The following is a 57,054-nucleotide window of genomic DNA, read 5'->3' as shown; positions in this document are numbered from 1 at the left end:
GTCGAGCAGGGCGGCGAGCTCGCGGAGGGTGAAGGTGCGGCGCAGTGCGGTCGGCGCTTCCTCCAGCGCCCGGGAGCGGATCGCCGTGGTCGCGGTCAGGACCAGGTCGGCCTCGCGCACCATCGCCGGGGTGAGCTGGCGGGCGACGAACCCCTCGGAGGACCCGCCGAGCCGCGCCAGCTGGGCCGCGGCGTCGGGGTCCATGCCCTGGCCGGCCAGGGCGCCGACACCGGCGCTGGAGACCTCGAACGACGAGGGCAGCAGGGCCGCGGCCAGGCGCTCGCCCAGCGGGGAGCGGCAGACGTTGCCGACGCACACGAACAGCACCCGGAAGGGGTCGCCGACGTCGGCCCGGTCGGCTGCTGGGGTCTCGGCCACGCATGCACTGTAGTGAGCCCCACCCTCACCGTGTCCCGAGCACCACCTCGCGGGCGATAAACTGCTCGGGTCGCCTCCTCGTCCCGAGTCGAGCGACCTCCTCGACTTGAAGGTTCAGCCGCATGTCCACGCCCCAGACAGACCCGTCCGCCCGCAGCTCGCGCACCGACCTGCGCAACGTCGCGATCGTCGCGCACGTCGACCACGGCAAGACCACCCTGGTCGACAAGATGCTCTGGCAGGGCGGCGCGTTCGGCGCCCACCAGCACGTCGACGAGCGGGCGATGGACTCCGGTGACCTCGAGCGCGAGAAGGGCATCACGATCCTCGCGAAGAACACCGCGATCCACTACGCCGGCCCCTCGGCCGACGGCAAGCCGATGACGATCAACATCATCGACACCCCCGGTCACGCCGACTTCGGCGGCGAGGTCGAGCGCGGCCTGTCGATGGTCGACGGCATCGTGCTGCTGGTCGACGCCTCCGAGGGCCCGCTCCCCCAGACCCGCTTCGTGCTCCGCAAGGCGCTCAACGCCGACATGCCCGTCGTGCTGGTGGTCAACAAGACCGACCGCGGCGACGCCCGCATCGCCGAGGTCGTGGACGAGACCTACGAGCTCTTCATGGACCTGCTCGACGACTCCCACAGCCAGGACGCCCTCGACTTCCCGGTCGTCTACGCCTCGGCCCGCGCCGGCAAGGCCTCGCTCGAGGCCCCCGAGAACGGCGAGGTGCCCGACTCCGAGGACCTCGAGCCGCTGTTCCGGACGATCCTCGAGACGATCCCCGCGCCGACGTACACCGAGGGCAAGCCGCTGCAGGCCCACGTCACCAATCTCGACGCCAGCCCCTTCCTGGGCCGGCTCGCGCTGGTGCGGGTCCACGAGGGCACGCTGAAGAAGAACCAGACCGTCGCCTGGATGCGCACCGACGGCACCACCAAGAACGTCAAGATCACCGAGCTGCTCGTCACCGAGGCGCTCGAGCGCAAGCCCGGCGAGTCGGCCGGCCCCGGCGACATCGTCGCGATCGCGGGCATCCCCGACATCATGATCGGCGAGACCCTGGCCGACGCCGAGAACCCCGTCGCGCTGCCGCTGATCAAGGTCGACGAGCCCGCCATCTCGATGACGATCGGCACCAACACCTCCCCGCTGGCCGGCCGCGGCCCGACCAAGAACACCAAGGTCACCGCCCGCCTGGTCAAGGACCGGCTCGACGCCGAGCTCGTCGGCAACGTGTCGCTGCGCGTGCTCCCGACCGAGCGTCCCGACGCCTGGGAGGTGCAGGGCCGAGGCGAGCTGGCGCTGGCCATCCTGGTCGAGCAGATGCGCCGCGAGGGCTTCGAGCTGACCGTCGGCAAGCCGCAGGTCGTGACCCGCGAGGTCAACGGCAAGGTCCACGAGCCGACCGAGCGCCTGACGATCGACGCGCCGGAGGAGTACCTCGGCGCGATCACCCAGCTGCTCGCCGTCCGCAAGGGCCGCATGGAGCAGATGACCAACCACGGCACCGGCTGGGTCCGGATGGAGTTCCTGGTGCCGGCGCGCGGCCTCATCGGCTTCCGCACCGAGTTCCTCACCGAGACCCGTGGCACCGGCATCGCCCACCAGGTCTTCGAGGGCTACGAGCCCTGGGCCGGCGAGATCCGCTCGCGCTCCAACGGCTCGCTCGTCGCCGACCGGGCGGGCGCCGCCACGGCGTACGCCATGACGAACCTGCAGGAGCGCGGCGTGATGTTCCTCGAGCCGACCACCGAGGTCTACGAGGGCATGATCGTCGGCGAGAACTCCCGCGCCGACGACATGGACGTCAACATCACCAAGGAGAAGAAGCAGACCAACGTCCGCGCCTCCTCCTCGGACAACTTCGAGAAGCTGGTCCCCGCCAAGAAGCTCTCCCTCGAGCAGTCGCTGGAGTTCTGCCGCGAGGACGAGTGCGTCGAGGTCACTCCCGACGCCGTCCGGATCCGCAAGGTCGACCTCGACGCCAACACCCGCGGTCGCACCGCCGCCCGCGCGCGCCGCGCCTGAGGCCACCCGGCACACCTGCCACGCCCGGGCGTGCGGGACGACGATCAGCTCGGTCGGCGACCCGCACGCTCAGGCGGCGGTGCAGGTGCCGCAGGAGCGAACTGATCGTTCCTGCACACGCGCCGCCGCGGTGACGGTGGCCCGTACGTAGTCCTGGTCGAACATCGCGTGTGCCCAGGCGAAGCGCACGACCCGGTAGCCCTCGCCGACGAAGGCGTTGTAGCGCTCGGTGTCGCGACGCAGTGCAGCCGCATCGGCGTGGAACTCGAACGAGTCGGCCTCCACCGCCAGCCGCAGCCGTCGGTCGAGCAGGTCGGCCCGGCCCAGCGTGCCGATCCACTGCTGCGGCTCGAAGCACGTGCCGGGCACGCCCAGCAGCACGGCCCGCACGACCGACTCGAAGGGGTTGGCCGCGCGGGCGTCCGCGAGCTCGACCACCTCGAGGGCTCGCGACCGCCCCGTGCGCGGCAGCCGGGAGCAGGCCCGCAGCAGATCCCCACGCGGCACTCCGGCGCGCAGCGCCGAGTCCGCCACGGCCAGGGCGTCCTCGAGGGGCAGGTCGCGGGCGCAGTCGAGCACAGTGGCCACCTCGCCCCTGATCCCGGCCACCAGCTCCTGCGGCGTCACCGCGCCCCACCGCAGGCCCACCCCACGCCGTCGGGACTGCGCGACGTTGCGGCCTCGCGGCACCATGACCTGCGGTCGTTCCGGGGGCAGCCTGACCTTCCAACCGTGGGCCAGGGCCGCGGACAGGTGGCTCAGGGGCCCGCCAATCGCGATCGCCGCTGCTCGGTCGGCGTCCAGGCCGGGCAGACCGTAGACCCCACGCCGCATCCGCACCACCTCGCCGCTGACGACCGCCCGCTCGAGGTCGCGCACCGCGACGACGCGCAGCAGCGCCTCCCGGGACGCCAGTCCCCCGAGCTCCCGGACCGCCTGACCGACCTCCACGCGGCCACCCCACCTCCGGTCGCCCGTCGGGGCAACCGGGGATCCACAGGGGCCTCGGAGTCAGCGGTCCCGGAGCAGCACGGTGCGGTCGGAGAACTGGCCCCACTCGGGGAGCCGGACGTGCAGGCGGATCCGCTCCGACCCCTCCTTCACGGAGTCGCGGGCGGTCGGGACGGTGAAGCGGGCCGTGGTGCGGCCGGGGCCGAAGGAGCTGCCGAGCGACCACCCGTGACCCCACAGCGGGGAGCTCGCCCGGGTGCCGCCCACGCCGAGCCGGCGCCTGGCCCAGTCGCGGGGCAGGTCGCCGAGCGTGGCGCGCGGGGCACTGGTGGGCTTGGCGAAGCCGAGGGTCAGGTAGGGCTCGTAGCCGACCGGCGCCGAGAGCGTGACCGTCACCTCGACCGGGTCGCCCTCGCGGACCGAGGCCGGCGCGGAGACCGTGAGGGTGGGCCGCTGCTCGTCGTCGACCACGACGGCCGCCCCGTCGCCGTCGGCGATCCCGACGTTGCGCACGGCGAAGGCCTGCAGGAACGTGCGTCGCGGCGGGCCGGAGTAGACGTCGTCGGCGGTGTAGGGCACCTCGACCGAGCCCGTCGTCTGGCCCGCGGCCACGTCGACGCGCAGCGGTGCCCCGGCTCCCTCGGGGTCCTGCTGGACCACGGTGAAGCGTCCGTCGGCCGGCGCCGGGGCGCTCAGCCGCCACGGCACCGAGACGCTGTGGCGCCCGCTGTCACCGGCCTCGGTGACCCGGGCGGAGCCCAGGGTGAGGGTCGGCAGCCGCCGGGCCGGGACCGCGGGCAGGCCCTGGGCGGGCACCCCCGCGACGTCGAGCACGAAGACGCGGCCCTGGGTGCTGCGACCCACCAGCTCGACCCGGGTGATCCGGGTCAGGTCGAGCACCCCGCTGGTGTCGCGCAGCGAGACCCGCACGTCCTGGGCGACCAGCTTGGCCAGGCCGACCTCGGCGCTGCCCGGCAGCGGAGCCACCAGGCCCGAGTCCTCGACCAGCGGCTCGGCGGTGCGGCCGTTCGCGTCGGTCAGCCGTACGCCGATCCGCGCCGTGCCGCGTGCCGGGTCGGCCACCACGCGCAGGTCGACCGATGCGTCGCGCGACAGGTCGAGCGGCTGGTCGAGCTGCATCCCCGCCTGGGCGCCCGCCTGCGTCCACGACATCACGAAGGCGTCCTGCGTCGGCAGGCCGCGCGGCTCCTCGGGGGCCCAGTGGGGAGCCCGGCCGGGGTCGGTCCGGGCCCCGCAGGCGGTGGCGGACGAGCCGCCGACGTACCCCCGGCACAGCCGTGCGCCCGCCCCGCCCGAGGGCGTGGTCGGCGTCGTGGTGCCGGGCAGCACCAGGCTGCGGCCGCCGCCGACGGCGTGGGTGTGCACGACCGCGTCCCCGGTCGAGGCGACGTGGCCGCGGGTGCCGTCGAACATCGGCAGCGTGGTCGGGGCGGCGCCGCTCGCCCGGGTGAACAGCTGCACCGCGCCCGCGACGTACGCCGTGCCGACCGCGCGCTGCTCGGCCTTGGTCAGCCGGGCGGCGGTGGCCGTGCCGCACGCGGCCTTCGGGGCGCCGAACCAGTCGTCCTGCGACGGCGCCTTCGAGAGCCCCGGGGTCCACTCGGTGTTGAAGAAGTTGTGGTTGGCACCCATCACGAGCACCGAGCTCTTGAGCGCGGTGTCGCCGTCGGCGAGGCCGCGCGAGGCGTCGGTGAACTGCTGGCCCTGGAGGTCGGAGACGTCGCCGTCGCAGTAGGGCAGCACGGTCACGGTCGGGACGTACGCCGCGGTGCGCCGCGCGAAGTCGGTGGGGCCGAGCAGCACCTGGCCGGCGATCCGGTAGGGCGCCGACAGCGGCACCTGCTGCGAGGCGAGGTCGACGCCCTCGCCGCCGCGGCTGTGGCCGACCAGGACGGTGCGCTGCAGGTCGACGGCGTACTTCCCGCTGGAGGCCCACGCCGCCCACTGGTCGAGGTGGCGGCGGACCAGCGCGGCGCGGGCCTTGGCGCCGCCGTCGGAGGCCTCGTAGTCCTGGGCGTTGATGCCGTTGGCGGCGATGCTGACGGTGAGGTAGCCCTGGCTGGCCAGGCGGCGCTGCAGGTAGTCGTAGCCGAGCTGGCTGGGCACGGGCTGGAAGCCCTTGGCGCAGGGCCAGCCGTCGCCGAAGGCGTCGGGCCGCTTCGGCGACCAGCAGGCCTGGTGGCGGCCGTGCAGGAACAGCACCAGGGGCGCCGCGGCCCGGAGCTGGTCGGCCCTCGGCACGACGACGTGGCCGGCCATCTCGAGCTGGCCGGGGAACCCCGGGTAGCTGAAGCCGGGCAGCGAGTAGTCGCTGGTCGTCACGGCGTAGGACCCCGCCCTGCCGGGGTCGAAGCCGAACAGCGGGCCCTCGTCACCGGCGGCCGCGCCGAGCGAGCGGGCCGACGGGGCGGGGGCCGGCCCGTCGAGCGGCTGGCCCGAGAGCGTGACGGCGAGGTCGGCCGGGTCGGTGCCGGGCGGCACGGCGACGCTCAGGCCGCGGCCGTCGGCGGCCAGGGTCACGGGGGCGACCGGCTGCCCGGCGAGCGTGACCTCGGGGCGGGCCGAGGTGACGGGGATCGGCTCGGCGCTGCGCCAGGTGGCGACGGCACCGCCGGCGCCGTCCTCGGCGACGCTCCAGCCGACCGGGGTCGCCGGACCGGCCGAGGGGTCCGCGGTGCCGTCGGGCGCCGGGTCCGCGACCGTCGTCGTCACGACCGGGGCGGGGTCCGGGTCGGCGGCCAGGGCCGCGGTCGAGGCCCCGGGCGCCAGCCCGAGCACCGTCATCGAGAGGGCGGCGCACGCCGCTCCCGCCGTCCACGACCTGCGTGCCGACCTCGTCCGCATCCTGCTCCCCTGACGTCCACGGGCACCGCGCCCCGCGCAGTATCACGCCGCCGGGTGACAGGTGGGTGGCGGCGCACCGGGGCCGCGGCGACGGCTACTCGTCGAGCACGATGCGCGCCAGCGTCCGCAGGTCGTCGTCGAGGGCCTGCTCGGGCAGCTGGGCCTGGGTGGTGGCGTAGCGGAAGGAGTAGACGAAGCGGTCGGGCTGCGGCGGCACCGGCGCCAGCGCGGTGAAGTCGATGCGCTGCACCAGCGAGCGCACCTCGGGGGCGCGCGGGTCGTCGGAGTCGAGGTCGACCTCGCCCTCCTTGACCAGCCCGGCGAAGCCTCCGGAGCGGCGCACCCCCACGGTGGTGGTGGGGGCCGGGGCGGGCGTGCCCGGCACGTCGGTCGCGCCCGGCGTGACGCCGACCGTGGTCCAGGCCTCCCGGACCGCGTCGGCGTGCTCGCCGGCCGCGGCGACGGTGGCGGCCGCGAAGGTGGCGAAGTCGCTGTCGGCGGCCAGGCCGGAGGTGAGGGCGGCGTACCAGATCCGGCCGGCGCCGCTCCACGACTCCCCGCCGACGGCCCTCGCGGCGAGCACGAAGGCGCGGTTGGGGATGCCGGAGTTGAGGTGGACGCCGCCGTTGTCGTCGGTGGTCTCGACGTAGTCGGCCATCGAGCCGACCTGGGGGTCCTTGCCCAGCGCCGGGTCGTCGTACGCCGTCCCGGGCTCGAGCATCGAGCGCAGCGCCCTGCCGTTGATGCCCTCGACGAAGATGCCCTCGCCGACGAGCCAGTCGGCCGAGGCGGCGTCCTGGCCGAGGTGGCGCTGCTTCGTGCAGGCCCCGAACACGTCCGACATCGACTCGTTGAGCGCCCCGGACTGGCCCTGGTAGGTCAGGTTGGCGGTGTACTGCGTGACGGCGTGGGCCAGCTCGTGGCCGAGCACGTCGATCGGCTTGGTGAAGCGGCCGAAGACCTTGCCGTCCCCGTCGCCGAACACCAGCTGGGTGCCGTCCCAGAACGCGTTGTCGTAGTCCTTCTCGTAGTGCACGGTGGCCACCACGGTCGCGCCCGCGCCGTCGTAGGAGTCGCGCCCGTAGTCGGCGAACAGCGCCAGCGTCTCGGTCAGCCCGACCGCTGCCTCGTCGACGGTGACGTCCCCGACCTCCGGCTGGCCCGCGGTGCGCACCAGGTCACCCGGCAGCTCGGTGCCGTTGTGGGCGTCGTGGATCTCCCAGTCGGCCCCCGGCGTCGCCGCCACCGCCCGCGCGACCGGCTGGCTCGGTGGGTCCACGCGCCTCCCGCGCAGCGTCCGGTCGATCTCCCGGGTGCGCTGCGCGACGCCCGTGACGTGCTCGTCCTGGGTGGTGTCGGCGAGCTGGTCCAGCAGGTACGCGGGGATGAAGTGGCATCGCATCGTCCCAACCTCCCTCCTCTCCGGACCTCGCACAAGGCCCTTCGAGACGGTCGCTGCGCGACCACCTCAGGGACCGGGACCCCTCGGTGGCTGGGGCCCTTCGAGACGGTCGCTGCGCGACCTCCTCGGGACCGGGCCCCTCGGTGGCCGAGGAGGGACGGAGTCCCGCCTCGAAGGCCCCCGTCAGCCCGCCGCGGGCCCGGCCGCCAGGACCTCGGCGAACAGCGCGATGGTCTCGGCGGTGGCGGCGTCGGCGGCCGTCGAGAAGGCGCCCATGTCGACGAACCCGTGGATGAGGCCGTCGTAGCGGCGCGAGACGACGTGGACGCCCGCGGCGGTGAGCGCGGCGGCGTACGCCTCGCCCTCGTCGCGGAGCGGGTCGAGCTCGGCGGTGACCACCACCGCGGGCGGCTGGCCCGCGAGCGACGCGGCGCGCAGCGGGGAGAAGCGCGGGTCGACGCCGTCGGTGGGGGCGTAGTGCTCCATGAACCACGCCATCGTCGGCAGGTCCAGGAAGTAGCCCTGGCCGTTGGTGGTGCGCGACTCGTACTCCCCCGGGCCGTCGGTCGCGGGGTAGACGAGCAGCTGGACGGCGATGCCGGGCACCTGCTGGCTGACCACCGCGGCCAGGTTGCCGCCGGCGCTGTCGCCGGCCACGGCGAGGCGGCCGTCGCCGCCGAGCTCCTCGGTGCGGCCCTGCAGGTCGCGGGCCGCGGCGACCGCGTCCTCGACGCCGGCCGGGAAGGGGTGCTCGGGCGCGAGCCGGTAGTCGACCGACACCACCACCGCCGCCGCGTCGCGGCAGATCCGCCGGGCGAGGTTGTCGTGGGTGTCGAGGTCGCCGATGACGAAGCCGCCGCCGTGGAAGAACGCCACGACCGGCCAGGGCCCCTCGCCCTCGGGGCGGTAGATCCGCGCGGCGACGGGGCCGTCACCGCCGGCCACTTCGGTCTCGGTGACCGACGCGACGGGCACGACGTCCTCGGGCTTGCGGAAGTCGACGGTCAGGGTGCGGAAGCCGCGCCGGGCCGTGACCGGGTCGGACTCGTACGTCGGGGTGCCGGCAGCGACGAGCTCGAGCAGGCCGGCCAGCTGGGGGTCGAGGGGCATGGGCGCCAGTGTGCCCGGCAGGTCAACCGGGCGGGTCGACCGAGTTGGATCCGGCCCGTCGTGCTCAGCGGCGGGTGACCGAGGCCAGTGCGGGGCGCACGTCGAGCACGTAGACCAGGGCGGCCACGATGCCGAGGATCGAGAGCAGCCCGAAGACCGAGGGGAAGACCAGCGACGAGACCAGCGCCAGCCCGAGGATGAGGCACCAGGCGGGCTTGGTGAGCTTGCCGGCGGCGACGAAGGCGTCGCTGCGGCGCAGCACCGCGTCGATGAAGGCCCAGGCCTTGAGCGCGAGCAGCACGAAGAACGTGATCTCGCTGATCCCCGCCCGCACGCCCCACAGATCCATGGGGGCAGCCTATCCGGCCGGTGGTCCCGTCGCCCCCGGCCGGCGTCGCCGGGTGAGGGTGCGGGTGAGGGTGCGGGGACGGCAACGGGCCCCCGGACGAGGTCCGGGGGCCCGTCGGCTCACCACCTGGCGAAGGGAGGGATCACCAGAGGGCGAGCTGCCCGTCGTGCGACGGGGGCTCTGTTCACGAGGCGCTGGAAGCGCTCTCGGCGGCCTTCGACGCGGTCGACGACGTGGAGTCGGCGGCCTTCTTCGTCGCGGTGGCGGTCTTCTCGGCGGCCTTGGCGGGCGCCTTCTTGGCGGCGGCCGGGGCCTTCTTGGCGGTGGTCTTCGCGGTGGAGGCGGCCGACGAGGTCTTCTTCGCGGCGGTCTTCTTCGCGGTCGACGCGGTGTCCTCGGCCTTCTTGGCGGTCGACTTCACGGTCGGGGCGTTGGCGCCGGCCTTCTTGGCGGTCTTGGTGGCCGGGGCCTTCTTGCCGGGGGTCTGCTTGGCCTGGGCGACCTTGGCGCGCTCGCGGCGGACCACGGTGGAGGAGGACGGGGCGTCGCGGAGGGCACCGACGGCCTTGTAGCCGTCCTTGCGCACGGCGGCGACGAGCTTCTCGCCCCGCTCGATCAGCTCGGCGTAGGTCTTGGTCAGCTCGGCGATGGCCTCGTCGATCTGGGCCTGCACCTTGCCGGGGAGCGCCTTGACGTCCTTCTGCAGCTCGGCCACGCGGGACTCGAACTTGCGCTGGGCGTCCTTCGCGTCCTTGGTGAGCTCCTCGACGCGGTCGTTGACGACGCCGACGGCCTGGTCGCGCAGGGCCTCGGGGTCCTTCTCGACCTTGCTGACGCGGTTCTGCACGTCGGCGAGGCGCTCCTGGGCGCCCTTCTGGACGTCGGAGGCGGTGGTGCGCGCGATCTCGTAGGCCACCTCGGTGGCGCCGGCGACGGCGTACAGGGGCTTGACGGCCTCGGACGCGAGGGTGTTGATGCTGAGCTTCTTAGCCATGGTGTTCTCCTTCGGTTGGCGTGCTGGCACGGTCGGGGTCGACCGGTGCTTCGTCTGCTTCTGGGGGCGCGACGCGCGGCAGCGCATCGTCGGGCGACACCTGCTGGGGGACCTCGACGGTCCCGCCGGCCTCGGCCATCACCCGGAACGCCTGGTAGACGTCGAGCAGCGACTGCTTCTGCCGCTCGCTGAGCACCGGGTCGCCCAGGATGGCCAGCTCGACCGAGCGCACCTGCCCGTCGTCCGGGCTGAGGATGCCGGCCTGCACGTAGAGCTGCTCGGCCGAGATCCGCAGTGCTTTCGCGAGCTGCTGGAGCACCTCGGCCGAGGGCTTGCGCAGTCCGCGCTCGATCTGGCTGAGGTAGGGGTTGGACACCCCGGTCTGCTCAGCCAGCTGGCGCAACGAGAGCTCGGCCGACACGCGCTGCTCGCGGAGGTAGTCCCCCAACGAGACGACTGCGCTGCCGACCTTGCTCTTCGCCATGCCCTCCATAGTGCTTGCTCTTGCAAGCAACATCAAGCCAGGAGCGGGTGAAGGCGATCACATTCGCCAGTGTCCACGAGGGTTTCCTCGTGCTTGCTCTGCTAGCACCGCCGCGACCTGGGGGCTCAGGGCAGGACGGCGCGAACCTCGCCGACGGGGTGGCCGCCGCCGAGCAGGGGGGTCTCGCCGGTCCGTCGCACGGCGTCCACGTCGACCCCGGGTCCGTCCAGGAGGCCGTGGCGCTCGAGCAGCGCGGCCATCAGCACCGGCCGCGCCCGGGCGCCGCCGTCGTCGGTCTTGGTCGCGACCGCGCGCCCGTCGGGCAGCGCCACGACGTAGCAGGACTCCGCCCCGGCCTTGCCGATCGCGCCGGGGATCGCCGTGAGGAGGGCCAGCTCGTCGCGCGTGGTGCCCGAGACGTACGCCGGGTGGGCGCGCACCGCCTCCGCGATCCGCCGGGCCGGCCCCTCGGTCGCGGTCGCCAGCGAGGCGAACCCGCGGGCCAGCCCGGTCAGCGAGGTGGACAGCAGCGGGGCGCCGCAGCCGTCGGTGGCGAGGACCTGCACCTGCTCGCCGGTCGCGCGGGCGAAGGTGGACAGCACCTGCTGCTGCAGCGGGTGGTCGGGCTGGAGGTACGTCGCGGTGGGCCAGCCGTTGGCCACGCAGGTCGCCAGCATCGCGGCGTGCTTGCCCGAGCAGTTCATCAGCACGCTCGCCTTGCTGCCGCCGGCCCGGATCACCTCGTCGCGGGCGGCGTCGTCCAGCGGCCAGTCGACCGGCGTCTGCAGGTCGGCCTCGCTCAGCCCCGCGTCGGCCAGCACCCGCCGCACGGCCTCGACGTGGAAGGGCTCGCCGGAGTGCGACGCGCACGCCAGCGCGAGCTGCTCGTCGACCAGCCCGAGGCCGGCCTCGACCATGGCCAGCGCCTGCAGCGGCTTGTTGCACGAGCGCGGCAGCACCGGGCCGGTCACGTCGCCGGCCGAGGCCTGCACCGACCCGTCGGCGGCGAGCACCACCCAGGACCCGTGGTGGTGGCCCTCGACGAAGCCCGAGCGCACGACCTCCGCGATCAGGACGTGCCCGGCGGCGGTCGTGGAGTCGAGCGAGGAGGCGGGAGCGGGGGCGTCTGGCATGGCGCGAGGCTACCGACGGCTGCTCTGGCACGATGTCCCGGTGCCCGCCCCCCAGCACTGCCCGACGCCGCGCGAGCTGGACGATCTCGAGGTCCTCCTCTCGGGCGCCCTCGCCCCCCGCACGACCTTCGACGACCAGCTGACGCTGGTCCTCCCGGCCGAGCTGGCCGAGGTCGTCGCGGCCGGCGACGAGGTCGAGCTGGTGGACCCCGAGGGGCTGCCGCTCGCCCGCTACTCCCGCGAGGGGCTGGTGGCGCTGGGCGCCGCGGCGTACGGCCCCTTCCGGCGGCTGCAGCTGACCCCGGCCCAGGCCCGCGAGGCGCACGCCGGCGCGCTGGTCGTGCCCGTCGCCGCCCCGCTCAGCGAGGCCGACCTGGCGTTCGTGGGCGAGCGGGCCGCGGGCCGCGACGTCGTGCTGCTGACCCTGTCGGGCACCGGCACGCCCCAGGACGTCTCCCCGGTCGGGCTGGTCCGCACCTCCCTCGTGGCCGCCCGGCTGCTCACCGCGGCCGACACGCCGGCCCACGTGGTCGTCGTGCCGCTGCCCGCCCACGGCGACGCCGACCTCGACCACGCCCTGGGGCAGCAGGTCGCCGCGGCGTACGGCGAGGACGTGGTGGCGCTGCCGCCCGACGACGACGGCTCCTGGCCCGACGAGATCGCGGCCGCCGTCGCGCAGGACCAGCCCGGCGACGAGGACCGCGGCGTGGTCGTGCTGTTCACCGGCCTCTCCGGGAGCGGCAAGTCGACCCTCGCCCGGGCGCTGCACGACCTGGTGCTCGAGGACGGTCGGCGCACCGTCACCAGCCTCGACGGGGACGTCGTACGACGCCACCTGAGCGCGGGGCTGTCCTTCTCCAAGGCCGACCGCGAGACCAACATCCGCCGCATCGGCTGGGTGGCCGCCGAGATCGCCCGCCACCGCGGCGTCGCGATCTGCTCCCCCATCGCCCCCTTCGACGCCACCCGCCAGCAGGTGCGGGCGATGGTCGAGGACGCCGGCGGCGAGCTGGTGCTCGTCCACGTCGCCACCCCGCTGGAGGAGTGCGAGCGCCGCGACCGCAAGGGGCTGTACGCCAAGGCCCGCCGCGGCGAGATCCCCGAGTTCACCGGCATCTCCAGTCCCTACGAGGTCCCCGCCGACGCCGACGTCGCGATCGACACCACCGGCCGCTCGGTCGAGGACTGCCTCGCCGAGCTCCTCCCCCACCTGCCCTTCGGCCTGGAAGGTCCCGCCTGATGGCCGACCTGCTGACGTACTCCGCGCTCGCCGTCCTGGTCGTCAGCTTCGGCGTCGGCATCGTCGTGGGCCTCACCGGCATGGGCGGCGGCGCGCTGATGACCCCGGCGCTGATGGCCCTCGGCGTCCCCGCGACCGCGGCCGTCGCCAACGACCTGGTGGCGGCCAGCATCAACAAGTCGGTGGGCGCAAGCGTGCACTGGCGCCGCGGCTCCCCCGACCTCCGCCTGGCCGGCTTGCTGATGATCGGGTCCGTGCCGTTCGCCTTCGCCGGCGGCTTCCTGGTCAAGAGCGTCGGCGAGGCCGAGGTGCAGCAGGAGTTCCTCACGACCGCGATCGGGGCCGCGCTGCTGTTCACCGCGTCGACGTACGCCCTGCGGATGTACCTCCAGCTGCGCCACGTCACCGCCGGCAACGAGCTCAGCGAGGAAGCCCCGCGCGTGCGAGCCGTCCCGACCGTGCTCGTCGGCGCCGTCGGCGGCCTGCTGGTCGGCATCACCTCGGTCGGCTCCGGCTCGCTCATCATGGTGGCGCTGCTGCTGATCTACCCCACGCTCTCGGCCGTCAAGCTGGTCGGCACCGACCTCGTCCAGGCGGTGCCGCTCGTGCTCGCCGCCGCCATCGGCCACGTGCTGACCGAGGGCGTCACCTGGGCCGTGCTGGTCCCGCTGGTCCTCGGCGGCACGCCCGGCACCTTCCTCGGCGCCCGCATGGCCGCCTGGGTCAAGCAGTCGGTCATCCGCCGGGGCATCGTGATCGTGCTGACGCTGACCGGCCTGAAGATGCTCGGCGTCCCTCCCGAAGGGGTGGGGATCATCGGCGCGGCCCTGCTGCTCCTCGGCCCCCTCGCGTGGGGCTTCGTCCGCACCCGCCACGGCCTGCCCGCCTTCGACAACGACTCCACCGCCTGGCGGATCCCCGAGCCCACGCGTCCGGACCAGCCCGTCCCCCCTCAGGGGTAGCCGAGGACCTCCTGGCGCCGCTCGGACCACGCCAGCGCCGACGCGATGGCCTCCTCGAGGCCCAGGGTGGCGCGCCACCCGACCAGGTCGTGGATGCGCCCCACCTCGGCGTAGGCGCCCACCGAGTCGCCCTCGCGCGGGGGCGCCTCCCCCACCGGGACCTCCCGGCCGAGCACCCGCTCCACGGCCTCGACCAGCTCACGGACCGTCACGCCCCGACCGGTGCCGACGTTCATCACCACGCTCGACGCGCCGTGGCGCTCCAGCGCCTGGTCGAAGCGCTCGACCGCGGCGACGTGGGCCAGCGCGAGGTCCCACACGTGGACGTAGTCGCGCAGCCCGGTCCCGTCCCGGGTCGGGAGGTCGGTGCCGGTGATGAGGAACCGCTCCTGGAGGCCCTGCGCCGCGCGGACGAGCTGGCCGAGCACGTGGGAGGGCTCGCGGACGTGGACCCCCGTGCGCAGCTCGGGATCCGAGCCCACCGGGTTGAAGTAGCGCAGCACCACGGCCCGCAGGTCCGACGCCGACGCCATGTCCTGCAGGGCCCGCTCCATCATCAGCTTGGTCCAGGCGTACGGCGAGCCCGGCCGCACCGGTGAGTCCTCGTCCACCGCGAAGCCCTCGACCGTGTCGTAGACCGAGGCCGAGGAGGAGAAGAGCACGCGCGGCCTCCCGCACCGGCCGAGCTCGTCGAAGAGCTCGAGCGACTTGGCGACGTTGTCCCGGTAGTACTCGTAGGGCCGCGCCACCGACTCGGGGACGACGATGCGAGCCGCCATGTGGACCGTCACCTCGATGTCCGGGTGCTCCTCCACCACGCGGCGCACCAGGGCACGGTCGGCGATGTCGCCCTCGTAGAAGATCCGGTCCCCGACGAACGCCCGGGGCCCGGTGACGAGCGAGTCGAGCACCACGGGGACGTGGCCGGCCCGCTCCAGGGCCAGCGCCGTCGTCGACCCGATGTAGCCCGCACCGCCCGTGATCAGCACCTTCACGCACTCGACCCTAGGGGACGCCGCACCCCCGGACCGGGCTCGGTATCGATGCGGAGAATGACGGAAGAGTCGCCTAAAGGGCACTATTCGTGGCAGCATCGGCATCTGGGCTAGACCGTGGGCCGATCAGCTTGCACGACGCGGAGGCGGTCGCGGTCCTGGCACCTGCTTCTCTTGGGGGATCCGACATGACCGTGCAGTTGTCCGTGACGGCGCGATCCCCCCGGCTCACGCGCCAAGGTCTCCGCTACCTGCCGCTCGCGGCCGTGGTCACCGACCTGCTGCTCGTGGCGCTGTCCGTCGTGGCGGCGTACGTCGCCCGCAGCCTGGTGCCGACCTCCGTGATCCCCGAGAGCTTCAGCACCAACGACCAGGTGCTGGCCGCGCTGCCGATCATCGTCCTCGCCTGGCTGGCCGCGATCTACGTCCTGGGGGGATACCGCCCGGAGATCTTCGGCGCGGGCGTCGAGGAGTACAAGCGCGTCATCACCCCCTCGCTGGTGACCGCGGCCGGGACCGGCATCGCGGCGTACATGCTGATGCTCGACCTGTCCCGCGGGTTCTTCCTGCTGACCTTCCTCTTCGGCATCCCGATCCTGGTGCTGGGCCGGTGGACCATGCGACGCGCCGTGCAGCGCGCCAGGCGCGCCGGTCGGCTGCAGCAGCGCGTGCTCATCGCCGGCACGGAGGGCCACGTCGACGAGATCGCGTCCGTCCTGGGCCGCGAGACCTGGCTCGGCTACGACGTCGTGGGGGCCCTGACCCCCCAGGCGTCGGTCAAGCGGACCACCGGGCTGGGCGTCCCGCTGCTCGGCGAGTCCGGGTCACTGGCTCAGGCCGCGATCGACCAGCACGTCGACGTCGTCTTCCTCGCCGGTGGCGCCTTCAGCTCGGCCGCGGAGATGCGCCGCCTGGCGTGGGACCTCGAGCACGCGGACATCCAGGTCGTGATCGCGCCGAGCGTGACCGACGTGTCCGCGGAGCGCGTGAGCGTCCGCCCCGTCGGCGGGCTGCCCCTCATCCACCTCGACCGCCCGCGCGGCCAGGACGCCCTGCGCCGGGCCAAGCGCAGCTTCGACGTCGTCGTGTCCGCGCTGCTGCTGCTCGCGCTGTCGCCGGTCTTCGCGTGGGCCGCGTGGCAGGTCCGCCGGGACGACCGGACCGCACCGGTCCTGTTCCGACAGCCGCGTGCGGGTCGCGAGGGCGTGAGCTTCAGCTGCCTGAAGTTCCGGACCATGGTGGTCGACGCCGAGGAGGTGCTGGCCGACCTGCACGCCGAGCACGGCTACTCCAGGGGCCTGTTCAAGCTGGACCACGACCCGCGGGTCACCCGACCCGGGCGCTTCCTCAGGCGGTACTCGCTCGACGAGCTGCCGCAGCTGGTCAACGTGCTGCGCGGGGACATGAGCCTGGTGGGGCCCCGCCCTCCCCTGCAGCACGAGGTGGCGCAGTACGACGACGACATGGCGCGCCGGCTGCACGTGCGACCCGGCATGACCGGGCTGTGGCAGGTGTCGGGGCGATCCGACCTGTCGTGGTCGGAGGCCATCCGCCTGGACCTCTACTACGTCGACAACTGGTCGATGGTCCAGGACCTCGTCATCCTGTTCCGCACCTTCCGCGCGGTCCTGACCTCGCGCGGCGCTCGCTGAGCGTCGGGCGTCAGCGACGCCCCAGCGCCCGGTAGGTCCACCCGGCCGCGCGCCACTTCTCGGCGTCGAGGCAGTTGCGGCCGTCCAGGACGCGGCGGTCCCGCACCAGCCCGGCGACCTCGACGGGGTCGAGGGAGACGTACTCCGGCCACTCGGTGAGCACGAGCACCAGCTCGGCCCCGCGCAGCGTGTCCTCGACGTCGGCCGCGAACCGCAGGTCGGGCCACTTGCGCTGGGCGTTGGCGATCGCCTCGGGGTCGGTGACCACGACGTCGGCGCCCTGCAGGGCCAGCTGGGCCGAGACGCTGAGCGCCGGGGAGTCGCGGACGTCGTCGCTGTCGGGCTTGAACGACGCCCCGAGGACGGCGATGCGGCGACCCTGGATGGAGCCGCCGAGCTCCTCGCGGGCGAGGTCGACCATGCGCACGCGGCGGCGCATGTTGATGGCGTCGACCTCGCGCAGGAAGGTCAGCGCCTGGTCCACGCCGAGCTCGCCGGCGCGGGCCATGAAGGCGCGGATGTCCTTGGGCAGGCAGCCGCCGCCGAAGCCGAGGCCGGCGTTGAGGAAGCGGCGGCCGATGCGGTCATCCATCCCGATCGCGTCGGCCAGGAAGGTGACGTCGGCACCCGAGGCCTCGCACAGCTCGGCCATGGCGTTGATGAAGGAGATCTTGGTCGCGAGGAACGAGTTGGCCGCGACCTTCACCAGCTGGGCGCTCGCGACGTCGCCGACCAGCCGGGGGGTGCCGTCGGCGATGGTGGCGGCGTACACCTCGTCGAGGCGGGCGACGGCGTGCTGCCCCTGCTCCCCGTCGGGCACGCCGTAGACCAGGCGGTCGGGGTGCAGGGTGTCCGCGACCGCCTTGCCCTCCCGCAGGAACTCGGGGTTCCACACCAGCACCGCTCCGGGCTGCGCCCCGTGGACCCGCTGCGCCAGCCGCTCGGCGGTGCCCACCGGCACCGTGGACTTCCCCACCACGACGTCACCGGGGGCCAGCAGCGGCAGCAGCGAGTCCACGGCGGCGTCGACGTAGGTCAGGTCGGCGGCCATCTCGCCCTTGCGCTGCGGGGTGCCGACGCAGACGAAGTGCACCGTGGCCCCCGCGGCCTGCGCCGGGTCGGTGGTGAACCGCAGCCGGCCGGTCCCCAGGGCGGACGTCAGCAGCTCGGGCAGACCCGGCTCGAAGAAGGGAGCGCGCCCCTCCGAGAGCAGCTCGACCTGGTGCTCGACGACGTCCACGCCGACCACCTCGTGACCCAGCTCGGCCATGCACGCGGCGTGGACGGCGCCGAGGTATCCACACCCGATCACGGAGATCTTCACCATCGGGAGTGTAGGGATGTGGGGTGTCCAGGCGGTGTCGCCCGGGTGATGCGAGACAGGTCACAGCACATCCGTTCCGCAACGCTCGGGTGTCCTAGTCCAGTCGCAGCGACGCGTGCCAGTTGGTGGGACGCTAAGCACCGCACTCGGGGTGGAAGGTGTCAGAACCCTTCCGGTGGGGCAGAGTGTGTCCAGAAAGTTATGATTGACGTTTCCACAAAGCCGGGGGGCCTTGAATGTCAGCGACCGTCTCGAGTGAACACTCGACCCAGATCCGCAGCACGCTACCGCGAGTGCCGCAGCAGCGTGACGCACGGTTTCGTCGACGCGCCTCGCTGGTCGAGGCCTCGCGCACCCGGTCGTCCGGCGCCCTGCGCCTGCTGCCGGTCGCGGCGCTCGGCATCGACCTGATCGCGATCTCGCTGGCCCTGGTCGGCGGCGCCGCCGGCCGCAACGCCCTCGGCGCGCTCTTCGTCGACAGCGGCACCGAGTACGTCCCCGCGATCGCCGTCACCGGTCCGCTCCTCGCGCTCGCCTGGCTCGCCAGCATCGCCCTGGCCGGCGGCTACGACCGCTCCGTCTTCGGCGCGGGCGCCTCGGAGTACAGCCGGGTCTTCAACGCCGCGCTCGTCAGCGCCGGCGTCATCGGCGTCGGCTCCTTCCTGCTGCGCTTCGACCTCTCCCGCGGCTGGTTCGTCCTCACCTTCCTCATCGGCGTCCCGCTGCTCATCGGTGGCCGCTTCGCCCTGCGCCACTGGCTCAAGAAGTCCCGCCAGGCCGGCTCGTTCCAGCACCGCGTGCTGATCGTGGGTGACGCCCCGCACGTCGAGAGCGTCAACAACGTGCTGGAGCGCGAGTCGTGGCTCGGCTACCAGGTCATCGGTGCGCTGGCCCCCGAGTCCGACGGGTCGCAGACCCCGAGCGGCATCCCGATCCTGGGCGACACCCGCGACATCGCCGGCACCGCCATGGAGGCCAAGGCCGACATCGTGTTCTTCGCCGGCGGCGGCGTGACCTCGCCCACCCACCTGCGCGAGATCGCCTGGGACCTCGAGGGCTCCTCGACCCAGGTCGTCGTGGCCCCGAGCCTGAGCGACGTCTCCCGCGAGCGCATCCGGGTCCGCCCGGTCGGCGGCCTGCCGCTGATCCACCTCGAGAAGCCGCGCGCCGCCATGGCCGCCCGCCGGGCCAAGCGCGTCTTCGACGTCGTCGGCTCGCTCGGCATCCTGATCCTCAGCAGCCCGTTGTTCGCCTACTCCGCCTTCCGCGTGTGGTTCCACGACCGGGGCCCGGTGTTCTTCCGCCAGGAGCGCATCGGCCGCGACGGCGACCCCTTCAAGTGCTTCAAGTTCCGCACGATGGTCACCGACGCCGAGAAGAAGCTGGCCGAGGCCCACGCAGCGGCCGGCTCGGACTCCAACGCGGTCTTCTACAAGCTCAAGGTCGACCCGCGGATCACGCCTCCCGGCAAGTGGCTGCGCCGCTTCTCCATCGACGAGCTCCCGCAGCTGCTCAACGTCCTCAAGGGCGACATGAGCCTGGTGGGCCCCCGCCCGCAGGTGGCCCACGAGGTCGCGCTCTACGACAACGCGATGGCGCGCCGGCTGCACGTGCGCCCCGGCATGACCGGCCTGTGGCAGGTCTCCGGCCGCTCGGACCTCCCCATGGAGGAGGCCATCCGCCTGGACCTGTACTACGTCGACAACTGGTCGATGATGCAGGACCTGACCATCCTGGCCCGCACCCTCGGCGCCGTGGTGGGCTCGCGCGGCGCCTACTGAGGCACACCGTTCGACAGGGCCGGCACCGCCAGGTGCCGGCCCTGTTGCGCACTATCTCAATCGACTCTGGTCTCATTCGGCTCGGGGCGCGTGGGCACGGACCGGCGCGTGGATACGATGTGGGCTGCCCGCCGCCAACGAGAGGCACCGCACCCCGATGTCCCAGACCCACGCCGACTACCGGCTGAGCCAGCTCGACCAGCTCGAGGCCGAGTCGATCCACATCTTCCGCGAGGTCGCCGCCGAGTTCGAGAAGCCGGTGCTGATGTTCTCCGGCGGCAAGGACTCCATCGTCATGCTGCGGCTGGCGGAGAAGGCCTTCTTCCCGGCGAAGATCCCCTTCCCGATGCTCCAGGTCGACACGGGCTACGACTTCCCGGAGGTCCTCGAGACCCGCGACCACTGGGTCGACCGTCTCGGCGTGAAGATGATCGTCGCCGGCGTCGAGCAGGCGATCGCCGACGGTGTCGTGGTCGACGACGGCAAGACCAGCCGCAACCGGCTCCAGATCGGCACCCTGCTCAACGCCATCGAGGAGAACGGCTTCACGGCCGCGTTCGGCGGCGGCCGACGCGACGAGGAGAAGGCCCGCGCCAAGGAGCGCGTCTACTCCCACCGCGACGACTTCGGCCAGTGGGACCCCAAGATGCAGCGGCCCGAGCTGTGGAGCCTCTACAACGGCCGCATCCACGGCGGCGAGCACATGCGCATCTTCCCGCTGTCCAACTGGACCGAGCTCGACATCTGGCACTACCTGGGCCAGGAGCAGGTCGAGATCCCCTCGATCTACTACTCCCACCAGCGGCGCGTCTTCCAGCGCGACGGCATGTGGCTCTCGGAGAGCGAGCACAACCCCACGAAGCAGGGCGAGGAGGTCGTGGAGAAGACCGTGCGGTTCCGCACCGTCGGCGACCTGACCCTCACCGGCTGCGTGGAGTCCGAGGCCGACACGATCGAGAAGATCATCGAGGAGGTCGCCGTCGCCACGGTGACCGAGCGCGGCGCGACCCGCGGCGACGACCGGTTCTCGGAGGCCGCCATGGAGGACCGCAAGAAGGAGGGCTACTTCTGATGAGCACCGAGACCCCCACCACCCAGCCCACCCTCGAGGACCTCGGCGTCGGCCAGATGGACCTGCTGCGCTTCGCGACGGCCGGGTCGGTCGACGACGGCAAGTCGACGCTGATCGGCCGGCTGCTGCTCGACTCGAAGGCGATCTTCAGCGACCAGCTCGAGGCCGTCGAGGCGACCAGCGCGTCCAAGGGCTACGACTACACCGACCTGGCGCTGCTGACCGACGGGCTCCGCTCGGAGCGCGAGCAGGGCATCACGATCGACGTGGCGTACCGCTACTTCGCGACGCCGCGGCGCAAGTTCATCATCGCCGACACCCCCGGCCACGTGCAGTACACCCGCAACATGGTCACGGGCGCCTCGACCGCCGACCTCGGCCTCGTGCTGGTCGACGCCCGCCAGGGCCTGACCGAGCAGTCGCGCCGCCACGCGGTCATCCTGTCGCTGCTCCGGGTCCCCCACCTGGTGCTGGCCGTCAACAAGATGGACCTCGTCGACTACGACCAGGGCGTCTACGACAAGATCCAGCGCGAGTTCTCCGCCTTCGCCACGAAGCTCTCGATCCCCGACCTCGAGGTCATCCCGATCTCGGCGCTCAAGGGCGACAACGTGGTGACCCGCTCGGAGCACATGCCGTGGTACCAGGGCTCCTCGCTCATGCACCACCTGGAGAACATCCACGTCGCCTCCGACAGGGACCTCATCGACGCGCGCCTGCCGGTGCAGTACGTCGTGCGGCCCAAGTCCGACGAGTACCACGACTACCGCGGGTACGCCGGCCAGGTGGCCGGCGGCGTCCTCAAGCCCGGCGACGAGGTCGTCGTGCTGCCCAGCGGCATGACCTCCAAGATCGCCGGCATCGACCTGTTCGACCGCGAGATCGACGAGGCGTTCCCGCCGATGTCGGTCACGGTGCGCCTCGAGGACGACGTCGACGTCAGCCGCGGCGACATGATCGCCCGCGTCAAGAACGCGCCGACGCCGAGCCAGGACATCGACGCGATGATCTGCTGGATGACCAACGAGCCGCTGCGTCCCCGCCAGAAGCTGGCGATCAAGCACACGACCCGCAACGGTCGGGCCCTGGTCAAGGACATCCAGTACCGCCTCGACATCAACACCCTGCACCGCGACCAGGAGACCAAGGAGCTCGGTCTCAACGAGATCGGTCGCGTCCAGCTGCGCACCACGGTGCCGCTGCTGTGCGACTCCTACTCGAAGAACCGCACCACGGGCTCGTTCATCCTCATCGACGAGGCCACCGGCGTCACCGTCGGCGCCGGCATGATCATCTGATCAACGGGTGCGGACGCGGCCCGAGCGGGCCGCCGAGCCCCAGCCGACGTCGTTGCGGGCCTGCACGGTGATGCGGACCCACGCGCGCCGCGGCAGGCCTCGCACGACGGTGGAGCGGGTGGTCGCGGGGACCACGCGGGTGCGCGACCCGGCGCTCACGCGGTACTCCTGGATCGGCGCACCGCCGGTGGTCGGGGCGTGCCAGGAGACGCGCACCGAGGCACGACCGGCCCGGGCCGACACCTTGGCCGACCGGGCCGGGGCCGCCGTGGTCGTCGGGGCCACGGTCGCGCTGCCGCCCGCGGCGGGTGCGGTCAGCCGGACCACGCTGACGTCGGCCCCGAGGTCGACCGGCACGGAGTCGGTCGCCGTGAAGGACGTCGTGGCACCGCTCGTCGGCGCGACCACGCTGCCGGCGCGGGCCTGGCCGAGCCGGACCTGCACGCGGTAGGGCGCAGGGTTGAGCGCCCGGCGGGCGATCGGGTCCCAGACGCTGACGTCGCGCCACAGCACGAGGTCGAACTCGCCCGTGCTCTTCTGCACCAGCAGCTGCCGCAGGTCGGTGCGACCGCCCTCCACGGCGTACGCCAGGCTCCCCGGGGCGAAGGACGTCGAGGAGTCCTGGAAGACGGCCAGCAGCCGCTGCATCGCGGTGTACGCCGGCTTGGGGGTGAGGTCGCGGCGCAGCAGGCCGAAGTTGGCCTCCGGGTTGGTCCTGCCCGGGTCGGCGAACTCGTCGACCAGCTCGTAGGAGTAGACGCGGGCGGCGCCGCCGCGCAGGTGCTCCATCAGCAGGCGGGGCAGGTAGGTGGCGTGGACGGACTCCGGGACGGGGTGGTGGCCGTCGGTGGTCGCGAGCGCGTTGTGGTAGCCCGCCTCGGTGATGACGATGGGCTTGCTGGCACCGGTGACGGTCCGGAGCTTGGTGAACAGGCCGCTCAGGTCCGCCGACGGCGGCCGCCCGCCGGGGTAGAGGTGGCCGTTGGCCACGTCGGAGATGGCGGAGAGGTCGCCCACCAGCGGGTAGTTCTTGGCGAAGGCCAGGGACGGCGCCAGCACCGGCAGCGACCGGGTCCGGGGGTCGGCCTTGGCCGCGGCGTACAGCGCGGACTGCCGGGCGCGCAGCTGCGAGGGCCAGGCCGGACCACCACCGCTGAAGTGGTCCCACTCGTTGGGTCCCTCCAGCGAGGAGACCACCCCGGGCAGCTGACCGGCGACCGCGGCGACGTAGTCCTTCGCCGGACGGGGGCTGGACGGGCTGCCCATGATGAGGTCGAAGTCGATGCCCTTGGCGGCGACCGTGCGGATCGCGGCGTACTGGGTCGTGTCGCCGACGAAGAGGTCGTCGCGCACGTGGCGGACCCCGAGGGCGGCGAGCGCGTTCGCGACGGCCGTGGTGTTGCGGTACGGCGTGTCCTCGTAGGCCAGGTGCACCCCCACCCCGAAGCCGTCCACCACGCTCGCCGCCGACCGGGCCTGGACGGGTGGCAGCGGCACGGTGGCGGCCGACACCGGGCCGGCCGACTGGCCGACGACGAGCACGGGCGTGGTGGCGACGGCCAGGGCAAGGGCCGCGAGGAAGCGCATGACTCAAGTATTCGTGGCTTTTGCCCGTTTTGTGGGCTTATCCAGGCGCTGCCTGCCCGACCGGGCGAAGTTCACGTCCCCGAAACGCCGGCGCGTGCTCCCGAGGCTCCCCGCGCCCCCGACGAAACACGCGCGTGGCGCTGCCGTCATCCCGGCTGCCTAGGTTCGGGGCACACGTGGTCGCCAGGCCGCCGTCCTCTGCTGGGAGCCGCCGTCATGAGCAGGTCCGCCTCGCGCACCGTCCTCGGGTTCGTCTCCGACTCCGTCTACCCGTGGAACACCGGGGGGAAGGAGAAGCGCCACCACGAGCTGCTGACCCGCCTCACCCGGCGCGGCTACGACGTGCGGGTCTACACGATGAAGTGGTGGGACGGCCCCTCGGTCGTGGTCCGCGAGGGCATCACCTACGTGGCGATCTCGCCCCGGCTCCCGCTCTACTCCGGCACCCGCCGGTCGGTGCGCCAGGCGCTGGTCTTCGCGGTGTGCTGCCTCAGCCTGCTGTGGCGTCGCTTCGACGTCCTCGAGGTCGACTCCATCCCCTTCCTGCCGCTGCTGCCGGCCCGCGTCGTCGCCACGGTGCGCCGGGTCCCGATGGTGACGACCTGGCACGAGTTCTGGGGCCGCGACTACTGGGTGCGCTACCTGGGGCTGCCCGGCCACCTGGCCGCGTGGGTCGAGCGCACCGCCATCCGGCTCCCCCACCGCATCATCGCGGCCTCGGACGGCACCGCCGAGCGGCTGCACCTCGCCGGGGAGGAGGGCGCCGTGGACGTCCACGTCATCCCCAACGGCATCGACCGCACCGCCTCGGTCGAGCCCCGGAGCGCTCGGCGCGACGGCACCGAGCTGATCTCGGTCGGACGGCTGCTGGAGAACAAGAAGATCGACCTCGCCGTCGAGGCCACCCACCTGTCCCGCACGGCCGGCAGCCCGCTCACGCTGCGGGTGATCGGCGAGGGCCCCGAGGAGCCCGCCCTGCGGCGCCTCGTGGACGACCTGGGGGCGCACGAGGCCGTCACGTTCTCCCCCTTCCTCGAGGAGCACGACGACGTCCTGCAGGCCATCTCCGACGCGGACCTGCTGGTCTTCCCCTCGGTGCGGGAGGGCTTCGGGATGGTGGCCCTGGAGGCGATGTCGGTCGGCACGCCCGTCGTCACCAGCGACCACCCCGACAACTTCGCCCGTCACCTGGTGGAGCCCGGTGTCAACGGCGAGCTCTACTCCGGCACCGCCGAGTCCCTCTCGGACGCCATCGGGCGCGCGCTGGAGCGCCGCGACGAGCTCGGGACCCAGGCGCTCGCGACCGCGGCCCGCTTCGACTGGGAGGCGCTCGCCGACAGCGCGGCGCTGGCCTACCGGTTCTGACCGGGTGGCCACGGTCGACCGCCACCCCGGGAGGGCGCTGACCGGCGCCCTGGCGCTGCTCGCGGCAGCGCTGGTGCTCGGCGTCGTGCTCGGCCCCCGCACCGGGACGCCCGTGGGAGCCGACGGATCGGCCCGGGAGCCGGGACTCCCGGTCGGCGTCTCCTTCGGCGAGCGGCTGACCCGGGCCTCCCCCGCGGAGCTGGCGACGGCGCTCGACGACGTGGTGGCCCTCGGCGCCCGCTGGGTGCGCCTCGACGTCTCGTGGCCCACCATCCAGCCGGTCTCGGCCGACCAGCACGACTGGGCAGCGCTCGACCGGGTGGTCGCGGAGGCGCAGCAGCGCGACCTCGACGTCCTGGGCGTGGTGACCTGGAGCGCCCCGTGGGTCCGCGACCCGGGCTGCACGACGTTCACCTGCCCGCCGGCGTCGGCCGCGTCGTACGCCGTCTTCGCCGGTGAGGTCGCCCAGCGCTACCGCGGCCGGATCGCGGCGTACGAGATCTGGAACGAGCCGAACCTGGACCTGTTCTGGGTGGCGCCCGACCCCCGGCGCTACCGCGAGCTGCTCACCGGCGCGACCCTCGCCCTCCAGCAGGGCGACCCCGACGCCCAGGTGCTGATGGGCGGGCTGGCCGCCAACGACCGGCGCGAGGGGGTCGTCGACGCCGGTGACTTCCTCCGGGTGGCCTGCTCCGGGGGCGCCTGCCGCGGGCTCGACGGCGTCGCCTACCACCCCTACACCTACCCGCGCACGCCGACCGACCCGGCGGTGGAGACGCCCTGGCAGCGGATGACGCGCAGCACCCGCCAGGGCCCGGCGCTCGACGGGCTGATGTCCGCGGCCGGGATCGACCCGTCCGCGCTGTGGGTGACGGAGTACGGCGCGCCGACCGGCGGCGCCTCCACCGACGGGTCGCCGACCGGCGCGGTCGACGAGGCCCAGCAGGCCCGCATCCTGGCGGCCGGGGTGCGCGCAGCCGCCGCCGCGCCGCAGGTCCGGGCGCTGATGCTCTACACCTGGCGCGACCTCGAGACGGGCGGGACCGTCGAGGACCACTTCGGGCTGCGTCGGCTCGACGGGAGCCAGAAGCCGGCCTGGGAGGCGGTGCGCCGCGCCGTGGCCGACACCTCGGGCTGAGTCAGACCAGCTGGCGGACCGAACCCCGGACGGCTCGGGCGAGCACCTCGGTCGTCGCGGCCGACTGGTGGCGCCAGTCCCAGCGCTCGACCGCCGCGCGACGGCCCGCCTCGCTCAGCCGCTCGGCCAGGTCCGGGTCGAGCAGCACCCGCTCGACCGCCGCGGCCAGGCTCGCGGCGTCGCCGGGGTCGACGAGCAGGCCGTGCTCGCCGTCCGCCAGGACGAAGGGGATCCCGCCGACGTCGGAGCCCACCAGGGGGCAGCCCGAGGCCATGGCCTCGACCAGCGCCATCCCGAACGACTCCGCCTCGGTCAGCGACGGCAGCACCGTGACGCCGGCGCAGCGGTAGAGGCCGACCAGCTCGGTGTGGGTGAGGGAGCCGTGCCAGGTCACCAGGTCGGCGACGCCCCGCGCCTGGGCGAGGCGCTGCAGCCGGGGCACGTCGTCCCCGTCGCCCACCACGTCGAGCCCGATGCCGGGCACCAGGGGCGCGGCCAGCGCCAGCGCCTCGATCAGGGTGGAGATGCCCTTCCACCGCGAGCTCGCCTCCACGCGGCCCACGAACAGCATCCGACGGCCCCGCACCACGTCCGGGTCCGGCGAGAAGAAGTCGGTGTCGACCCCGGGTGTGATCATGGTGGCGCGGCCCGTCGCGTGCGTCATCGCCACCGGGGAGACCGCGACCAGCTCGGCACAGCGGTCGAAGACGCGCGGCAGCACCCGGCGCTCGTAGGTGCGCAGGACGGCGTCGATCGCCCGCGACTCGCCCTTGACCAGGGAGCCGGCGTGGTAGGTCATCACCACGGGGACGGGGCCGGCCACCGCCACGATGGCGTCGGCGAGGCCGGGGACCGGCGAGTGGACGTTGACGACGTCGGGGCGGAACTCACGGATCAATGCGCGCAGCTGGGCCAGCCAGAGCGGGTTGACCGGGGTGTTCGACAGGGTCACCCACGACCCGAGCCGGGTGACCGGGATGCCGTCCACCTCGCCCTCGAGGCGCCCTCGACCGGAGTGGCTGGTGACCACCCGGACGTCGTGGTCCGGCGAGGCGGCCAGGGTGCGCGCCACCCAGCCGGCGTACGACTCCAGGCCGCCGACGTCGGGCGGGAACCGCGGGGCGGCGAGCAGGACGCGCATCGGGCGATGGGACGGGCTCATCGGGCCACCACCGGGGGGATCGTCTGGGTCACGGGCAGGTCGGGCTCGGTGTCGCGGAGGGGGGCGAAGCGGCGGCTCACGGTGTAGCCGAGCAGGCCGCCCAGCAGGTGGCCGCCGCCCCAGGCGAGGGCCACGAACTCGATGCCGCGCCCCACCAGCAGCGCGGCAGCGCCCACCATCGCGACGGTGGTGACGAGCTGCACCACGACCATGGCGCTCTGGTGCTGGGCGATGCGCAGCCGGATCGCCGACCAGAAGTTGAGGGCGACGCCGACGGTGCCGAGGGTGAGGATGCGCAGCGTGGTGGTGCCGTTCTCGGCGTACTCCGCCCCGAAGACCCGCAGCAGCAGCGGGCTCAGGACGAGCAGGCCGACGATGCCCAGGCCGGAGAAGATCGCGATGTGGCGACCGGCCTGCCGCACGATGGCGGTCACCCGCTCGGGGTGTCGCGAGCTCTCGGCGTACATCGAGTTGGAGATGGCGTAGACGACCGAGTTGAGCAGCGTGACGATCTGGAAGCCCACGAAGTAGTGCGCGCTGCTGGCCGGCCCGACGCCGTTGATGATGAGCAGCGGGAAGACCATCTGGGGCAGCAGGTAGAGGTTGTTGGCGACGTACCCCGCCCGGGCGAAGCCGCGCGAGTGGCGGAACGCCGCGGACGGCAGCTGCCAGGTCCGGTCGGGCAGGAAGCGCAGGATCGAGGCGACGCTGAGCACCGCGGCGACCAGGGTGGCGATGCCGACCGAGTTGTAGAGGCCCAGCGCGCCGCTGCCGACCAGCACGAAGGGCAGCGCGCACTTCACCAGGCCCATCAGGACGCCGCTGATGACCAGGTTGCGCGAGACCCGGTCGATGGCCAGGAACAGGCCGTCGGTGAGCTGGTTGACACCGGCTCCGGCCACCAGGACGGCGAAGAGCAGGGCCGTCCAGGGCCACGAGATCAGCGCGGCCAGGTCGGGGGCGACGCGCGGGAGCAGCGCGACGTACGCCAGCGCGGCGAGCACCCCGGCTGCGCTCACCACCGCGACCGCCATCAGCACGTCGGCCGAGCGCCGGTCGCTGCGCTGCAGGACGCGCACCATCGAGATGTTGAGCCCGAGCTGCGCCAGCACGGCCAGCGCCTCGCCCGCGGTGACCAGCGAGGACGCGAGCCCCACGTCGCGGGGGGTCGCGATCCTCGCCGCGATCACCCAGAAGACGCCGCCGGCCGCCGCCATCAGCACGGTCGTGGCCAGCATCAGCCAGGAGTTCGCCAGCAGCGGGTCCCGGAGCGCGCCGCGGACGAACGCGACGGGGTGGCGCAGCGCGGTCATCGGAACACCTCGGCGTCGGGGTTGCTGTAGACGAGGTCGAGCCGCTGCTCGAGCAGCTCCACCGGGTAGCGGTAGGTGATGAGGTTGCCGGTGTAGAAGATGGTGGCCTGCTCGTGCTCGACCGTCTGGGCGCCGAGGAACACGAAGGTGTCGCGCCGCAGCTGGGTGGGGAAGAACTCCCCGCTCACCTCGATCTCCCCGCCCGTGGCGGAGCGCAGCCGACCCACCGCGACCTTGTCGGTCACCACCTCGGACTGGACCGGGGCGCTGCGGGCCGCTCGCGCGAGCCAGCGGGTGCCGGCGGCCTCCGCGTCGGTGAGGTAGTAGAGGTCGTAGTACTGCCCCGAGTTGGACAGCGCCAGCTGGCCCGGCGCCCCTCCGGTCGTGGTCGAGACGACCCCGGTGAGGACCAGGAAGAGCCCGACGAAGCCGGCTCCCGCGACGGCCATCGGTCCGGTCCGGAGCCGGGCCAGCAGCAGTCCGAGGACGCCGACCGCCCCGACCACGATCACCGGGGCGAAGACCAGCAGGCCCTGCTGGAACGCCCGCAGCACGCCGTACGACGCGGACAGGCCGGGCACGACCACCACCAGCCCGAGGGCGGCGATGGCGCCCAGCACCAGCCACAGGGTCTCGGTCGGGACGGCCCACCGGGCCAGGCCCGGACGTCGGCGGGGGGTCGAGAACCGCGCGAGGGCGAGCAGCGCCACCCCGGCGAGGAGCAGCACCTGGAGCAGCAGCGCGGCGCCGAGACGGAGCAGCGCGTTGCCCCGGGTGACGTCGAGCCCGACGGCGTCGAGCACCCGGCCGACGGGGGTGAGCGCGTCGTCGCGGATGTCGACCGTGGCGGGGGTCAGGGCGGCTGCCTCGGCGTCGTCGAGCAGCCACGCACCGGACTCGGCCCGGCGCTCGTCGAGCGTCTCGGCCGCGAACATCGCGAGCCGCTCGTCGGGACTGGCCTGGCGGCCAGCGAACAGGCCGTAGGACAGGTCCGAGGACCCCGGTCCCGACGACCCGCTGACCACCGCCGACACCGTGCTGGTGACGGTCTCCTCGAGGTGGCCGCCGGACTGCGTGACCGGGCTGACCCAGGTCCAGGTGGCGAGGCCGACCGCGACCACGACCACCGGGGCGAGCAGCACGGGCCGCTCGCGCACCCGCTGCCCCGGCGTACGCCGCGAGGCCAGGTGGCGGGACACGTGGAAGCCGGCCGAGCCCATGACGAGCCCGAGCAGCAGCAGGTAGGTCGTCGAGTAGTGGGAGAGCACCACCCCGACGCCGAAGCCGACGACCAGGGCCAGCTGGAGGCCCCGGCGCAGGTCGTGGCGCGCCGCGGTGAGCAGCGCGAGCGCGAGGAAGAGGAACGCCACCTCCTGGCGCACCAGGTAGGGCATGTCGTTGTGGAAGGTCGGGAAGGTGACGAGCACGAGCGCGCCGAGCAGCGCCACCCGTCGTCCCGCCCAGCCCCTCGAGGCGGCGTAGACGGCGACGGGGACCAGCGCGAAGGCCAGCTGCAGGACGACCTTGAAGACCACCACTCCCCCGAGGCCGGTCAGGTTGGCCACGACCGTGGGCAGGACGCTGACGCTCAGGCAGGCGTTGTAGGCGCTGTCGAGGCTGGACATCTGCCACCTGTCCTGGCCCTGGGCCAGGAGGTAGACGAGGAACTCGCGCTGGATGTCGTGGCCGATGACGTACCAGCCGCGGACGGAGGTGCCGAGCAGCAGCGCGGCTGCCGCGAGGTAGAGCGCCAGCCCGTCGGAGAGCCGGGACCTCGCCGGGCGCAGCAGCAGCGCCACGAAGGTCGCGGCCACCAGCGCGTGGCCCACCACGGCCACGGCACTGCTCGCACCGTTGTTGAGCCGCACCGCGCCGGCGATGCAGATGACCAGCGACGCGAGGGCCAGGGCCTCGGCCGTCCCGGCCCGCCAGAGCACGGCGCTGCGCACCGCGGCCGCCAGCGGGCGCGCGAGGTCGGCCCCCTGGCGCAGCCGCCAGGCCACGAGGCCCAGGTCGAGCAGCACCACCCCCACCACGACGGGGGCGGTCGCCAGCGCCCGGTCGATCCCGACCACGGGCAGCAGGGTGTTGAGGGCGAGGCCGACCAGGAGCAGGAGCAGCACCGACCCTCCGCACGCGGTGACCACCTCCGCCAGGCTGGGGGGCGTGCGCCGCGCGGGCGATCCGAGCAGCGCCGCGACCGGCACCACGACCGCGAGCAGCACGGTCAGCAGGCACCGGACCGCGACGGGGACGTCGAGCAGCAGCACCCCGCCGGCGACGAGGACGGTGGCACCCAGCGCGAGGTCGCCCCGCAGCGGGTCCGTGGCCGGAGCCGGTCCTGCGGGCGCGACGGTGGTGTCCTGGAGCGTCATGGGGTCGCCTCCTGGCGGGTCGCGGGACACGGTCCTGCCGGCGTCGGGTCCAGGGCCTCGGCCACGGCGGCCGCCACGGCGTCGCGCGACCAGACGTGGTCGTAGAAGCAGAGGCTGAGGCTGAGGCGGTCGCCCGTCTCGTGGGCCGACACCGAGACCGACCCGAGGCCGTTCGGCACCGCCGCCAGGCCCACGACCGGCGTCGACGCGGGATCCCACGGGAGCCGCGCGAGCGGGCCGTGGCGGTTCAGGTAGGACAGCGTCAGGTGGGGTCGGTCGCCGGGCGTCAGCACCTGGCGCCCACCGGTCCGGGCGTTGCGGGCACGCAGCCGGCTCGCGGCCGCGGCCACGTGCGGCACCCCGGACTCCCGGATGCGTCGGATCTCGGAGGTCACCGAGACCGGATCGTCGTCGTCCTCGGGCCGCACCGTGATGCCGGCCGCCCAGTTGCCGAAGGCGCGGCGGGTGGACGCCGAGTCCCGGCGCACGTCGAACAGCATCTCGACCCCCGGCTCGGGTGTCGTCAGGTGCCGGCCCAGCGCTGCCCGCACCCGGACCAGGACGACCCCCGCGAGCGAGGCGCCCGGCCACAGCGCGTCGCGCTCGCGGCCCAGGGCCGGCACGAACCCGGGGGCGCTGGTGTGCACGACGGTCGAGGACCGGTGGTGACTGGTGCGCAGCTCCGAGGGTTCGTAGACGCCACCGCTGAAGGCGCGACGGTGGCGGGCCGCGGTGAGCACGGCGCCGGGCCGGCGCACGAGCCCCCCGGTGCTGAGCAGCTGCTGGCGCCGCGGGCCGACCACGTCCCACGGCAGGGGAAGCACCGAGCGGCTGTTGGCCTGGTCCAGCAGGTGGGCGAGCAGCGTGAGGCACGACCAGCCGTCGCCGAAGGCGTGCGAGATCCGGATCGAGCACCAGCCACGCCCCACCACGAGCCGGAAGGGCAGCGCTCCCAGCGGCACCGCCGCCTCGTCGAAGGCGTCCTGGAGCTCGAGACGATCCGCGCGGGAGCGCACCACCATGGCCGCACAGCGGTCGTCCCGCTCGTCGTGCCGAGCCACCCGGTAGCGCAGGTTGTCCATGTCGTAGTGGCGGGCGACGAGGTCGTCGGAGTCGTGGAGCACGCGCACCGACCGGCGCAGCTGCTCGACCGACGGGACGTCGAGCCCGCCCAGGACGCGCACGCTCTCCAGACCGAACCAGCCGGCGTCGAGGGGCGCGAGCGGGACGAAGCGGTCGACCTGGGTCAGGGTGCTCACGACTCGCCCCTCTGGCAGCGCGCGGTGATCTGCGCGCCGGTGTCCGGCAGCGTGACCACGACCTGCTGGTCGCCGGGAGAGGCCGTGGGCACCGAGGTCGACACCGTGGCGGTCTTGCCGGAGGCCACCGCGCGGGTGCCCTCGCGGACCACGTCGGCCGCACCGACGTCAGCCGCCGGACGCACCACCACCCGGTAGTCGACCTCGCGAGCAGCGCCCTCGTGGCTCACCAGGGTGAAGCGGGTGGTCACCTCGCCCGCGGCGACGCTGCACCCGGCCGCTCCGGAGGAAGAGCCGGCCCCGGTGAAGTAGAGGGCGGTCCAGGTCCCGGGCTGCCTCGACAGCGACAGCCCGAGCTGGCGGCCCACGGGAGGCAGCAGGAAGCCGACCAGGGCCACGACGACGGCGACGACGGCTGCCACGACCAGGGTCGGCGGCGGCCGGCGGGCGCGGTGGGCCCGGGTGGGACCGGCGGTGGACGGTGAGGTCACGGGGCGCTCCTGCAGCGGGGAGGACGGGCAGCACGGCGGCAGCGGGGCGGGAGGAGGCGTCAACGTAACGGAGGAAATCGCGCGTCCTGTTACGGCGACGTGTCGGCCGGCTCGACCGCATTAACGACCACCGGGAAACGGCATTTCCGCGGCCATTCCTCGACCTCACCAAAGCCCCCAAGACGGACATTTCTCAGTGGCAGTCGTCATATCCGATGTTTCGCGAAGTGGTGCGGGTGACGATCGGCACACCCGTTTCCGGAGGTGTCGCACGATCCCTCACGGGCCTTGCCAACACCCCTCTCACCTGGCCTTTTGGGGGCCCGCACGCCTGACGACCCGTCGGTGACCGGCGTCACGGACGTGCGTCACAGAGCGGTCCGAAGGCCGTTGAGGAATTAACGACACCGATACGGCCGCGGCGCATTCGCGATTTCTTCGAGGGCCACGCTCGGGGCACCCGGACCCCCACACCCCAGGCGGGAAAAAATGTCTCTGGCCCACCAGTACCGCATCGCTGCGATCGTGCCCTGCTACAACGAGGAGATTGCCGTCTCCAAGGTCGTGCGCGACCTCCAGGCCGCCGTCCCCGGCATGACCGTCTTCGTCTACGACAACAACAGCACCGACGCCACGGCCCGCCGCGCAGCGGACGCCGGCGCCGTCGTGTGCCACGAGCCGCTGAAGGGCAAGGGCAACGTCGTGCGCCGCGCCTTCGCGGACATCGACGCGGACATCTACCTGCTGATCGACGGCGACGACACCTACGACCCGGAGGCGGCCCCACGCCTCATCAAGCGCCTCGTCGACGAGAACCTCGACCACGTCGTCGGCGTCCGTCGCGAGGTCGAGGGCGTGCCCGGCACCAGCGCCTACCGCCCGGCCCACGCCACCGGCAACCGTGCCCTCAACGGCATCGCGTCGTCGATCTTCGGCGACAGCCTCGGGGACATGCTCAGCGGCTACCGCGTGTTCTCGCGCCGGTTCGTCAAGAGCTTCCCCGCCGTCTCGCGGGAGTTCGAGATCGAGACCGAGCTGACCATCCACTCCCTCGCCCTCCGGATCCCAGCGGCCACCGAGGCGGTCGACTTCAAGGACCGGGCGGAGGGCAGCGAGTCCAAGCTGCGCACCTACCGCGACGGCTGGAAGATCCTCAGCGTCATCCTCAACCTGGCCCGCCACGAGCGGCCCCTCGGCTACTACGGGGCGCTGGCGCTGCTCTCGACGCTCCTCGCCACGGGCCTGGCCCTCCCGGTGCTCGTCGAGTACCTCGCCACCAGCTACGTCCCGCGCGTGCCCACGCTGGTCGCAGTCGCGGTGCTCGCGCTGATGTCGTGCCTGGCGGTGATCGCCGGCATGGTCCTGGACGGGATCCGCAAGTCGCGCCACGAGCTCAGCCGGCTCACCTACCTGCGCCAGGCGCCCGTGCGCGACAACCGCCCGGCGCTGCGCCTCAGCCCCACCCCGCTCAACGAGGTGCGGGTGCCGCAGGCCCGCGCCGAGATCGCCTGACCCTCCCCGACTCCCGAGAGGCACCACCATGACCAGCACCACCGACACCACGACGTACGCCGTGCCCGATGCCGCCCTGCTGCCCTCCGAGGTCCGCCCGTGGGGCTCCTGGCACGTGGTGGACGAGCGCGAGGGCTACAAGGTCAAGCGCATCGAGGTCGAGCCCGGCCGTCGCCTGTCCCTGCAGACCCACGAGCACCGCTCCGAGCACTGGGTCGTCGTCCGGGGCGTGGCCACGGCCGTCGTCGGCGACACCACCCGTCAGGTCGCGGCCGGCGGCTCGGTCGACGTGGCCCTCGGCGAGCGGCACCGCCTGGCCAACCAGGGCCAGGAGCTCCTCGTCATCATCGAGGTCCAGCTCGGCAGCTACACGGGCGAGGACGACATCTGCCGCCTGGAGGACGACTTCGGGCGGTAGGCCCGGACGACGACGAGCGCCCGCGGTCCTCGGACCGCGGGCGCTCGTGCACCTGGGGGCAGGGGTCAGCCCACGCGGCCGAAGTCGTCCTCGTGACGGCAGATGTCGTCCTCACCGGTGTAGGCACCGTGCTGGACCTCGACGATCACGAGCTCCTCCTTGCCCTCGTTGCCGAGGCGGTGCTTGGCCCCCAGGGGCACGTCGACCGAGTGGCCCGGGCCCGCGATGACGGTCTCGCCGTCGATCTCGCAGGTCGCGACGCCGAAGACGACCACCCAGTGCTCCGAGCGGTGCTCGTGGGTCTGCAGCGAGAGCCGGTGACCGGGGTTCACGTGGATCCGCTTGATCTTGTAGCCGGGGTTGACGTCGATGACGTGCCAGGACCCCCACGGTCGGTCTTCGGACTCCAACGACACCTTGCTGCTCCGCTCGCTCTCGACTCGCCGCACGCCGGCTCTCGAAAGAGGGTACGACGGGCCGGGACCTCGCGGAGCCGGTACGGGGATGGCGTGTGACGAGGCCGACGAGCCTGGACTAATCCGGCATCGCGGTCGTCTAGGGTGGCGGCTGTTCTGCTCGCCGACGACAGGGACCCTCGTGGAGCTTCGCGACTACCTCCGCATCGCCCGTCGGCGCTGGCTCCTCATCCTGGGGACCCTGCTGGCGACGACCGCCATCGCCGCGGTCATCACCGTCAACACCACGAAGCAGTACTCCTCCACGAGCCGCGTCTTCATCTCGACGAGCCCCAGCAACTCCTCGGACGCCTACCAGGGCGGCCTGTTCTCCCAGCAGCGCGTCGCGTCGTACGCCGACCTCATCACGGGGCTCGAGCTGTCGCAGCGCGTCATCGACGACCTCGACCTCGACCTGAGCGCGGCGGCGCTGGCCGGGAAGATCACGGCGTCCGTGGTGCCGGACACGATCATCCTCAAGATCGACGTGACCGACCCCAGCCCGGTCCAGGCCCAGCGGATCAGCGACGGCGTGGTCTCCCAGCTGCAGGACTTCGTCGCCGAGCTCGAGACGCCTCCGGGCCGCGACAACCCGCTCCTCAAGGCCACGATCGTCGACCCGCCGCGCCTGCCGACCGCGCCGGTGTCGCCGCAGCCCACGCGCAACCTCGGCCTCGGCCTCGTGCTCGGGCTGCTCCTCGGGCTGGGCCTGGCCGTGCTCCGCGAGGTGCTGGACACCTCGGTCAAGCGGATCGAGGACGTGCCCGGGCTGAAGGACACGCCGCTGCTCTCCGTGCTGGCCTTCGACAACGACGTGGCGCGCGACCCGCTGATCAGCTCGCTGCCGTCCCACGCCCCCCGCGCCGAGGCCTTCCGCGTGCTCCGGACCAACCTGTCCTTCGTCGACGTGGACAACCGCTCCAAGTCGTTCGTCATCACCAGCTCGGTCCCCAGCGAGGGCAAGTCCACCACGGCCGTGAACATCGCGATCGCGCTCTCCAGCGCAGGTCAGAACGTGCTGCTCGTCGACGGCGACCTGCGCCGGCCCCAGATCGCCCGGGTGCTGGGACTGGAGCCCAGCGTCGGCCTGACGACCGTCCTGGTGGGCATGGAGGACCTCAAGAACGCCGTCCAGCAGCACGTCCAGTCGGGGCTCGACGTCCTCACGGCCGGGCGGATCCCCCCCAACCCCGCCGAGCTCCTTCAGTCCCACGCCATGCAGGAGCTGCTGGGCGAGGCACGCGACCGCTGGGACACCGTCATCATCGACGCCCCTCCCCTCCTCCCGGTCACCGACGCCGCCCTGATGGCCGCCCAGACGGACGGCGCGGTCCTCATCGTGAGGCACGGATCGACGACCAAGGACCAGGTGGCCGGCGCGGTCGAGCGGCTCCGGTCGGTGGGGTCGCACCCGCTGGGCGTGGTGCTCAACATGGTCCGCAGCAACCGCGGGGGCAGCTACGGCTACGGGTACGGCTACGGCTACGGCTACGGCCCCCAGACCGAGGAGCCCGCCCGACGCGGGTGGCTGCGCCGCCGCAAGGGCGTCACCGTCTCCTGAATGCGAGCCCATGTTTGGGCTTTTAGTACCTTTAGTCCGATTCGTACCGCAGACTGTGGGGACCGAGGGCAGCGACCGCACACCCGGCCGCAGCCCCACCGCACACCCGGCCTGTGACACCGCGAGGGACCCTGATGGCGCTCATCGACACCAAGAGGCGCAAGAAGCGACGCAAGAAGAAGCGCGCCGTCGTCAAGCCCACGCCCACGCCGACCCCCAAGCCGATTCCAGCCCCGACGCCGAGCCCGACGCCGAGCCCGACGCCGAGCCCGGCCCCGTCGACCACCCCGTCGCCCTCACCCTCACCCAGCACCCCCACCCAGCCGACGACGCCGGGCGCCCCCGTCCCGCTGGTCGCGACCCCGGCCATGGGGGCCACGCTCCGGGCCAGCGCCCGGGAGCGACTGTTCCTCAACCGCTTCGGCACCGGCTTCTCACAGCGCGCACTCGCCCAGCTCCGCTCGGTCGGCACCCCCGAGCAGTGGCTCGCCGCCCAGCTCACGCCGGAGCGGTTCGTCGAGAACCCGACGATCGCCACCATCGACGGCTGGTACACCAGCCTCCGCACCGACACCGCGCCCCAGAGGTGGTCCCAGCAGGTCTCCGGCACCAAGGGCAGCTACGACTGGGCGCACGAGCTCGGCTGCTGGACCATCCTGCGTCGCATCTACTCCGAGCGCATGCTCGTGGAGCGGATGACGGGGTTCTGGTCCGACGTCCTGCACGTCCCGGCGTACCACGACAAGGCCTGGATCTGGCGCCACGACTACGACACGACGATCCGCCAGCGCGCCCTCGGGACCTACGAGGAGCTGCTGCTCGCGACCGCGCTGCACCCCGCGATGCGGCTCTACCTCGACAACTGGAAGAACGTCCGCGACAAGCCCAACGAGAACCAGGGCCGCGAGCTCCTCGAGCTCCACACCGTGGGTCACGACGGGGGCTACACCGAGGAGATGGTCAAGGACTCCGCCCGGATCCTGTCGGGCTACACCGTCGACTGGGCGACCACGTTCGCCCCGCGGTACGACGCCGCCACCCATGCCACGGGCGCCGTGACCGTGCTGGGCTTCAGCCACGCCAACTCCGCCGCCGACGGTCGCGCGGTCACCGAGGCCTACCTGCGCTACCTGGCTCGCCACCCCGCGACCGCCCGGAACGTCGCGACCAAGATGGCCGTCCACTTCGTCGGTGACCGACCGTCCGCCGCCCTGGTCGACGCGCTCGCCGCCACCTACCTGGACTCCGGCACGTCGATCCCGGCCATGCTGCGGACGCTGGCCTCGCACGTCGACTTCGCCGCCTCGGGCGGGCAGAAGCTGCGCACGGCCGTCGACGACCTCGTGGCCACGGCCCGGGTCCTGGAGGTGCAGGTCACCGACCCCCCGTCGAACAACCAGAGCTACGCCCACAACTCCAACTTCGTGCACGGGGGCGCGGGCCTCTTCTCCTGGCCGCGACCCGACGGCTCACCGGCCAGCACCGAGGCCTGGGCCTCCGTCTCGCGGATCTTCGGGTCCTTCGGCATGCACTTCTCCCAGGCCGGCGGCTACTGGCCCAAGGGGGCCAGCTACACCCTCGCCACCGGGTGGCTCCCGTCCGCGTCGCTGAGCTTCCGCGACCACGTCGACCACCTGTGCCAGCGCCTGCTCGGCCGGGCCGCGGACGCCCGGCTGCTCCTCGCGGCGTCGCAGGCCACCGACACCGCAGCCGACGCGGTCGTCGACAAGAACCAGGCGGCCGTCAACTCCTACGCCCCGATCCTGCTCGCCACGCTGCTCGACAGCCCCGACCACCTGTCTCCCTGAGGACGCCGCCATGACCCAGTCCCCTGCTCCCGACGCCTCTGCCGACCGCTCCGGCTGCTGCGACGGCTTCCGGACCTCGCGCCGGTCGCTGCTGCGGGGTGCCCTCGGGGTCGGTGCGGGCCTGGCCGGCACGCAGATGTTCGGCGACGCCCTCATGCAGACCAGCCACGCCGGCGTCAGGGGCGGCAACACCCTGGTCGTGCTCTCCCTGCGCGGCGGCATCGACGGCCTCGGCATGGTCGTCCCCCACGGCGACCCCGGCTACTACAAGGTCCGCCCCACCACCGCCGTCGCCAAGGACCAGGTCGTCTGCGCCGACGCCATGTTCGGCCTCCACCCCAAGATGGCCCCGCTGAAGCCCTTCTGGGCCTCCGGCGAGCTCGCCGCCGTCCACGCCGTCGGCCTCCCCGTCGCCAACCGCTCCCACTTCTCCGCCATCGAGGAGGTCGAGGACGCCGCCCCCGGCTCGGCGCTGCGCTCGGGCTGGATCAACCGCACCATCGGGATGGGTCCCTCGGCGTCGCAGGGCGGGTTGCTGGACGGCGTGCAGCTCGGTCAGCCGTACGCCACCACCGCCATGACCGGGGAGCACTCGGTCCTGGCCGCGTCCAGCCTGGACGAGCTCAAGATCCCCGGCATCAGCGGGGGCAACGACGTCCGGCGCTACAGCAGCCTGGGGACGATGTGGGGCCAGGACGACGGGGTGCTGGGTCGGGTCGCGAACGACGCGCTGACCATCTCGCGCACGCTCGGGTCGACCTTCAGCAACCTGCCGGCGTCCACGGTCGAGTACCCGAGCGGGTTCAACGTCGACCCCTTCGCCCTGCCCCTGAAGAGCGCCGCCCGCCTGATCCGCGCCGACCTCGGCACCGACGTGATCGCCATCGACTCGGGCGCCTGGGACTACCACTCCAACTACGGCAACCTCCAGTGGGGCAGCATGCAGGCCAGCGTCGACGGCTTCGCCCGGTCGGTCGCGGCGTTCCTCACCGACCTCGGCCCGCTGCGCAGCCGCGTCACGTTGGTCACCATCTCGGAGTTCGGCCGCCGCGTCGCCGAGAACGGCTCCGGCGGCTTCGACCACGGCTGGGGCAACATGATGCTGCTCGCCGGCGCCGGCGTGAAGGGCGGCAGGTACCACGGCACCTGGCCCGGTCTCGACGCCAACGCCCTGGCGGAGGGAGACCTCAAGGTCACCACCGACTACCGCAACGTCCTCGGCGAGATCCTCGCCAAGCGCTTCCCCGAGCGCTCCCTCGCCACCGTGTTCCCCGGCCTGGGCTACCGCCCCCTCGGCGTGATGGCCTGACCGGTCGTCCGGCCTAGGGTCGGGTGCTGAACCCGAGCGTCTGGCTGATGCTGTTGCCCGCGTTGTCCCCGGCGCGGACGGTGAGCGAGTAGCTACCGGGCGCCATCTGCGAGCGGTCGATGGTGCCGCCGCTCCAGGTGCCGGCGGCGAGCGTCATCCCCGCCGCGCACGAGGTGCCGGCCGTCCAGGCCGAGCCCGACCAGCACCGTCCGGCGTTGGCCCCGGTGGAGGCGGTCAGCGTGTAGGTGACGGTGGTGGCGTTCACCCCGGACTCCGCGTCCGTGACGGAGGCGCAGACCCGCCCCGAGCCGCAGACCTTGGCCCACGAGCCGGTCCCGGAGTTGCCGACCGGGTACGACGCTCCCGCGCTCGGGTCGCTGATCGCCAGGGTCGGTGCCGTGGTGTCGCCGGCGATCGTCACCGAGCGGGTCGTCTCGCCCTCGACGTTGCCGGCCACGTCGGTGGCACGCCAGGTGAGGGTGTGGTTGCCCGGCGCGATGACCGGCGCGGCGGAGCTGCCCGTCACCTGGACGTAGGAGCCCGCATCGACCTTGTAGGCCACCGAGGCGACCCCGCTCGCGGCGTCGGTCGCGGTGAGGGTGACCTGCCCGCCGCCGGACTGCTGGGCGAAGGTGGTGACCGGGGCGACCTGGTCGACCCAGACGCGGGCCGTCTGCGTGGCCTGTCGGTTGCCGGCCACGTCGAGGGCGGAGTACGTGACGGTGTGGGCGCCCTGCCCGAGGGCGGCGGGCGTCACGGGGAGCTGCGCCGCGGGGACCACCACCGCGGCCCCGCCGTCGACGGCGTAGGTCAGTGACGCCACGCCGCTGTCGGCGCCGGCGGTGCCCGAGACGTCCCGGGCGTCCAGGGTGAAGGACTGCGACGCGGCCCGGACCCAGGTGCCCGAGTCGGCCGGCGTGATGGTGGACGTCGGCGCCGAGCGGTCGATGCGCACGGTCACCGAGCGCAGCGGCTCGACGTTGTCCGCGACGTCGTTCGCCCGGAAGGACACCGACGTGGGGCCGGGACCCGTGACCGTCCGCGACGCGGTGCTGCCGGCCGAGGGCACGCCGTCGACGGCGACCGACCTCACGCCCGAGCCACCGCTGTCGGTGGCCGAGAACCCGAGGGTGACGTCCCCGGCGTACCACGCCTTCGGGGAGGTGCTGGTGCCGCTGGCGTCGGTCCAGCTGACACCGGTGACCGGCGCGATCGGGTCGATGCGGATCGTGCGCGAGCGCGTCGCCTCGACGTTGCCCGCCCGGTCGACCGCGTGGAAGGTGAGCGTGTGGTCGCCGGCGCCGCTGACCGGCACGGTGACCGAGGCGCCCGCCGTGGTCACGGGGGCGCCGCCGTCGAGCGAGCGCACCACGCTGGCCACGCCTGCTCCGCTGTCGGCTGCGCTCAGCTGCACGCTGACGTCGGTGTTGCTCCACCCCGCCGCGTTGGGGGCGGGGGTGATCGAGGCGGTGGTCTCGGGGGCGGTGGTGTCGAAGGTGAACGACGTGAGCGGGCTCTCCGCGCCGATCCAGCTCGCGACGGTCGCCACCACGCCGTACGACACGGTCGTGGGCACCGGCGAGGGGTCCTGGCACGTGGTGGCGGGCGCCACGGCCGCACACGCGGTCGTGACCGTGGCGCCGTCGTGCCGCAGCACGCGGTAGCCGGTGACGCCGGCGCCGCTGCTCAGGCGCGTGGCGGGCCAGGTGAGCGTCACCTGCCCGGGGCCGGCCGAGGCCGTGGGGGCAGCAGCACGGTCGACGGTCGTGGCGGACGCGCGCCCGGTGCCGGAGGCGCTCACCGACCAGGCGGCGACGGCCGTGGGGGCCAGGGCTGCGAGCAGCAGCACGAGCAGGAGGGCGGCGGCGCGCTTCACCGCTTCACCGCCGTGGCCGTGACGGTGACGCTGAACGGGACGCGCTGGCACGCGTCCGGAGCGGTGCGCGAGAGCGTCACCGGGACGTACGACGACGCGGTGCCGCGACCCGGGACGGCGACCCGCGGTGCCAGCGGGCTCGCACCCGGGGCGACCGGGCTCGTGGCCGGGCAGGTGCGGGCGTACGCCGCCGGCACGACCGCCCTGACGGTGTAGCCGTCGACGAGGATGTCGAACGGGTGGGGGTTGCTCCAGGTGACCGGGAGGCTGCGGGTCAGGCCGGGGACGAGGCCGGTGGTGCTGCCGACGCTGACGCCGAACACCCCGGCGCAGCTGCCCTGGCCCTGGCTGGGGGCGATGCAGTTGTCGGTCCCGCCGCCGCCCCCCTGCACGCCGGCCTGCCGCGCGGAGTCGTGGTCAGGGGGCGAGGACGCGCCACCGAACCAGAGCGAGGCGAGCGCCGCGCCCAGGACGGCGGGCACGGCCCACCATCCCAGGGCACGTGCCCGGCTCGTCCCGCCCGCGTTCGTCATCCTCGACCCCCGTCGACCCGTTCGTCGGTGCGGTCCGGATCAGCTGCTGGCGCCGGCGGCGGTGTAGGCGAGCGTGAAGCTGGCGCCCTGGCAGGCGTCGTTCGCGGCGTTCGACATCGACACCGTGACGCTCTTGGTGACCGACCCGCCGTTGGCCGCGACCACGTCCGCGAGGTTCGACAGGCTGCCGACGGTGACGCTCGAGGCGTTGCAGCCCGAGTGGGCGCTGTCGGCGGTCGCGCCGGTGAAGGTCAGGCTCGCCAGGGTGACGGCGTAGGGGTTGGGGTTGGTGACCTTGACGGTCGCCGGCACGGACACGGTCGGGTAGAGGCCCGAGACGTCGTTGCCGGCCACGGTCAGCGCGACGGCCGAGCCCGCGGTGGCGGTGCCGGTGCCGGTGCCGGTCGAGGTCCACGCCGCGAAGGCGACGCCCCCGGCGACGAGCGTGGCGACGGTGCCGCCGACGACGGCGATCTTCTGGGACTTGCGCATGGCAAGGCCCCCCTTTCTGGGAGTGCGGGACGAGACCCGGTGAACTGATCGACCCCCCGTCGGGGCGACCGCGGCGGTCATCTGATCACCCGACAGGGGGGCTGGCGTAGGCACGAAGGTGACCATCCGGTGACCAGGTCACAGATGGCCTGGACGGGTCAGTCCGTTTCGGCACCTTCGGTCGAGGGGCGTGCCTCGTCGTGACCATCCAGCCATTCCCGACTGGTCAACGAAAGCGGGACGTACACCAGGAAAAGGGGCTTTACGAGACTGCGGAGGTGATAGTTGACTCGTCACCTATTGTCTAGTCCGGTCAGGCCCTGTCGTGGCCCGCGGGCTCCTCGTCCGGCAGTCAGCGGCGGAAGTGCAGCCCCACCTCGGGGTCGACGAGGACCTCCTGCATGGCGGGCAGACCGTCGACGTCGAGCTGCGCGTCGACCGGCACGTTGCGCTTGAGCAGGCCCAGGGCGATCGGGCCGAGCTCGTGGTGGCGCGCCGACGAACCGACGGTGCCGACCTCCTTGTCGCCGAGCCGCACCACGCCCGCGTGCAGGGGCAGCCGGTTGTCCGAGCCGTCGAGGTGCAGCAGGACCAGCCGGCGCGGGGGACGGCCGAGGTTGTGCACGCGCGCCACGGTCTCCTGGCCGCGGTAGCAGCCCTTGTCGAGGTGGACCGCCGAGTCGATCCAGCCGACCTCGTTGGGGATGGTGCGGTGGTCGGTGTCGAGGCCCAGGCGCGGCTCACCGCGCGCGATGCGCAGCGCCTCGTGGGCCCACATCCCGGCAGCGGGACCGACCGCGGCGGCGTACTTCTCCAGCTCGGCGCGCGGGACGAGGTCGTACTTGCCCGGCCCGTCGCCCGGCGCGGTGTCGTCGGGCTCGACCGGGCGCCAGGCCACCGCGATCTCGTCGGTGACGTCCGCGACCTCGACGCGCATCATGAACCGCATCCGGTCCAGGAAGGCCACGAGCGCGGGCGCGGCACCCGGCTCGACGTGGGCGGTGAAGGCCTCGCCGTCGTCGGTGCCCTGCATCGCGTGCTCGACGTGCCCGTTGGGCGAGAGCACCAGGGCGGTGGTCGGCACGCCCGGCTGCAGCTGCTCGAGGTGCTGCGTGGTGAGCGAGTGCAGCCAGGTCAGGCGGTCGGGGCCGCTGACGCGGACCACGCCGCGGTGGGACAGGTCGACGAAGCCGTCGCCCGAGACCAGGGTGCGCTGCTCGCCGTTGAAGGACCCGTAGTGCGCTGCCACGGGCGCGTCGATCCCGTCGCCCGAGACCGCTCCGGGGAGGGCGAGCAGGGGGCTGCGTCGTGCGGGGGCAGGGGCGTCGGACGGGGCACTCATGGCTCCAGTGTCCCTCGCTCCCCCTGGCGGCAGTCGGCGCAGGTGCCGAAGACGGTGAGGTGGCCGTAGTCGGGCGCGAACCCGTGGCGCGCCGCCAGGCCGGAGAGCGCCTGCTCCATCTCGTCGCGTCCGATGCTGGTGGTGCGCCCGCAGGCGCGGCAGACCAGGTGGGCGTGCTCGTGGCCGGTCGCGGAGTGGTACGTCGGCGCCCGGTCGGTCAGGTGGGCGTGGCGGATCAGGCCGAGGTCGTCGAGCAGCTCGAGGGTGCGGTAGACGGTCGAGAGGTTGACCGAGTCGGAGTGGCGCCTCACCTCGGCGTGCACCTCGTCGGGCGTCGCGTGGCCGAGCTCCTCGACCGCGCGGAGCACCATCTCGCGCTGGGGGGTCAGCCGGTGCCCGCTGGCGCGCAGGCGCTGCTGCCAGGTCCCCGCGGGCTCGGCCGACGACACGACGGCTACTGACGCACGAGCTGGGCGTGGGTGTGCGGCTGGAGCGGCTGGCCCATCGCCGCCATGTCGAAGGCGTAGAGCAGGTCGCCGTTGACGTAGCCGTAGAGGCGCTTGCCGCCGACGTACTCCTTCGCCGTCTGCGTGCGCACGACGGCGTCGGTCGTCATCTCGAAGCGCGGCTGGTCGGGGTGGATCTCGCCGTGCCAGGTCTCGACGAAGCCGGTGTTGTGGCTGAGCAGGAACTCCAGCGAGCCGTCGGCCTGGGGCCGGATGAAGCCCGTCTCCTGGGCGGCCTCGCGCACGTGCTCGCCCTTCTCGTCCACGATCCACGAGCGGCTCATGTAGTGGATGAACGGGCGTCCGTCCTGCTGGAAGATCAGCTCCTGACCGAACTGGAACGGCTCGATCGTGGGGTACTCCCCGTGACCGTTGCCTGCCCACGTCCCGATCAGCCACGCCAGCCGAGCACAGTCGGGGTGGATGTTGTCGGGGATCTGGAACGGCATCGACGGCTACCTTCGGGTCGGCGGGAGGTCGGCCCCGAGTCTAGGCGCGCCGGCGCTCGCCCTAGGGTCTGGCCATGGGAGACCTGCTCATCACCGTGGCCCCGACGGGGGCCGAGACCACCAAGGCCGACTGCCCCCAGCTGCCGACGACGCTCGAGGAGCTGGTCGACACGGCCCGCCGCTGCGAGGCCGCCGGCGCCGCCATGGTGCACGTCCACATCCGCGACGACGAGCACCGGCCCACGCTCGACCCGACCCGGCTGCGCGACACCGTGCAGGCGCTGCACGAGGCCACCGACCTCGTGGTGCAGCTCTCGACCGGAGGATCGGTCCATGACCCCCTCGACGCGCGCCTGGCCGTGCTGGACGCCGAGCCCGACTCCTGCAGCCTCACGATGGGCACCACCAACTTCGGCGACGACGTCTTCCTCAACCCCTGGCCCTTCGTCTGCGACCTCTACCAGCTCAGCCAGGAACGCGGCGTGGTGCCGGAGTTCGAGCTGTTCGACCTGGGCCAGGTCGCCTCGCTGCACCGGCTGCTCGACCGGCACGGCCTCCCGCACGGCGGCCGGGTCCACGTCGACCTGGTCATGGGCGTCCCCGGCGGCATGCCCGGCACCGCCGACGCCCTGGTGGCGGCCGTGGCGGCGCTGCCGGCGGCCACGACGAGCTGGGCCGCGACCGGCATCGGGCGCTCGACCCTGAGCGTCGCGCTGGCCTCGCTCTCCAAGGGCGGCCACCTGCGCGTCGGCATGGAGGACGTGCTGACCCTGGCCAAGGGGGTGCCCGTGGAGCACAACGAGCAGCTCGTCGACCGGGTCGTCGAGCTCGGCCGGATCGCCCAGCGCTCCCCCATGACGCCTGCCGAGGCGCGCACGCTCCTCGGGATGTCCTGAGGTGCGCGCGGTCCTCCAGCGCGTCACCCGCGCCTCGGTCGCGGTCGACGGCGAGGTGGTCGGCCGCATCGACGAGCCCGGCCTGCTCGTCCTGCTGGGCGTCACCCACGACGACGGCCCCGAGGAGGTCGCGTGGATGGTGCGCAAGGTCCGCGACCTGAGGATCCTGCGCGACGAGCGCTCGGTGGCCGACGCCGGGGCGCCCGTCCTGGTCGTCAGCCAGTTCACGCTGTACGGCGACGCCCGGAAGGGCCGGCGGCCCACCTGGCAGGCCGCCGCACCCGGTGAGGTGTCGCAGCCGCTCTACGACGCCGTGTGCGAGGGGCTGCGCGCGCTCGGCACCCACGTGGAGACCGGCGTCTTCGGCGCCGAGATGGCCGTCGAGCTGGTCAACGACGGCCCCTTCACCGTGCCGCTCGAGACCTCGTCCGGCTGAGCGTCCCCACCAGGCCGGCCAGGACGGCGTGGGCCAGGGCGCCCCCGGCCGCCCCGAGGGCGTTGGCCACGACGTCGCTGAACGCCGGCTCGCGGTCGGGCAGCAGCAGGCCCTGGGCCACCTCGACGACCATCGCCCCCAGCAGGCCGTACGCCGTCCAGTCCTGCCAGCGCCACCGCCTCACCGCGATCGACCCCAGGAACGACAGCGGCATGATGATGACGGCGTTCATCACCACCTCCATGCGCGTGTAGGTGACCCACGCGGGCGGCAGCACCGTGGCCAGGCGGTCGGAGAGCCGCACCACGAGGTCGGACTGCAGGGTCGAGGTCGGCGAGAACAGCACGACCAGCAGCAGCGCGGCGTACGCCGTGAGCGCGACCCAGGCGGCCCCCGACCACAGCCGCCGCCGGTCCGGCCCGAGGTCGATCAGCCGGCCTCTCGCAGGTGCCCGACGTGCTCGCGGTACCACGCCACGGTCGAGGCGATGCCCTCCCGCAGGCCGATCTGCGAGGTCCACCCCGCGGCCGCGAGCTTGCTGACGTCGAGCAGCTTCTGCGGGGTGCCGTCGGGCTTGGAGGTGTCCCACTCGGTCAACCCCTCGAAGCCCACGGCCTCGGCGACGTACCCGGCGATCTCGGCGATCGTGGCGTCGCGTCCGGTGCCGACGTTGACCTGCTCGGGGCCGTCGTAGTGCTCCAGCAGGTGCAGGCAGGCCGCCGCCATGTCGTCGACGTGGAGGAACTCGCGCCGCGGCGCCCCGGTCCCCCAGTTGGTCACCGACTCCGCTCCCGACCGGGCCGCCTCGTCGTAGCGGCGGATCAGGGCGGGCAGCACGTGGGAGCCCGTCGGCGAGAAGTTGTCACCGGGGCCGTAGAGGTTGGTCGGCATCGCGGAGATCCACGGCAGGCCGTGCTGGCGACGCACCGACTGCACCTGGAGGATCCCGGCGATCTTGGCGATCGCGTAGGCGTCGTTGGTGGGCTCGAGGTGCCCGGTGAGCAGGCTGTCCTCGGTGATGGGCTGCTCGGCCAGCTTGGGGTAGATGCACGACGACCCCAGGAACAGCAGCCGCTCCACCCCCTGGGCCAGCGCCGCGTCCATGACGTTGACCTGGATCTGCAGGTTCTCCGACAGGAAGTCGGCCGGGTAGGTGCTGTTGGCCAGGATGCCGCCCACCTTCGCCGCCGCGAGGACGACGTGGCGCGGACGGGTCTCCTCGAAGAAGGCGAGGACGGCCGACCGGTCCTTGAGGTCGAGCTCGTCGGAGCCACGACCGACCAGGTCGGTGAAGCCCTCGGCCTCCAGGGTGCGCCAGATCGCCGACCCGACCAGGCCGCGGTGCCCGGCGACGTACGTCGTGGCCGACCGGTCGAGGGGGCCCGGCCGGAAGTCCGGCTGCTCGCTCACCGGACGTCGATCGTGGGCCAGCCGGGCAGCGCCGGGTGGTCGATCCAGGAGCCGCCCTCGTGCCGCAGCGCCTCGATGTCGGCGTCGACCATGATGCGGGCGAGCTGGGCGGTGTCGACCTGCGCCTTCCAGCCCAGCTTGTCCTGGGCCTTGCTCGCGTCGCCGACCAGCGCGTCCACCTCGGAGGGGCGCAGGTAGCGCTCGTCGAACTTCACGTGCGCCTCCCAGTCGAGGCCGGCGTGCTCGAACGCCGTCACGACGAAGTCGCGCACCGTGAAGTTGCCTCCCGTGGCCAGCACGAAGTCCTCCGGCTCGTCGGCCTGGAGCATCCGCCACATGCCCTCGACGTACTCCGGCGCGTAGCCCCAGTCGCGCACGGCGTCCAGGTTGCCGAGGTAGAGGTCCCTCTCGACCCCGGCCTGGATCCGGGCGACGGCCCGGGTGATCTTGCGCGTCACGAAGGTCTCGCCCCGGCGCGGCGACTCGTGGTTGAACAGGATGCCGTTGACGGCGAACAGGCCGTAGGCCTCGCGGTAGTTGCGGGCCACCCAGTAGGCGTAGACCTTCGCGGCGCCGTACGGCGAGCGCGGGTGGAACGGGGTGCCCTCGTGCTGCGGCGGCGGGGTCGCCCCGAACATCTCCGAGCTGGAGGCCTGGTAGTAGCGGCACTTCACGCCGGCGACCCGCACCGCCTCGAGCAGCCGCATGGCGCCGATGCCGGTGGTGTCGCCGGTGTGCTCGGGCTCGTCGAAGCTGACCCGCACGTGCGACTGCGCCGCGAGGTTGTAGACCTCGTCGGGGTCGATCTCGTGCATCAGCGTGACCAGCCGCGCCCCGTCGGACAGGTCGCCGTAGTGCAGGTGCAGCCGGTTGTCGCTGTCGTGCGGGTCGAGGTAGAGGTGGTCGATGCGGTGCGTGTTGAAGGTCGAGGCGCGGCGGATGAGCCCGTGGACCTCGTATCCCTTGCCCAGCAGCAGCTCGGCCAGGTAGGAGCCGTCCTGGCCCGTGATCCCCGTGATGAGGGCCTTGGTCGCCACTGACATGTCCCTTCGCCGACGGGCCGGCGGCACGACCTGCCCCAGCCGAGTCCCATCCTCCCCCACCAGGAGGGTCGGTACGGCACCGACTCACACCATCCCCGGGCGGATACCCTCAGATCGTCACGAAAAAGGAGGACCAGCTGATGCCGGTCGATCTCGCTCCCACCTACACGGTCTGCGGCGTGGAGCTCCACGCCGCGACCCTGGGGCGGGGCGCCGAGATCATCGTGGAGGCGGCGATCGCCGGACGAGGCCTCCAGGTGCACCTGTGCAACGCCTTCACCCTCTCCCTGGTCGAGCGCGACGACCGGCTGCGGTCGTCCCTGGACGCCGGTGACCTCAACCTCCCCGACGGCGCGCCGGCGGCCTGGCTGGGCCGGCACCAGGGGACCCGAGGCCCGGTGCGGGGCCCGGACCTCGTCGGCGAGGTGGTCGACCGCGGCCGCGCCCGCCAGGTGAGCCACTTCTTCTGGGGGGCCGGGCCCGGCGTGGCCGAGCTCATGGCGGAGCGGCTGGTGGAGGCCTACCCGGGAGCGTCCGTCGTCGGCACCGAGAGCCCGCCCTTCGGCCCGGTGGACGACGAGGCCCTCGAGCAGCTCGCCGACCGGGTGCGGGACGCCGGGGCACAGGTCCTGTGGATCGGACTCGGCACCCCGCGACAGGACCACGTCGTGCCGGCCCTGGGCGAGCTGCTGGACGTCCCCGTCGTCCCCGTCGGCGCTGCCTTCGACTTCTGGGCGGGCACCGCTCGGGAGGCGCCGCGGTGGCTGCGCGGGACCGGGCTCGAGTGGGTGTTCCGCCTCGCGCACGAGCCCCGGCGGCTGTGGCACCGCTACAGCGTGGGCCACGTGCGCTTCCTGCTCGGCGTGGCGCGCGACCGGCGGCGCTGATGCGGGTCGCTCTCGTGCACAGCTACTACGGCGAGGACCAGCCCAGCGGCGAGAACACCGCCGTCGACCAGCAGGCGACGCTGCTGCGCCGGTCGGGCCACGAGGTGCTGGTGGTGGCACGGCGCACGGACGACCTGCGCTCCCGGCCCGGGTACGCCGTGCGAGCCGGCGCCAGCACGGCCACCGGCGTCGGGCCGTCTCCCGTCCGGGCCCTGCACGCCTTCGGCCCGGACGTCGTCCACGTGCACAACCTGTTCCCCAACTGGGGCCGGCGGTGGCTGTCCACCTGGACCGGGCCGCTGGTGACCACCCTGCACAACTTCAGGAGCGTCTGTGCCGCCGGCACCCTGACCCGCGACGGCCGGCCGTGCGACGACTGCCCGCGGGGGACGTCGCTGTCGGCCGTGCGGCACGCCTGCTACCGCGGGTCACGGCTCGCCTCCGTCCCGCTGGCGATCGCCACCCGGCGCCCGGCGGAGGACACCGCGCTGGTGCGTCGCAGCACCCGGGTGATCGTGCTCTCCGAGGTGGCGCGCCGAACGTTCTCGGACCTGGGCGTCGCCCCCGAGAAGCTGCGCTGCCTCCCCAACTTCGTCCCGCGGCCCGAGGCCCGCGACCCGCGGGTCCCCCGGGAGGGCTGGGTCTACCTCGGCCGGCTGAGCGCCGAGAAGGGGCTCGACCAGGTGCTGCCCCACTGGCCGGCCGCCCACGCCCTCGACGTCTACGGTGACGGCCCGCTGCGCGACCGCGTGGTGCAGCTGGCTCCCCCGGGCGTGCGCGTGCACGGGTCGGTGCCGACGTCGGCCGTGTCCGGGATCCTGGGCCGGGCCCGCGGGCTGGTGTTCCCCAGCGTGTGGCTGGAGGGCTCGCCCCTGGTGTACGCCGAGGCCCTGGCCCACGGTGTGCCCGTGGTCGCGGCCGCAGGCAGCTCCGTGGCCGACGACGTCGAGCGCCACGGCACGGGGCTGGTCTACCACGAGCCGACGCAGGTCGCCGCGGCGCTCGAGCGGGTCGAGCAGTCGTGGGACGCCTGCTCCGCGTCGGCGACCGCACGCCACCGCGAGGCGTTCTCCCCCGAGGTCTGGCTCCGCGGGCTGCTCGACGTGTACGCCGACGCGATCCGGTCGCACCGGGTGGCCACCCGTGGCTGAGGTGGCCGTGGTCCAGGAGGTCCTCCCCCACTACCGCGTGGCCTTCTTCGACCGGCTGGACCGACGTCTGGCCGGGGTCGGGGTGCGACTGCGCGTGCTGCACTCGGTCGTGACCCCCGAGGTGTCCCGCCAGGTCGAGGGGTCGGCCTGGGCCGAGCGGGTCCCGGTCCGTCACGTGGCGACGCCTGCCGGGAGCCTGGTGTGGCAGCAGGTCCGGCAGCGGACCCGGGCGGCCGACCTCGTCGTGGTGGAGCACGCCAACCGGATGCTCGCGAACTACCCGCTGCTCCTCCGGGCGGCCCGGGGCCGGCAGCGCCTCGCCTTCTGGGGTCACGGGGCCAACCTGCAGACCGCCCACGCGCGCTCCGCAGCCGAGCGGTTCAAGGCCCGGACGGCGCGCGCGCCCCACTGGTGGTTCGCCTACACCGAGGGGTCGGCCGCGCGCGTGCGCGCCACCGGCTTCCCCGCCTCCCGCATCTGCGTCGTCGACAACAGCACCGACACCGACGCCTACCCCGCCGAGCCCGGGAAGCGTCCGACCACGTGCGTCTTCGTCGGCACCCTCCACCGCTACAAGCGCGTCGAGGTGCTCCTCGACGCCGGTGAGGCACTGTCCCGGCGGGTGCCGGGCTTCCACCTCGACGTCGTCGGCGACGGCCCGCTGCGGCCCCTCGTCGAGGAACGCGCGTCGTGGAGCCCGTGGCTGGAGTGCCACGGGCCGCTCACCGGACCGGCCAAGGTCGACGTCGTGGCCCGGGCCTCGCTGATGCTGATGCCAGGCCTGGTCGGGCTGGCGGTCATCGACTCGTTCGCCGCGCGATCACCCCTGGTGACGACGGACTACCCGCACCACAGCCCCGAGATCGAGTACCTCGACGACGGCGTCAACGGCGTCGTGGTCCCGGGCGAGGGCTCACCGGACCAGTTCGCTGCTGCCGTCGAGGAGCTGCTGCTCGACCCCGATCGGGTCGCACGGCTGCGCGAGGGCTGCGTCGTCTCGCACGCGCGCTACTCGCTGGACCACATGGTCGAGCGCTTCGCCGGTGGCATCGAGGCGGCGCTCTCGTGACGGCCGGGGAGCAGGGGACGGTCGTGGTGGCGACCTGCACCTACGCGCGCCCCGAGCAGCTGCGCCGGACGCTGGCCGCCGTGGGCGAGCAGACCGCGGCCGCCGACGTGCGCACGCTGCTCCTGGTGGTCGACAACGACCCGTCCTGCTCGGCCCGCCCGGTGGCGGAGAGCGTCGGGGCCGCCTACGTCGTCGAACCGCGCCGCGGGGTCGGCAACGCACGCAACCGGGCGCTGGGCTTCGCCCGCGAGCTGGGCGGTCCGGTCGTCGCGCTCGTCTTCTTCGACGACGACCAGGCTCCGGCGCCGGGCTGGTACCAGGCGTTCCTGCGGGCCCACGCACGGTGGCCGGAGGCCATCCTCAGCGGTCCGGTGCAGCCCGACCTGGGCTTCGACGTGCCGGACTGGGCTGCCGGCGGCTGGCCGTGGCGACGGCCGGACCACCCCGACGGCGCCCGGGTCCCGATGTCGGGCGACGGCAACGTCCTGCTCCCCGCAGCCGTGCTGGCACGGCCCGAGTGCCGCTACGCGGCGACCTTCGCCCAGGGCATGGGGCAGGACACCGAGCTGTTCACCCGGCTGCGCCGTGCAGGTGCCGACATCCGGCACGTCGCGGGAGCCGCGGCGCAGGAGGACGTGACGCCCGACCGCCGCGAGCTCGGGTGGGTGCTCGACCGCGCCCGTCGGGCCGCGGACGCCTGGGCGAGCGTCACCCGCGAGGAACACCCCTGGGGACGGGCACGGGTCGCGCTCGCGGTCGGAGCCCGCGCCTGGGGGTCGGTGCGGCGCGCGCGACGGGGTGACGCGGAGGCCCGCGCCCGCCAGCAGGTGGTGCGCGCGGAGCTCCGCACCCTCGTGGGCCGGCTGCGCTGACCCGCCGGGGTGCGTCGCCTCAGCGACGCCCGCGGAAGAACTGGCCCAGCGCCTGCAGCTGCCAGCCGGCCACCCGCACCCGCCAGCGCGAGAGCGTCAGGACCCCGAGGACCGCGTGCACGGCCGCCCCCGCCACCACGCTCCACACGAACGCGACCAGGGCCCGCCGGGGCAGGTGCTTCTCGACGAACCAGCCCCGGCGGTGCACCCCGACCGTGACCCGCCGGTGGTGGTCCCACCGGCCGACGTCGGAGACCGTGTGGGTGAGCCCAGCAGCCGGGTTGAGCACCAGGCGCCCCAGACGCGCGGCGCCGTAGGAGAAGTCGACGTCCTCCATCAGGGCGTAGCCCTGCAGCGCCTCGTCGAAGGCGAGCTCGTCGAAGACCCGGCGGCGGTAGGACATCGAGCAGCCCGAGAGCCACTCGACGTCGGTCTCGTCGGCCAGCTCGGTCACCAGGATGTTGACGCCGGAGCTCAGCACGCACCCCTGGCGACGGGAGTCGACCAGGGCGGCCCGCCACCACCACCGCGGTCGTCGCGTCGTGGTGGAGGCGATCAGCCCTCCCACGCCCACGACGTCCGGGCCTCCGGTGACGAAGCTGCGCACCACCTCCCGGAGGTAGTCGTCCGCGAGCACCACGTCGTCGTCGATGAAGTGCACGACGTCGGCGGAGGAGGCGGCGACCCCGACGTTGCGCTGGTGGGTCAGCCCGGGCTCGCTGTGCAGGTAGCGCACCGGGAACGGGAAGGACCGTGCGCCGATCACCCGCTCGGTCGCGGTGTCGTCGCTCGAGTCCACGACCAGCACCTCCGTGGGGGCGAGCGACTGGCCCACGAGCGAGTCCAGGGCGACGCCGATGTCGTCGGGCCGGTTGCGCGTGCACACCACGACGACGTGGGTCGGGTCCTCGACGCGAGGGCCCGGGCTAGTCACGGGGCACCGCCGTCCAGGAGTCGAGGGGCATGTGCTGGTCGGCGGCCCCGGGCTCGGCGAACCACGGCACCGGGTGGAGGACCTCGGCCCCACCCGGGTGCCGGGTGCGGGCCAGGAACGCCGCCCACCAGGACAGCGAGCTGTTCGACATCACGATCGTGCCGCAGCGGCTCATCTCGTCCAGGGTGTCCCAGGCGGTCTGGGTCGGCGAGACCACGTGGCGCCCGGGCAGGGACGCGGCGTACTCCTCCTCGAAGACGTCCGGGGAGTCGGTGAAGACCACGAGCCGGCGCTCGCCGACGTCGGGGACGAGCCCCAGCGCCCGCCTGAACCAGTCCGGCTCGAGCAGGCCGTGGTGGCGTCGCGTGACGGGGTTGGCGTGGTAGTCGCCGAGCCGGACGTGGACGGCGACGTCGTCGGGGCCGCACTGCCCGGCGGCACCGCCCAGGCGAGGTCGGAGCAGCTCGGCCAGCGTCGCCTCGACCTGGACCGGGTAGGTGCCGAACTGGAAGTAGCCCTCCAGCCACGAGTGGCGGTCCACCTCGCTGCTGGCCAGCAGGTCGTGGTGGGGGCCGCGCTCCCGGAGCAACCGGGGGTTGCGGCCGGACCAGGCGAGCCGAGCGGCCCACCGCGACCCGCCGCTCAGCTGACGACGTGGCACGACCCCGTCGAGCTCGAGGTGGCGGTGGGTGTCCCCCGCGGCCGGCTCGCGGAACCACGACCGGTCCCAGCGCACCGGGAGGCCGAGCTCCTGCTGGAGGTGCAGCCCGGCTGCCAGCTGGAACAGCTGGTTGCCCAGGCCCCCCATGAGCCGCACGTGGGTCACCGGCGGACCACCCTCACCGCCGGCCGCACGGCCCGGACCACCGCCGCCCGGACGCGCTGCAGCTGCTGCAGCAGCCGACGGCGGGCGCGCTCGAGGTGCGGCACCTCCCGGAAGTGGTCGTGGTCCTTGTCCAGCGCGACCAGGAGCGTCTCGGGGCCGACCTCCTTCTCGGGGGTGCAGTGGTGGACCGAGAGCAGGGTGTCGGGGGGACGGCGGGCGCAGAAGGCGTTCCAGACGCTCTCGTCGTGCCACGTCGGGACGATCCCCCCGTCGAGGTCGAGCTGCACCTCCTCCGCCATCAGTTCGCAGGCGTCGAGGTAGTCGCCCGCCCGGCCGCCCTGGACGCCGCCGGCGACGTACACGGTGCCGAGCTCGGGCGGGACGAACGCCCGTGAGCGGACATCGGTCTCGTAGGGGAGCTGTGCCCGCGAGGACTCGGCGAATCCGGGGTGGCGGACGGCCACCAGACCGGCCGTCGCGCTGACGTCGAAGGTGCCGACGAACAGCATGTCGACGTCGACGTAGAGCAGGACGTCGGTCTGCTCGAGCACGCGGCGGTACGCCGAGATCGCTCGGTAGCGGAGCAGGGTCGGGTAGGGCCAGGGCAGGTGTCCCCAGGGAAGCCACTGCACCGTCGGGTCGTCGGGTGGCCGGAGGTCGGAGAGCACGAAGACCCGGTCCAGGCCCACGACGTGGCGGCGGGCCGAGACCAGCAGGGGCTCGAGGAAGGACAGGTAGCGGCCGGTGGCGATGACGATGAGCGACACCCGCGGGCCCGCCGTCGTGGCAGCGCTCACGGGCGCAGGTGGCGCGCGATGCGACGGCGGTCGCGCCGCGAGATCACGAGGTCGAGGTCGGCGGCGTCGGTGAGGAAGTGCTCGAGCGCGTGCCGCCGGACGGTGCGCCCGGCCTGGGGGTCGGAGGCGGACAGCGACGCCTGGTTGCCCGACGCGTAGTCCACGAGAGCTTCCTGCACCATCATCCCCTCGCCCAGGGTCAGCAGCTTCAGCCAAGCCACGTAGTCGTCGAAGAATCTCATATCGGGCGCGAGGCCGAACCCACCAACCCGCACGAGCGAGCGGGTTCTCGCAATCACGGAGCTGGTGATCAGCCAGTTGGTGTCGATCTCCTCCCGCAGGCGGACCACGGACGGCGCCGTGCCGTCGAAGTAGGTACCGCGGGGCCCGGACGGCAGCACCACCGTCGCATCGCTCCCGACCAGGACGACCTCGGGCGCAGCGTCCAGGACGGCCAGCTGGGTCTCCGCCTTCGTCGGGGCCCACACGTCGTCGTCGTCGAGGAACCCGACGTACGGCGTGGCGCTGAGCGCGAGGCCGAGGTTGCGCAGGGGACCCGGACGACCCTGGTGGCCGGGCGCGACGACGTGGTGACCCGCTGCGACGAGGTCGCGCAGCGCCTCGTCGTCCACGCTGCTCGTCGCCCTCGTCCCGTCGAGGACGACGACCACGGCCAGGTCGACGCCCTGCCCGAGCACCGAGGCGATCGCCCGGTCGAGACCGCGGCCGTCCGCGCGGGTCGGGATCACGACCGTGAGCCGAGCCGTCACCTCAGCCCCCCGCCCCCAGCCCCACGACGAGCCGGCCCGACTCGAGCCGCACCACCGCCCCGACGCTGTGGGCCGTCTCGTGGCGGTGCGTCACGACGACCACCGCCAGGTCGGGGGTGGAGCGGCGGATGTCCTCGAAGATCGCCGCCTCGGTCGCCGGGGGCAGCCTCGAGGTGGACTCGTCCAGCACGAGCACGGCGGGGCCGGACATCAGCGCCCGGGCGATCGCCAGACGTGTCCGCATGCCACCCGAGATGTCTCGTCCCAGCTCGTCGAGCTTGCTGTCGAAGGTGACCGAGGAGTGGAGGAACATCTCGGTGATGCCGAGGTGGCGGCAGATCTCGTCGAAGCGCTCCGGGGTGGGCAGCCGCCCGCCCCACGTGAGCGCCTCGCGCAGGTTCGCCCCCACGAGGTGGATGTCCTGGGGCACCACCACGACCTGCGAGTGCAGCTCGTCGACGTCGAGGCTGCGCAGGTCGCGACCGCGCAGGAGGACCCGACCGCGCGTCGGCACGAGCAGGCCACCGGCGATGTCGACCAGCGTCGACTTGCCACCCCCCGACGCCCCGACCAGGCACGTCCACTCGCCCTCCCCCACGACGAGGTCGACGTGGTCCAGGACGGGGGTGTCGTGGGAGCGGTAGTGGAACGAGACGTCGCGGAACTCCAGCAGCGGGGCCCCCGGACCACGGGCCGCGCCCGTCCCGTCCGCCTCGGCAGTCGCGCTCGGCAGCGCGTGCCGGCCGACCGCGTCCAGCCGGGCGTCCCAGCGTCGCAGCCACACCTCGCTGTGGAGGGCGTAGGACCGTGCCTGCTGCGCGGCCTGCAGCCGGGGCAGCACGCGCAGGATCATCGCCATCACCACGAGGCCCGGCAGGATGTCGCCGGAGACCGCGCCCTGGACGGCGAGGACGCCGAAGACCATCAGCGCTCCCATCACCTCCACGACGAGCCGGGCCCGGATCGGGATCCACATGTCCTGGTGGCGG

52 protein-coding genes (2 of these 52 running past the window's edge) are annotated in these 57,054 nt (G+C 73.3%); 20 read left to right on the top strand and 32 right to left on the bottom strand.

Features of this window, described 5'->3' with window-relative positions; translation table 11 throughout:
* Positions 1-378 carry the 5' portion of an arsenate reductase/protein-tyrosine-phosphatase family protein gene (locus BLU55_RS16660; RefSeq protein WP_091732017.1) on the bottom strand. It extends 186 nt beyond the left edge of the window, so the window shows 378 of its 564 coding nt (coding positions 1-378); the start codon lies at positions 376-378; the stop codon falls past the left edge of the window.
* A gap of 122 nt (positions 379-500) precedes the next feature.
* Between BLU55_RS16660 and typA the strand changes: the two genes are divergently transcribed.
* Positions 501-2,411 carry a translational GTPase TypA gene (typA, locus tag BLU55_RS16655; RefSeq protein ID WP_091732015.1) on the top strand — a complete coding sequence of 637 codons (1,911 nt, stop codon included), beginning with the start codon at positions 501-503 and terminating at the stop codon, positions 2,409-2,411.
* Positions 2,412-2,480: 69 nt separating this feature from the next.
* Here typA and BLU55_RS16650 read toward each other — a convergent pair whose 3' ends face one another.
* From BLU55_RS16650 to BLU55_RS16615, 8 genes are all read right to left on the bottom strand, one after another.
* The gene (locus BLU55_RS16650) at positions 2,481-3,362 is read right to left on the bottom strand and encodes a PDDEXK family nuclease (protein WP_091732012.1); all 882 of its coding nucleotides are present in this window, start codon (positions 3,360-3,362) and stop codon (positions 2,481-2,483) included.
* A 60-nt stretch (positions 3,363-3,422) separates the two neighbouring features.
* Entirely contained in the window at positions 3,423-6,227 is a 2,805-nt protein-coding gene (locus BLU55_RS16645; protein WP_157682923.1) for a hypothetical protein, read from the bottom strand.
* A gap of 94 nt (positions 6,228-6,321) precedes the next feature.
* Entirely contained in the window at positions 6,322-7,629 is a 1,308-nt protein-coding gene (locus BLU55_RS16640; RefSeq protein ID WP_091732006.1) for a protealysin inhibitor emfourin, read from the bottom strand.
* A 183-nt stretch (positions 7,630-7,812) separates the two neighbouring features.
* Positions 7,813-8,739, bottom strand: coding sequence for an alpha/beta hydrolase (locus BLU55_RS16635; protein ID WP_091732004.1), 927 nt, complete (start codon positions 8,737-8,739; stop codon positions 7,813-7,815).
* A gap of 64 nt (positions 8,740-8,803) precedes the next feature.
* Complete coding sequence (locus BLU55_RS16630) at positions 8,804-9,088, bottom strand: DUF2516 family protein (protein WP_091732001.1); 285 nt, start codon at positions 9,086-9,088, stop codon at positions 8,804-8,806.
* A 184-nt stretch (positions 9,089-9,272) separates the two neighbouring features.
* Complete coding sequence (locus tag BLU55_RS19565) at positions 9,273-10,082, bottom strand: hypothetical protein (protein WP_157682922.1); 810 nt, start codon at positions 10,080-10,082, stop codon at positions 9,273-9,275.
* Positions 10,075-10,566 carry a helix-turn-helix domain-containing protein gene (locus BLU55_RS16620; RefSeq protein ID WP_091731998.1) on the bottom strand — a complete coding sequence of 164 codons (492 nt, stop codon included), beginning with the start codon at positions 10,564-10,566 and terminating at the stop codon, positions 10,075-10,077. The genes BLU55_RS19565 and BLU55_RS16620 overlap by 8 nt, the downstream gene beginning before the upstream one ends.
* 125 nt (positions 10,567-10,691) lie before the next feature.
* Positions 10,692-11,699, bottom strand: a complete 1,008-nt coding sequence (locus tag BLU55_RS16615) for an asparaginase (RefSeq protein ID WP_091731995.1) — start codon at positions 11,697-11,699, stop codon at positions 10,692-10,694.
* A gap of 40 nt (positions 11,700-11,739) precedes the next feature.
* On the opposite strand from BLU55_RS16615, the gene cysC reads away from it, so the two are divergent.
* Complete coding sequence (cysC, locus tag BLU55_RS16610; protein WP_197681024.1) at positions 11,740-12,939, top strand: adenylyl-sulfate kinase; 1,200 nt, start codon at positions 11,740-11,742, stop codon at positions 12,937-12,939.
* Positions 12,939-13,901 carry a sulfite exporter TauE/SafE family protein gene (locus BLU55_RS16605; RefSeq protein ID WP_091731990.1) on the top strand — a complete coding sequence of 321 codons (963 nt, stop codon included), beginning with the start codon at positions 12,939-12,941 and terminating at the stop codon, positions 13,899-13,901. Before cysC ends, BLU55_RS16605 begins: the two co-directional genes overlap by 1 nt.
* Here BLU55_RS16605 and galE read toward each other — a convergent pair.
* Positions 13,892-14,896 (bottom strand): UDP-glucose 4-epimerase GalE, encoded by a 1,005-nt coding sequence (gene galE / locus BLU55_RS16600; RefSeq protein ID WP_091731988.1) that lies wholly within the window; start codon positions 14,894-14,896, stop codon positions 13,892-13,894. The two genes, BLU55_RS16605 and galE, sit on opposite strands and share 10 nt — an antisense overlap.
* A 206-nt stretch (positions 14,897-15,102) precedes the next feature.
* Between galE and BLU55_RS16595 the strand changes: the two genes are divergently transcribed.
* Positions 15,103-16,548 (top strand): sugar transferase, encoded by a 1,446-nt coding sequence (locus BLU55_RS16595; protein WP_157682921.1) that lies wholly within the window; start codon positions 15,103-15,105, stop codon positions 16,546-16,548.
* Positions 16,549-16,558: 10 nt separating this feature from the next.
* Here the strand turns inward: BLU55_RS16595 and BLU55_RS16590 are convergent, their stop codons facing one another.
* A complete protein-coding gene (locus tag BLU55_RS16590; RefSeq protein ID WP_197681023.1) occupies positions 16,559-17,875 on the bottom strand; it encodes a UDP-glucose dehydrogenase family protein in 1,317 nt (438 codons plus the stop codon).
* Positions 17,876-18,165: 290 nt separating this feature from the next.
* Here BLU55_RS16590 and BLU55_RS16585 point away from each other — a divergent pair, with 290 nt between their 5' ends.
* The 3 genes from BLU55_RS16585 (at position 18,166) to BLU55_RS16575 (ending at position 22,023) form a co-directional block, all read left to right on the top strand.
* Positions 18,166-19,653, top strand: a complete 1,488-nt coding sequence (locus BLU55_RS16585; RefSeq protein ID WP_157682920.1) for a sugar transferase — start codon at positions 18,166-18,168, stop codon at positions 19,651-19,653.
* Between the two features lie 157 nt (positions 19,654-19,810).
* Positions 19,811-20,725: a sulfate adenylyltransferase subunit CysD gene (gene cysD / locus BLU55_RS16580; RefSeq protein WP_091731981.1), complete on the top strand. Its 915-nt coding sequence runs from the start codon at positions 19,811-19,813 to the stop codon at positions 20,723-20,725.
* A complete protein-coding gene (locus tag BLU55_RS16575; RefSeq protein ID WP_091731978.1) occupies positions 20,725-22,023 on the top strand; it encodes a sulfate adenylyltransferase subunit 1 in 1,299 nt (432 codons plus the stop codon). Before cysD ends, BLU55_RS16575 begins: the two co-directional genes overlap by 1 nt.
* Here BLU55_RS16575 and BLU55_RS16570 read toward each other — a convergent pair whose 3' ends face one another.
* Entirely contained in the window at positions 22,024-23,610 is a 1,587-nt protein-coding gene (locus tag BLU55_RS16570; protein WP_091731974.1) for a fibronectin type III domain-containing protein, read from the bottom strand.
* A 216-nt stretch (positions 23,611-23,826) separates the two neighbouring features.
* On the opposite strand from BLU55_RS16570, the gene BLU55_RS16565 reads away from it, so the two are divergent.
* Positions 23,827-24,975, top strand: coding sequence for a glycosyltransferase family 4 protein (locus BLU55_RS16565; protein WP_091731971.1), 1,149 nt, complete (start codon positions 23,827-23,829; stop codon positions 24,973-24,975).
* Positions 24,976-24,979: 4 nt separating this feature from the next.
* Entirely contained in the window at positions 24,980-26,113 is a 1,134-nt protein-coding gene (locus tag BLU55_RS16560; protein WP_091731969.1) for a glycoside hydrolase 5 family protein, read from the top strand.
* Position 26,114: 1 nt separating this feature from the next.
* Here the strand turns inward: BLU55_RS16560 and BLU55_RS16555 are convergent, their stop codons facing one another.
* Genes BLU55_RS16555 through BLU55_RS16535 form a run of 5 tightly spaced genes read right to left on the bottom strand, consistent with a single transcriptional unit; the run spans position 26,115 to position 32,713 of the window.
* A complete protein-coding gene (locus tag BLU55_RS16555; RefSeq protein ID WP_172833930.1) occupies positions 26,115-27,254 on the bottom strand; it encodes a glycosyltransferase family 4 protein in 1,140 nt (379 codons plus the stop codon).
* A gap of 17 nt (positions 27,255-27,271) precedes the next feature.
* On the bottom strand, positions 27,272-28,588 hold the full coding sequence (locus BLU55_RS16550) for a lipopolysaccharide biosynthesis protein (protein ID WP_091731966.1): 1,317 nt from the start codon (positions 28,586-28,588) through the stop codon (positions 27,272-27,274).
* Complete coding sequence (locus BLU55_RS16545) at positions 28,585-30,963, bottom strand: DUF2206 domain-containing protein (RefSeq protein WP_091731964.1); 2,379 nt, start codon at positions 30,961-30,963, stop codon at positions 28,585-28,587. Before BLU55_RS16545 ends, BLU55_RS16550 begins: the two co-directional genes overlap by 4 nt.
* On the bottom strand, positions 30,960-32,222 hold the full coding sequence (locus BLU55_RS16540; RefSeq protein WP_091731962.1) for a hypothetical protein: 1,263 nt from the start codon (positions 32,220-32,222) through the stop codon (positions 30,960-30,962). The genes BLU55_RS16545 and BLU55_RS16540 overlap by 4 nt, the downstream gene beginning before the upstream one ends.
* Positions 32,219-32,713: a hypothetical protein gene (locus tag BLU55_RS16535; protein WP_091731960.1), complete on the bottom strand. Its 495-nt coding sequence runs from the start codon at positions 32,711-32,713 to the stop codon at positions 32,219-32,221. Before BLU55_RS16535 ends, BLU55_RS16540 begins: the two co-directional genes overlap by 4 nt.
* A gap of 489 nt (positions 32,714-33,202) precedes the next feature.
* Here BLU55_RS16535 and BLU55_RS16530 point away from each other — a divergent pair, with 489 nt between their 5' ends.
* Positions 33,203-34,225: a glycosyltransferase gene (locus BLU55_RS16530; protein ID WP_091731958.1), complete on the top strand. Its 1,023-nt coding sequence runs from the start codon at positions 33,203-33,205 to the stop codon at positions 34,223-34,225.
* A gap of 28 nt (positions 34,226-34,253) precedes the next feature.
* Entirely contained in the window at positions 34,254-34,643 is a 390-nt protein-coding gene (locus tag BLU55_RS16525) for a phosphomannose isomerase type II C-terminal cupin domain (protein ID WP_091731955.1), read from the top strand.
* Between the two features lie 65 nt (positions 34,644-34,708).
* Here BLU55_RS16525 and BLU55_RS16520 read toward each other — a convergent pair whose 3' ends face one another.
* Positions 34,709-35,053 carry a phosphomannose isomerase type II C-terminal cupin domain gene (locus BLU55_RS16520; protein ID WP_407938391.1) on the bottom strand — a complete coding sequence of 115 codons (345 nt, stop codon included), beginning with the start codon at positions 35,051-35,053 and terminating at the stop codon, positions 34,709-34,711.
* A 187-nt stretch (positions 35,054-35,240) separates the two neighbouring features.
* Here BLU55_RS16520 and BLU55_RS16515 point away from each other — a divergent pair, with 187 nt between their 5' ends.
* The 3 genes from BLU55_RS16515 (at position 35,241) to BLU55_RS16500 (ending at position 39,776) form a co-directional block, all read left to right on the top strand.
* Positions 35,241-36,659, top strand: coding sequence for a polysaccharide biosynthesis tyrosine autokinase (locus BLU55_RS16515; protein WP_091731950.1), 1,419 nt, complete (start codon positions 35,241-35,243; stop codon positions 36,657-36,659).
* A 134-nt stretch (positions 36,660-36,793) separates the two neighbouring features.
* Positions 36,794-38,467: a DUF1800 domain-containing protein gene (locus BLU55_RS16505; protein ID WP_157682919.1), complete on the top strand. Its 1,674-nt coding sequence runs from the start codon at positions 36,794-36,796 to the stop codon at positions 38,465-38,467.
* Between the two features lie 10 nt (positions 38,468-38,477).
* Positions 38,478-39,776, top strand: a complete 1,299-nt coding sequence (locus BLU55_RS16500) for a DUF1501 domain-containing protein (RefSeq protein WP_091731944.1) — start codon at positions 38,478-38,480, stop codon at positions 39,774-39,776.
* Between the two features lie 13 nt (positions 39,777-39,789).
* On the opposite strand, the gene BLU55_RS16495 is transcribed toward BLU55_RS16500, so the two are convergent.
* From BLU55_RS16495 to BLU55_RS16470, 6 genes are all read right to left on the bottom strand, one after another.
* Positions 39,790-41,652 carry an OmpL47-type beta-barrel domain-containing protein gene (locus BLU55_RS16495; RefSeq protein ID WP_091731942.1) on the bottom strand — a complete coding sequence of 621 codons (1,863 nt, stop codon included), beginning with the start codon at positions 41,650-41,652 and terminating at the stop codon, positions 39,790-39,792.
* Positions 41,649-42,134: a hypothetical protein gene (locus tag BLU55_RS16490; RefSeq protein ID WP_091731939.1), complete on the bottom strand. Its 486-nt coding sequence runs from the start codon at positions 42,132-42,134 to the stop codon at positions 41,649-41,651. Before BLU55_RS16490 ends, BLU55_RS16495 begins: the two co-directional genes overlap by 4 nt.
* A gap of 90 nt (positions 42,135-42,224) precedes the next feature.
* On the bottom strand, positions 42,225-42,677 hold the full coding sequence (locus BLU55_RS16485) for a hypothetical protein (RefSeq protein WP_091731936.1): 453 nt from the start codon (positions 42,675-42,677) through the stop codon (positions 42,225-42,227).
* 352 nt (positions 42,678-43,029) lie between these two features.
* Positions 43,030-44,019, bottom strand: a complete 990-nt coding sequence (gene ygfZ, locus BLU55_RS16480; protein ID WP_091731934.1) for a CAF17-like 4Fe-4S cluster assembly/insertion protein YgfZ — start codon at positions 44,017-44,019, stop codon at positions 43,030-43,032.
* Positions 44,016-44,468 carry a Fur family transcriptional regulator gene (locus BLU55_RS16475; protein ID WP_231916921.1) on the bottom strand — a complete coding sequence of 151 codons (453 nt, stop codon included), beginning with the start codon at positions 44,466-44,468 and terminating at the stop codon, positions 44,016-44,018. The genes ygfZ and BLU55_RS16475 overlap by 4 nt, the downstream gene beginning before the upstream one ends.
* A gap of 5 nt (positions 44,469-44,473) precedes the next feature.
* Complete coding sequence (locus BLU55_RS16470; RefSeq protein ID WP_091731931.1) at positions 44,474-44,974, bottom strand: FABP family protein; 501 nt, start codon at positions 44,972-44,974, stop codon at positions 44,474-44,476.
* A gap of 74 nt (positions 44,975-45,048) precedes the next feature.
* Here BLU55_RS16470 and BLU55_RS16465 point away from each other — a divergent pair, with 74 nt between their 5' ends.
* Both BLU55_RS16465 and dtd read left to right on the top strand, forming a co-directional pair.
* Positions 45,049-45,870 carry a BKACE family enzyme gene (locus BLU55_RS16465; protein ID WP_091731929.1) on the top strand — a complete coding sequence of 274 codons (822 nt, stop codon included), beginning with the start codon at positions 45,049-45,051 and terminating at the stop codon, positions 45,868-45,870.
* A 1-nt stretch (position 45,871) separates the two neighbouring features.
* Positions 45,872-46,306: a D-aminoacyl-tRNA deacylase gene (gene dtd, locus BLU55_RS16460; RefSeq protein ID WP_091731926.1), complete on the top strand. Its 435-nt coding sequence runs from the start codon at positions 45,872-45,874 to the stop codon at positions 46,304-46,306.
* On the opposite strand, the gene BLU55_RS16455 is transcribed toward dtd, so the two are convergent.
* Genes BLU55_RS16455 through gmd form a run of 3 tightly spaced genes read right to left on the bottom strand, consistent with a single transcriptional unit; the run spans position 46,275 to position 48,753 of the window.
* Positions 46,275-46,778 (bottom strand): VanZ family protein, encoded by a 504-nt coding sequence (locus tag BLU55_RS16455; protein ID WP_157682918.1) that lies wholly within the window; start codon positions 46,776-46,778, stop codon positions 46,275-46,277. The genes dtd and BLU55_RS16455 overlap by 32 nt on opposite strands.
* Positions 46,736-47,716, bottom strand: coding sequence for a GDP-L-fucose synthase family protein (locus BLU55_RS16450; RefSeq protein WP_172833929.1), 981 nt, complete (start codon positions 47,714-47,716; stop codon positions 46,736-46,738). Before BLU55_RS16450 ends, BLU55_RS16455 begins: the two co-directional genes overlap by 43 nt.
* Positions 47,713-48,753 carry a GDP-mannose 4,6-dehydratase gene (gene gmd, locus BLU55_RS16445; RefSeq protein WP_091731921.1) on the bottom strand — a complete coding sequence of 347 codons (1,041 nt, stop codon included), beginning with the start codon at positions 48,751-48,753 and terminating at the stop codon, positions 47,713-47,715. Before gmd ends, BLU55_RS16450 begins: the two co-directional genes overlap by 4 nt.
* Before the next feature lie 146 nt (positions 48,754-48,899).
* Here gmd and BLU55_RS16440 point away from each other — a divergent pair, with 146 nt between their 5' ends.
* From BLU55_RS16440 to BLU55_RS16425, 4 genes are read left to right on the top strand one after another with little or no spacing between them, the layout of a single operon-like run.
* Positions 48,900-49,646, top strand: coding sequence for a WecB/TagA/CpsF family glycosyltransferase (locus tag BLU55_RS16440; RefSeq protein ID WP_091731919.1), 747 nt, complete (start codon positions 48,900-48,902; stop codon positions 49,644-49,646).
* Positions 49,646-50,797: a glycosyltransferase family 4 protein gene (locus BLU55_RS16435; RefSeq protein ID WP_091731916.1), complete on the top strand. Its 1,152-nt coding sequence runs from the start codon at positions 49,646-49,648 to the stop codon at positions 50,795-50,797. The genes BLU55_RS16440 and BLU55_RS16435 overlap by 1 nt, the downstream gene beginning before the upstream one ends.
* A complete protein-coding gene (locus BLU55_RS16430; protein ID WP_091731913.1) occupies positions 50,790-51,866 on the top strand; it encodes a glycosyltransferase family 4 protein in 1,077 nt (358 codons plus the stop codon). Before BLU55_RS16435 ends, BLU55_RS16430 begins: the two co-directional genes overlap by 8 nt.
* A complete protein-coding gene (locus BLU55_RS16425; protein ID WP_157682917.1) occupies positions 51,863-52,738 on the top strand; it encodes a glycosyltransferase family 2 protein in 876 nt (291 codons plus the stop codon). The genes BLU55_RS16430 and BLU55_RS16425 overlap by 4 nt, the downstream gene beginning before the upstream one ends.
* A 19-nt stretch (positions 52,739-52,757) precedes the next feature.
* On the opposite strand, the gene BLU55_RS16420 is transcribed toward BLU55_RS16425, so the two are convergent.
* The 5 genes in view from BLU55_RS16420 to BLU55_RS16400 are tightly spaced (at most 22 nt apart) and all read right to left on the bottom strand, a layout consistent with a single transcriptional unit that may run on beyond the window.
* Positions 52,758-53,672 carry a glycosyltransferase family 2 protein gene (locus BLU55_RS16420; RefSeq protein WP_172833927.1) on the bottom strand — a complete coding sequence of 305 codons (915 nt, stop codon included), beginning with the start codon at positions 53,670-53,672 and terminating at the stop codon, positions 52,758-52,760.
* Positions 53,665-54,498, bottom strand: coding sequence for an alpha-1,2-fucosyltransferase (locus tag BLU55_RS16415; protein ID WP_157682916.1), 834 nt, complete (start codon positions 54,496-54,498; stop codon positions 53,665-53,667). Before BLU55_RS16415 ends, BLU55_RS16420 begins: the two co-directional genes overlap by 8 nt.
* Entirely contained in the window at positions 54,495-55,295 is an 801-nt protein-coding gene (locus tag BLU55_RS19560; protein WP_157682915.1) for a glycosyltransferase family protein, read from the bottom strand. The genes BLU55_RS16415 and BLU55_RS19560 overlap by 4 nt, the downstream gene beginning before the upstream one ends.
* A complete protein-coding gene (locus BLU55_RS16405) occupies positions 55,292-56,044 on the bottom strand; it encodes a glycosyltransferase family 2 protein (RefSeq protein WP_157682914.1) in 753 nt (250 codons plus the stop codon). The genes BLU55_RS19560 and BLU55_RS16405 overlap by 4 nt, the downstream gene beginning before the upstream one ends.
* Positions 56,045-56,066: 22 nt before the next feature.
* Positions 56,067-57,054, bottom strand: partial view of an ATP-binding cassette domain-containing protein gene (locus BLU55_RS16400; protein ID WP_091731905.1) — the 3' portion only. The gene runs 653 nt beyond the window's last position; 988 of the gene's 1,641 nt are visible here — the last part of the coding sequence; its start codon lies beyond the right edge, outside the window; it ends in the stop codon at positions 56,067-56,069.

Source organism: Nocardioides scoriae (assembly GCF_900104965.1).
Lineage (GTDB): Bacteria > Actinomycetota > Actinomycetes > Propionibacteriales > Nocardioidaceae > Marmoricola > Marmoricola scoriae.
Note: the sequence above shows the minus strand (reverse complement) of the source record. Positions and strands in the feature narration are given on the sequence as shown.

What these genes read in the sequence shown, in the direction of transcription:
- typA (WP_091732015.1), top strand. Translation starts at nt 501, where the DNA reads ATGTCCACGCCCCAGACAGACCCGTCCGCCCGCAGCTCGCGCACCGAC.
- BLU55_RS16440 (WP_091731919.1), top strand. Translation starts at nt 48,900, where the DNA reads ATGCCGGTCGATCTCGCTCCCACCTACACGGTCTGCGGCGTGGAGCTC.
- BLU55_RS16465 (WP_091731929.1), top strand. Translation starts at nt 45,049, where the DNA reads ATGGGAGACCTGCTCATCACCGTGGCCCCGACGGGGGCCGAGACCACC.
- BLU55_RS16645 (WP_157682923.1), bottom strand. Translation starts at nt 6,227, where the DNA reads ATGCGGACGAGGTCGGCACGCAGGTCGTGGACGGCGGGAGCGGCGTGC.
- BLU55_RS16575 (WP_091731978.1), top strand. Translation starts at nt 20,725, where the DNA reads ATGAGCACCGAGACCCCCACCACCCAGCCCACCCTCGAGGACCTCGGC.
- BLU55_RS16500 (WP_091731944.1), top strand. Translation starts at nt 38,478, where the DNA reads ATGACCCAGTCCCCTGCTCCCGACGCCTCTGCCGACCGCTCCGGCTGC.
- BLU55_RS16525 (WP_091731955.1), top strand. Translation starts at nt 34,254, where the DNA reads ATGACCAGCACCACCGACACCACGACGTACGCCGTGCCCGATGCCGCC.
- BLU55_RS16485 (WP_091731936.1), bottom strand. Translation starts at nt 42,677, where the DNA reads ATGCGCAAGTCCCAGAAGATCGCCGTCGTCGGCGGCACCGTCGCCACG.
- BLU55_RS16590 (WP_197681023.1), bottom strand. Translation starts at nt 17,875, where the DNA reads ATGGTGAAGATCTCCGTGATCGGGTGTGGATACCTCGGCGCCGTCCAC.
- BLU55_RS16435 (WP_091731916.1), top strand. Translation starts at nt 49,646, where the DNA reads ATGCGGGTCGCTCTCGTGCACAGCTACTACGGCGAGGACCAGCCCAGC.
- BLU55_RS16620 (WP_091731998.1), bottom strand. Translation starts at nt 10,566, where the DNA reads ATGGCGAAGAGCAAGGTCGGCAGCGCAGTCGTCTCGTTGGGGGACTAC.
- BLU55_RS16545 (WP_091731964.1), bottom strand. Translation starts at nt 30,963, where the DNA reads ATGACGCTCCAGGACACCACCGTCGCGCCCGCAGGACCGGCTCCGGCC.
- BLU55_RS19565 (WP_157682922.1), bottom strand. Translation starts at nt 10,082, where the DNA reads ATGGCTAAGAAGCTCAGCATCAACACCCTCGCGTCCGAGGCCGTCAAG.
- BLU55_RS16630 (WP_091732001.1), bottom strand. Translation starts at nt 9,088, where the DNA reads ATGGATCTGTGGGGCGTGCGGGCGGGGATCAGCGAGATCACGTTCTTC.
- BLU55_RS16635 (WP_091732004.1), bottom strand. Translation starts at nt 8,739, where the DNA reads ATGCCCCTCGACCCCCAGCTGGCCGGCCTGCTCGAGCTCGTCGCTGCC.
- BLU55_RS16555 (WP_172833930.1), bottom strand. Translation starts at nt 27,254, where the DNA reads ATGCGCGTCCTGCTCGCCGCCCCGCGGTTCCCGCCCGACGTCGGCGGC.
- BLU55_RS16530 (WP_091731958.1), top strand. Translation starts at nt 33,203, where the DNA reads ATGTCTCTGGCCCACCAGTACCGCATCGCTGCGATCGTGCCCTGCTAC.
- BLU55_RS16605 (WP_091731990.1), top strand. Translation starts at nt 12,939, where the DNA reads ATGGCCGACCTGCTGACGTACTCCGCGCTCGCCGTCCTGGTCGTCAGC.
- BLU55_RS16550 (WP_091731966.1), bottom strand. Translation starts at nt 28,588, where the DNA reads ATGACCGCGCTGCGCCACCCCGTCGCGTTCGTCCGCGGCGCGCTCCGG.
- BLU55_RS16570 (WP_091731974.1), bottom strand. Translation starts at nt 23,610, where the DNA reads ATGCGCTTCCTCGCGGCCCTTGCCCTGGCCGTCGCCACCACGCCCGTG.
- BLU55_RS16640 (WP_091732006.1), bottom strand. Translation starts at nt 7,629, where the DNA reads ATGCGATGCCACTTCATCCCCGCGTACCTGCTGGACCAGCTCGCCGAC.
- BLU55_RS16505 (WP_157682919.1), top strand. Translation starts at nt 36,794, where the DNA reads ATGGCGCTCATCGACACCAAGAGGCGCAAGAAGCGACGCAAGAAGAAG.
- BLU55_RS16565 (WP_091731971.1), top strand. Translation starts at nt 23,827, where the DNA reads ATGAGCAGGTCCGCCTCGCGCACCGTCCTCGGGTTCGTCTCCGACTCC.
- cysD (WP_091731981.1), top strand. Translation starts at nt 19,811, where the DNA reads ATGTCCCAGACCCACGCCGACTACCGGCTGAGCCAGCTCGACCAGCTC.
- ygfZ (WP_091731934.1), bottom strand. Translation starts at nt 44,019, where the DNA reads ATGAGTGCCCCGTCCGACGCCCCTGCCCCCGCACGACGCAGCCCCCTG.
- BLU55_RS16615 (WP_091731995.1), bottom strand. Translation starts at nt 11,699, where the DNA reads ATGCCAGACGCCCCCGCTCCCGCCTCCTCGCTCGACTCCACGACCGCC.
- BLU55_RS16470 (WP_091731931.1), bottom strand. Translation starts at nt 44,974, where the DNA reads ATGCCGTTCCAGATCCCCGACAACATCCACCCCGACTGTGCTCGGCTG.